A 41,025-nucleotide genomic window follows, 5' to 3' on the forward strand; every position below is an offset into this window, starting at 1 on the left:
CGCACACAGCGCTGTTCTGGATTGGCCTGTAGATGCTTGTAGCGGTAGTAAGTCGACGGTGCAATCGGCAGAACCTCGCAGATTGACTCGACACCGTGCGCCTCACGCTCCTGATCAATGAATGCCACCATTACTTCGGTTTGCGGTCGAGCTCCGCCTGGGCAAAAAAAGCGGCAGCCTTGCGCAAGATCTCATTAGCGCGCTTCAGCTCGCGGACTTCGCGCTCCAGCTCTTTAAGGCGGGCTGCGGCACCACTAGTGGTGCCGGGCTTAGTGCCGTTATCGACTTCTATCTTGTTGACCCATGATCGTAGAGTCTCAGGCGTACAGCCGATCTTGGAGGCGATAGATGTAATCGCTGCCTAGCGTGATTTATGCTCGTGCTCGCCGGTCAACACCATGCGAACTGCGCGTTCCCGTACTTCGGGGGAGTATCCAGGTTGTTTGCTCATTGGCTAATTCTCTCAAGAAAGTTAGCCTCCGAGAAACCCGGGGTGATTCAGTTTGGAACCCTACAGCCAGCGGGTGCCGGTGGAGATTTTAAGCCATGTGGATTTACACAAATCGGTGTTTGCGGATGCGCCGGGCAATGCCAGTGCCGGCGTTGTCAATATTGAAACCCGGCGCATTTCCACCGAGAACACCCTGAATCTGGTTGCCGGCAGCGCTTATACAAGCGGTACCACCGGCCAGGCGGTTTTGCGCGGCTATACCGGTGATCGGGATTGGCTGGGGTCACAGGATCCACAGCGCAAACTGCCAGCGGCTATTGCCGGGGGTGCCCACTATGGAAACCTGGATCATTGGCCGCAAGCCGAGCGGGAAGCGGCGGGAGAATCAATACCCACCCACTATACGCTCACCAAAGGTACCGCAGGAGTGGATGGACTGCTGAGCCTGAGTGGTACCTATCACTGGCAGCAGGGGGACCATCACTGGGGCGTGAGTGCCTCCATGGGGTATGAAAACCGCTAGCAGCAAGTGGACCAGCAATCCCGGGTTATGAGCCGGCGCAATCTTGTTTCAGCCAACGATGAACTCAAAGTGGTATAACTGGCTTGCGAAAGTTCACAACACCGCGGGCTAGATAACCAGATCAATGCCAATACTCTGGTGGCATTCGCCTATAGCTGGCGAGACACACAACATATTGGAGCCAATTACCTGTCGCTGAGGCAAAGCTCCCTTTACAACGAGCAGATTAAAACCCAGGAGCCCAATTCGAGCTATTTTTATGCTGAACCGGAGCGCCTGCGCAGCCTGCACCACTGGACGGGCAAGCAGGTATGGCTGGGGCAGTTTTATGGCAGCCACTTGATTGACTCCAGTGCGCTCTGGGATCTGCAGTGGCATTCAACCTCGGCGACTTCCCGCTACCAGCGCCCTTATGGGGTTGACTTTCAGTATCTGCGTCCAGCGCCCTCCCTATCCTACCGTTTCGATACCAGCAGCAGGGGATGCAGGAGGAGAGTTTTAGTAGTGGCATCAGTGCTGTGCGGGACTGGTCTCTGGATACCCTATCTGGCGCTATCAAGATGGGATATGAATTGTTGAACAGTCTGCAGGGCGGCTACTTACTGGAATATATTTTTACTCCCAAGGGAGAGATAGATTCAAGCTGGGAGCTGTTGGAGCAGAATGATCCCGCAGAGATACTCACGCCCGGAAATATTATTGGCAAACCCGGTACCGATGGTTTCCTATTGAATGACCCCATACGCATTAATGTGAATCCTCCAGCATTAGATGGTAACTTTTACTGGAAGTGCGGCGCGAGCGGGAAACGGTAAAGGCGGATTTCTGGGATCGCGCCCCGCAAGGCTGGGCACCCTTGCTTGACGAAGGACACAACCTATATTCCGCAGCACTCAGTTATATTCCCTCTGGCTTGCATAACCTGAGTTTAGGATACAGTCAAACCGTGGCTTGGCCCAACGTAAACGAACTGATGCCGAAACGGTATGAGGATGTTGATTTGCGTATCCATGTGACGGGCAATCCGTATTTGCAGATTGCACAGGTCAGGAGTTGGGATCTGCGCTGGGCCTATAATAACCGCGACCGGGATTTCGAGATGAATTTCCTGGCATTCCACAAAGATATTGACAGTGCGCTTGAAGGTGTTTTTTTGACCTCGCGGATTCAACCTTGAAGTGCATACCATTTATGTGTATTAGTTCAGACCAAATCTGACACATCTCCTTGAAAAGAGGGGGTTTATTGGTTTTGATGAAGGTGACGAAACCTGAAACCAAAACCAAGGATAAACCCCATGATTCATACTAACGATCGCATCATTAAACACAAGACCGGTCTGCTCAATCTGGCGGAAGAACTCGGCAATATCTCCAAAGCCTGCAAGATGCTCGGCGTATCGCGAGACACCTTCTATCGTTACAAAGAAGCCGTATCCAGCGGCGGCGTGGACGCCCTGCTGGAGAAGAACCGGCGGGTGCCAAATCACAAGAATCGCGTTGACTCAGCTATCGAAGAAGCAGTGCTGGCTTATGCCCTTGAAGAGCCTGCTCATGGGCAGGTACGGGTATCCAATGAGCTACGTAAGCGCGGTGTCTTTGTGTCGTCTAGCGGGGTTCGCAGTATCTGGTTACGGCATGACCTGGCTAACTTCAGACTCCGCCTGAAAGCCCTGGAAGCCCTGGAAGCCCTGGAAGCCCTGGAAGCCCTGGAAGCCCTGGAAGCCCTGGAAGCCCTGGAAGCCAAAGTGGCAAAGGAAGGTCTGATTCTCACTGAATCACAGGTTCAGGCTCTGGAACGCAAACGCCATGATGACGAAGCCTGCGGCGAAATTGAGACTCAACATCCTGGTTACCTGGGCTCCCAGGACACCTTCTACGTTGGGCCATTCAAAAGCGTTGGACGTGTATACCAGCAGACCTACGTTGACACCTACGCAAAAGTGGCGCAATGCAAGCTGTATACAACAAAGACACCAATCACTGCAGCAGACCTTCTGAACGACCGTGTGCTGCCATTCTACGCTTCGCATGAACTACCAGTACTGCGTATTCTGACTGATCGCGGCACCGAGTACTGTGGCAAACTGGAGCAGCATGATTATCAGCTGTATTTGAGCGTGAATGAGATTGAGCATACGAGGACAAAAGCCCGGCACCCACAAACGAATGGTATCTGTGAGCGATTTCACAAGACTATTCTGCAGGAGTTTTATCAGCCGTCACTACGACGCAAGATTTATGGCTCGGTGGAGGAGCTACAGATGGATCTAGACGAATGGCTCAATTATTACAATAATGAACGAACCCACCAAGGCAAGAAGTGCTGTGGCCGTACGCCTGTACAAACGCTTGAAGATGGCAAAAAGATCTGGATGGAAAAGTTCGTGAACTGAACCTGACCTGACAGACCACCGTCAGAAAAACCGGTAACTGTCAGATCAAGTCTGAACTACTACAAGTGATACCCGCGATGTGCCCCATGTATACCGGAACAGCTCCAATAATCTTTCCCTGAGTTATTCCCTGCGCTTTATGCCCAATCTCCATGGGGTTATCTCTGTAGAAAACCTTCTTCAGGGAGAACACCGCTACGAGCAGGCGGGCCAACTTTTTATGGGCTATAAAGAAAACCGAAAATTCCAGCTGCGTATCTCTGCAGATTTCTGATTCCTATTTCACCGTTTAAGGCGTTTGCTCCTCTGAGCTTTCCAATACCCTATGCGACCCCTGGTGTTGAATTTTCAGGTTGTGCAGCTTGGCTAAAATCTGGATATTGGTATCTATTTTTTTCAGATCGAAACTCCCACTGACCAACAGGCTTCCAATCTCGTGCCCTTTGGTGGTTAGGGGGGTATCGGTAAAACGGTTAAATTCTACCAGAAGATCCGAGAGCCGCTGATTCTTCACCTGGATATATCCATCTATCCAGCTTTTATAGTGGGCCAGGTCGAAAGTCTTTATGGCACCAATGCTGTGCTCAGTGATCCTCAGCATCTCTCCAGCAGCTACTACATAGCGTTTTCTTGTTTGCTCGAGTGGATTAACGACGACTTCACCTTCAAGAACGGTTAACTCGGTAAATCCATATCGCTGATCCACGTTAAAGATAGTCCCCAGGGCACGTATGGATGCCTGGCGGGATTCTACGACAAATGGACGGCTGGGATCCTTGGCAACAGAGAACTGGGCTTCGCCGTTAAAAAGACGAATACGCCTTTTCCGTTCGTTAAAGCTTACTGCCACCTTGGTTGTGGCACTGAGGTCCAGGATACTGCCATCTGTGAGTTTCTGCCTGCTTACCTGTTTGGGTTCCGTTTGATATATATATTTTATTGTTCTTTGTGTATTTGAGTTATGCATAATGGTGGCTGTCATCACTAAAAGTAAACTTGCGGCAATTGCCAGATACCATGGGCGCATGAATGTCTTTCTGGAAGTTAACTGCTCCCTGTGACTGACTTGCTCGATTTGCAGAAGTGCCTGCTCAAAATTTTGATGATTCCAAATACGCTCTATTCTTTGAGCCAGTTTACATCTAGCTTGACTCTCGCGAAGCCAGACCTCAAAATTCTTGATTTTTTGTGGGCTAGCTTTTTCCTTGGCGCCGTGGAGAAACCAGGAAAAGATTGCCTGCTCTTCCCGTGGGTTGATTGGAATTTCTTTGCTCATAGTGCTTTTGTTTTCACAATTTAACCGTCAATAACGCCGATCAAATTCTTGAAGCTTAAAAATGTTGCTCCATATTCTGCTCAATCATCTTAAGAGCCCGATTGAGTTTTTTTTCCACAGCCTTTACGGAGATATCCATCTGTTCAGCGATTTCGATATTGCTCTTTCCGTGCAATTTACGCATAACAATAATATTTCGGGTTGTTACCGGCAGCCTGTTGAGCAGCTTGATAAACATGGCAAGACGTTGCTGGTCATCCACTCTCTCCTCGGGTTGTGGGTCCTGACTGGTAATGTCATCGCTCAGCATTTCCATCGCATGTGAATTTCCATACCGCATGCTGTCATTAATGAGATTGATAACGACGCGGTACAAGTAGCCTATGGGATTGTCAAGATTTTCATTGTTGCTGATCTGCCGGGTTAACCGGGTTACGGCCTCCTGGTAAATATCTTCCGTTTCCTGTGTGTTGCGAACTCGCTTTCTGATGAAATTTAATATCTTGGGTCTTTCTTCTGATAACGCCAGAAAGACGCTATCGCTGGCAACGCCTGGTCGATTTATCTTCACGTGACTACGGTAACCTATCTGACATAAAGAGCCGTCCTATCCCTCTGGAGTCATCTTATGCCTGCTACTATAAGGCAAAGACGCATGAACCTGGGTTTTGCGACATGTTTTTTCGATTTTAGGTGGAGATATTTTCATTTCTGGTGTATGAACCAAAGTGTACAGACGGTGTATTTTTTTGGTTGATCTTGACGAATCAACAACCAGCAGCGAGATACACCTCGTAACACATACTAAAGTTGTTCCACTTGGCAAACCAACCCTACATCCACTCAAACCCTGTGCAAACTATCACTGAAAACACAGCAGGCTTGAGTGTGCACCCAACCCATGCAAAGACGTTGCGTGCATGCTGAGGCGACAACCACTAGATGAAGATTTGGTTAAATTTTGCAGCGCAACCGTTGCGGCAACCCCAAGGGCATTGCATAGGAGAAGAATCCGCGGTGGTTAAAAATAGATACCACTAAAACGCAGTGAACAATCAGTGGCATTTAGGAAGTTTGCAAACATACTACCGGGTCGGAAGGAAAGAATACCCATCCTGCTTTACTAGTAACTGTGTTACAAACAGTCAGTAGACAGATTCCGCCCAATAAACCAATCTGCGCCATTTATCGTTATCTTTTTACCGATTATTCAACCGGCAATCCATCTCTATGGATTCATAATCGCAGATTATATTTGCCAGTGGGATTGATGGACGCCGGCATTCTTCTGTCTCATCACCTGATGTATTTCTCAAAAATTGGGCCTCAACATACCCTGGTACGAAGCATCTGTTGCGTCCTTCAGATGCAACACTCCAACGGCGAAATCGGTATAGAGGTAATGGCCAGCAGGTGATTATATATCGATCAAAAGGAGTGATCTAAGCTTATTGAGCATTTAGGGCCCAACTGATCACATCCGCCGGAAAACCGCGATAGGCCAGATAACGCTGGCGCCGTGCACATTCCTTTGCGCGCTGGTCCAGTGGCATCGCGCTGATGGGCGCGGGATATTTTCGCTGCAATTGTTCCTGTGCGAACTCAAACCAATCCACCTCGACCTGCTCCAGAGCGCTGGACGCCAGCTCGCCCATGATGCCGCGCTGTTGCAGCTCCCGACGAATGCGCAGGGGTCCCTGGCCACGCTGGACTCGGGCCCGGACAAAGACCTCGGCAAAACGCCGGTCCGACTGGTAGTTGCGTATTTGAAGGTATTCGAACAGTGCATTGAAATCGGCATCGGGAAATCGACCCACCAGCTTCCGTCTCAGCTCCAGGCAGGAATAATCGCGGCGGGCCAATAACGCAAGCGCCGCACCAAACAGCGCTTGCGGCGGATTGGCGGAGGGCTCCTCTTGGGAAGACGGCATTTACTCCTGCGGGAGTTCCGCAGCCTCTTCGGAACTGGCCTGGACCAAATCGCCCAGCAGTTGCGCACGCAGCTGATCTTCGATCTCACGGCGGATATCCGGATTCTCGCGCAGGAATCGAGTGGCATTGGCCTTGCCCTGGCCAATTTTGTCGCCCTTATAGCTGTACCAGGCACCAGCCTTATCCACCAGACCCAGCTTAACGCCGTTATCGACTATCTCGCCGATTAGGTTAATGCCTTCGCCATACAGAATCTGAAACTCGGTCTGCTTGAACGGCGGTGCCACCTTGTTCTTCACCACTTTCACACGGGTTTCGTTACCCACCACTTCATCGCCGTCTTTTACAGAGCCGATGCGGCGGATATCCAGCCGCACAGAGGCGTAGAACTTGAGCGCGTTGCCCCCGGTGGTGGTTTCCGGGGAACCGAACATCACGCCGATCTTCATGCGGATCTGGTTGATGAAAACACACAGGGTATTGGTGTTCTTGATGTTGCCGGTGAGCTTGCGCAGGGCCTGGGACATCAGACGGGCCTGCAGGCCAACGTGGGTATCGCCCATTTCACCTTCGATCTCGGCACGTGGCGTCAGGGCCGCCACAGAATCCACCACCAGCACATCCACAGCACCGGAGCGCACCAGCATATCCGCCACTTCCAGGGCCTGCTCACCGGTATCCGGCTGGGAGACAATCAGCTCATCGACATTGACGCCGAGTTTCTCGGCATAGATGGGATCAAGGGCGTGCTCCGCGTCCACAAAAGCACAGGTGCCGCCTTTGCGCTGGGCCTCGGCAATCACCTGCAGCGTCAAGGTGGTTTTACCGGAGGACTCCGGGCCATAGATTTCCACGATACGGCCGCGCGGCAGGCCGCCAATGCCCAGGGCTACGTCCAGGCCGAGGGAGCCGGTGGAGATCGCAGGAATGCGCTCGCGCTCCTTGTCCCCCATACGCATCACTGTGCCCTTGCCAAACTGGCGTTCAATCTGCGACAGCGCCGCCTTCAGTGCCTTGTCTTTATTGGCATCCATGATCATTCCCGTATTTCGAAGCGTGTTGATTGGTGGCAAGCTTAACCAAGGATTACTGTATAGGCAACCAGTTATTGCGCTACGATCAGGTTCAGTGACCATCTTGCAGAGGGTGGCTCTTAAGGGCACCTACCACAAGCTATTTGGATTGGCTTTAGAGGCGGCCCTAGTGCAGATGCTCAGACAGTATGGCCAACATGCCCTTGAGCGCCTCTACCACTGTCTGCACTTGTACGGCTGTGCGATCCCCCTGGAAATGAAAGCAGCTGGCATCAATCTGAACCGGCTCCTGCCCCTCCACATGGGCCCAGGCAATCCAGACCGTGCCCACGGGTTTCTCTTCCGTGCCACCATCGGGGCCGGCGATACCGCTGACCGCAACAGCCAGATTGGCATCCATCATCGCCAGCACCCCACAGGCCATCTGCCGTGCCACCGGCTCACTGACAGCGCCAAACAACTTCAGGTCTTTGGCATCCACGCCCAGCACACTGTGTTTGATACGGTTGGCGTAACTCACCATCGCCCCGTCAAACCAGTTGGAGGCTCCCGCCACCGATGTGATTGCCGCAGCGATCGCCCCCCCCGTGCAGGATTCCGCCGAAGTCACGCGCCAGCTGCGTTTTTCCAACGCCACACCCAACTGCCGAGCCAGCCGGGTGATGTCCCCATGATCCACCATCTTGTTTCCTGCTATCAAAACTGTTGGGCTGAAGAATTTTCACCCAGGGAACTTCCCCCATCTAGATACATTAGCGACAACCCGGCCGATTGTATATTCCATACCGGTCGACCACGACAGTCACTAGAAACTGGCCATATCCACTAGCGAAAAATAAAAATGCCCACGCCTGAACAGGCAAACGGAAACCCAATCATCTCCAGAACCTCCATAGGCAGACGGCCGGTGCAGACACTTGCGCTTTTACTTTTGTGGTATTTTTAGAGAAAAAGGACTGATGCTGCAGTTATTAATGGCACGACAATTAAAAAAGTATTCTACACCCTATCTCATTGTCGCCTCTGGGATACCGGCGGAACGGTGCAGAGCTGCTTGTAACTCAAGGCCTTATGGCAATCGGACCCAGCCCCTGAACCCTCGCATGAGGATTGCTTTTCCCGGCAGCAAACCGGGACAACGCTCCTCTTCACCAGGGTAGCTGACTACCATCCCAAAACAGCAATTGCCCGGTATCCGCGGGGCCAAGTTGTTCCAGCACATCCACTATTCGCCGGGCACTCAATACTGCGCTGTAGAGTTTGCCGGGGGCAAGATTGCTTTGGAAAGGTTTGGAGAGAGGTGTATCGGTTGTGCCCGGATGAATCGCTACCACACAGCTGTTTTCCAACCGGCGCCCCCACTCAATAGACAGATTCCTGATCAGCATATTCAGTCCCACCTTACTGATGCGGTAGCTATACCAACCGCCCATCTGGTTGTCACCGATACTGCCCACCTTGGCAGACAGGGAGGCCCACAGCAGCGGCTGCCGGCGCTGGAGTTGTCGGTCCAGGGCCTGGGCTAGGTGTAGATGGGTGAGCAGATTGACGCGTATGGATTGCATCAACCAGTTATCGCCGCACTGAGCCAGGGATTTTTCCGGTCCGTGGGTTTTATCGTGCAGCAGCCCGCAGCAGTTGATCACCCAGTGGGGAGGTAAGGAAAATTCACACAGAAAATGTTCGACGCTGCCAATGGCATCGGCCTGGTCGAGGGAGACGGACAGGTGACGGCGTTCACCGGTGTGGCCGGGCACCCGCTCTCCTGTGCCGCGGCTCAAGGTCAGCAGGGTAATATCGGCAGAGCGCCGAACCAGTTCGGCACCGATGGCCTTTGCGATACCGCCGGCGGCGCCCGCCAACAACACGGTTTTGGGTTGCTCGAACATACCGGCCTCCGTGCCGGATTCAATCCTGTATCTATTTGCCTGCCTTGTTGGCAGTGGACTTTTTGCCCTTTGTATCCGCACCTGCGGATACCGTCTTGACCACCCGCAGCATGGGCTCGTCGGAGCGGAAAATCAGGCCGTGGATCTCCGTGGTGTTCTGCCCCTGTAACAACTGCTGCAGGTACTGCACGATCTGCGCGGATATCTCCTGGCCCGGCACCAGCACGGGAATGCCCGGCGGATAGGGCACAATCTCATCGGCACTGGTGCGCCCGATCAGCTTTTGCGTGGCCTTTGTCCCATTGTCCATCAGCGGCAGTTCTTCGGTCTCGGCAAAGTAGGCGTCCGCCGGCAGGCAGGTGAAGCGGGTAAACTCCGGCAGACGCCGCGGTGCGCCCACATGAATACGCCGGTGGGTGTTTCCGGCCAATTGCTTAAGGGCGTGTATCAAGCGCAACAACTTGCTTTCGGTGCTGCCCAGGGTGACCAGTACAGTGATGGTATTGTAGGTGGTCTTCTCCACCTGGATACCATACTGGTCAAACAGTTTGATCTGCATCTCATTGCCGGAATAACCACTGCGGGAAATATCGATGGTCACCTTGGTGGGGTCCAGGCGGATATTGTCGCCGGCCAGAGGCTTGGCGATCAGGTCGTCGCGGGTCAGGGCGCGGAATACTCCGGTTTCATTGACCGCGCGGCGCAGGGTCTCCACCATTTGCAGGCATTGCTTGAGGCGGCCATACCCCTCCATTGCCATCTGTTTGCGCGCCACATCGAGGCTGGCAATCATGGCGTACTGCGGGCTGGTGGAGGCGTGCATATTCAGGTTTTCGCGGAAGCGGAATTCGTCGAAATCCGGGTCCTGTACATGAATCATACTGGCCTGGGAGAAGGCCGACAGCATCTTGTGGGTGCTCTGAGTGACATAGTCGGCACCGCACTCCAGTGCGGTGGGGCGCAGCTCCGGGTGGAAGAAACCGTGGGCAAACCAGGCTTCGTCCACCAGCACTTTGACCCCGCGCTGGTGAGCGTAGTCGATAATCGGTTTCAGATCGTAGCGCAGGCCATCGTAAGTACAGGAAGTAATGACCAGCAGGCGCGCATCGCTGTGTTCATCCAAAGCCACTTCGATGTCGGCACGCTTCACCGGGCCGTAGATACCGAATTCCGGGTGCAGCACCGATTTCAGGTAAACCGGTTCGCAGCGGTTCATCACAATCGCGTGGTGTACCGACTTGTGACATGCCTGGTCGACGATAATCTTGCCGCCGCCGCCGAGGATCTGCTGAATCACCACTTTATTGGCCGTGGAAGTGCCATTGGTGAGGAAGAAGGTGTGGCGTGCCCCGAATGCCTGGGCGGCCAGGTCCTGGGCTTCCTGGATCACCGAGTGGGGCTCCAGCAGGCTGTCCAGCACCTGTACCGACACCGAGAGGTCGGTATTGAACACATGCTCCCCCATAAAGCGGTAGAAGTCCCCCACCCAGGGGCTGTCGCGCAGGCTGTCGCCACCGGAGTGCCCAGGGGTGTGCCAGGCATCGCGCGCGGAAAATACATAATCTTTCAGGGTGTCGGCAAAGGGGGTCGAAGCGCGGCGGGCAATAAACGCCTGCACCAGGCGAAACATGTGATTGAAGTTGCCCTCGCGGCGATCGAACAGTTCGTCAAAACGGCGGTGCAGGCTGGCCAGGGCCCCGCCACCGGGTTCGCCAGCCAGGGGGGCGGCGCCGGCGACCGCGCCGTGGGCCACCAGGAAAATATTCAGTTGTGAGCGAAGCGCGTGAATTCGCCCGGCGAGTACATCGGCCGCTTCCAGCCCGTCGGTATCGCTGCCGCCATCCACAATAACGGCCTGTAGGCAATCCGCTTCCCGCGCCAGGCCCTCGATATCCGTCGGTGCAACCGCTTTAAAGGCCAGTCCAAAGGGGTTGTCGTGCCGGGCGGCGGTGTCATTCAGGGCTCTGACCCAATCCCCCGCCAGTTTGCTGTCAGCACTGACCAGAGCCACGTAACATTCCAGCTTCTGCGCGTCATCATTCAGGTTGCCCGGTGCAGGCATCTTCAGTTCCAATCCCATCATCTCATCCATCAGCATAGCCCGCGCGTTGCCCAGGGCTGTCGCTTTATCTTTTTAACTAATTGATTTTATTTACTTTTATGGGTACTCCGAGAAAGGCGGAGGACCGGGAATTGTGTGGCTTCAAGGCCGGAGGGCAAATACTAAAGGAGGCGGCGCGGGAATTCCTCAGTGTACCGGTATTTGGCGAAAATCGCCAAATACAAGCAGATTATCCATATCTATCGCCAAGAAAACTTAGAAGGCTAGAACTTATCGCTATGCACATGGCCTTCGAATTCCAGGCAGTCCCTGACCCTGCGCCGCTGTACTGGGGAGAGCTTTTCCAGCGGAAAAAACGCCATCTCGGAGTGCTCTTGAGAGAGGACGATAGGCCCCTGCCCGACGAGGCGGGCACGAAAGATAAACACATGGGCATTGTAGACTCGGTGATAGTAGACGCCGCTCAGGTAGTCGATATAGACATCCCGGCCCAACTCTTCACGACATTCCCGCCGCAGGGCTTCGTGGATGGTTTCACCGGGGTCCAGGGCGCCGCCGGGCAGCCCCCAGCTGCGGTTGGCATAGGTGGCCAGCAGTTGCAGTATCTTGCCAGAATCGTTGGTAATTACCGCGTGAGCACTGAGGCGGTAACAGTCTTCAAACCCCATTGATTCCTCCCGAAGCCGACCGGGGCTGGGCCCGATCCGGCTAGAAACCCTGGGCCAGGGTAAAACCGAAACCCAGTGTCTGTACTGACTCATCGTAGTCGATCAGGCTTTCCCCATAGCCATTAAAATAACGGAGGTAGCCATCCACCCGGTTGCCCAGGGGGAAACTCCAAGTCAATTCGACGGCGCCGCGGCTGTCGCTGCGCAGGTTGTTGCGCAGCACCATGGCCACTGTATGGTTGCCATCGCGATACCGGCCACTCAGCTCGAAATGGCCCAGATAATGCTCGATATCCGGATTGTCGTCATCCTCGCGGCTCTCCGGTACCCGATACCAGGGCTTGAAACCGATAGAGAAGTTATCCCGCTCGAAAATAAAATTGGCGTAAATCCGGTTCCAGCTGCGCGAATAGGGTTCACTGCGGCCGTTGGATTGGTGGTTGAAGGCAATCTGGTTGGCCACGTTGTGCCAACCGAATAAATTCCAGTTATTGAGCCAGGTCAGTATCAGCTCGGGCTCGTGATTGGTTTCGCGAAACGGCGAGGAGCCACCGGAGTTATACGCCTGCCAAAAACTGCGATTGGTGTAGGCCACACTCATAAACGAGGCGCTGCCGAGAAAACCACGCCACACGGGGACCTGTACCGAAAGCTGGAACTGCACCTCAATATTTTCCAGGTCAGCGCCCTTGGTCCCGCCCTCGATCCCGGCCAGACTACCGGCCTGTGGAGACGGGTTGTAGACGATGGGCAGCAGGTAGTTCGCTTTGTGGGAGGCCAGCGTAAAGGAGTTATCGGCCGCTTCCCGGATTGCCTCGGCGCGGCCACCAAGCAGCACTGCATCCCTGGGCATTTTGTCCAGGTATTCCTCAAGTACCAGCCCCGGCTTCATTGCCCCCGTCTCCGGGCCCAGACGTGTGCGCACCCTGTCGGCACAGAGCCGGCGTATTTCCCCCAGAGTGCTATCGGCAGAAGAGACCAGCAGTTGTGCGAGCAGGCACTCCCCGTACAAGTGCTGTTCCCGCACCTGAGATTCCGCTTCGCGGACTTCACCATCACTGGCCCATGCAGTGTTGAATGAAAACTGGGCCGCCAGCAGCAGGTAAATGATCAACCGGACTGGATTGCGGGTATTGGAGCTGGCGCAGAGCAAAAGGCACCCCCGTTGGCACAGTAATAGAGTGGCGTAATTTTACACCGATGCGCTGGGAAAATCCTGCCCGCCGATTCCTGCGGCACACTAAAAACCCGCAGGTTCGCCCGCCTACCCTCGCTGCGGGCAGCCGCGACCATTGCATAAAAATTCAGGGAAAGTTGCAACAACGCAGGGAGCCGTGGCGGTGCCGGGACACCCGCTACGCTCCCATTCAGTCGGCTGGGGTTCAAGGGGTAAACGAAGTGGTGATGTGCACCATCGGCAATCGAGGAGCGCAAATTGAAAGGTTCTGGGTGCGATATACTCAGGAGGCCAGGCTGGCCAGGTCCGGCGACCATTCCAGGTCCCGCAGGCGCACCTGCCACAAACGCCCGGTGCTGGAGGGCCAATCATACCCCACCAACAGGCTGCGACTGTCCACATAGCAGTGGGCATCCCGCTCTCCCTCATCCCCCTGGTAAATAAAGCCGCTGATATCCGGGCCCAGATCCTGGGTCCGTTGACTGGCCACATCCCCGGCCATACCCCGCGCTGATCGGTGGCTGACCCTGGGCGACAATAGCTTGCCCCGCTGGGAGGGGTCCACAATATCCGGTGAGACCACCTCCAGCCCCCGCTCGTGCTGCACCAGGGTTTTCAGGAGGGGTCCCATAAAGACCCGCATCAGGGGAAAAAGCAGGCGGTTGCCACCCCCGACACGGGATTGTTGCGGGCCATTGGGGCCGGTCCAACTGGCCTCAATGGCATCGCCCAGGCGGGGGATGCGCCCTTCGGGGCAGCAGAGGCGGTAGTGGGCACTGACTTCATCTACTGCGTCACGCCAGTACACATGGCACTCGCTCACCAGCTCGCCACCGAGGAGTGCGAACACCTCGATTCCGAACCCCTGTTCACCCACCAGGCGGCGGCTGAGCAGGGAGCGCCGCCCCTCGGCATCGTGCCCCAACTGCCAGCTGTCCTGTACAGGCATTTCGCGCCCGTCACAGCTGTAGTGATAGCGTCCCTGGGCAAGGGTAGCGTTCAAGCGCATGCAGATTTCCTCCCTGCGCACAGATAACACCGGACCAGCGGTTCACTATCAAAAAGTATTACACATGGCAGGGAGATCACGCCGGGTTTGGCGCCACCTTTAGCGAAAATGCTACCCTCAGCAATACGTGCATTGCCATAAACCATTGAGTGACCGATCCGGCAAAGGCGCTTTCCGTCCGCTGCTGCCCATGCGAAGCTGGGAGGGGTCTAGCATTTACCCGGCACGTTTGCTTAGTGGATTTATGCGCCATAAGCTCGCCGCTGGCGACCATTCTGTGCGGGGTTTTGCAATACTGGCAACGCCGCGCACTTGCCCTGCAACCTAAAAAACAACAGCCGAGGCACTGGTGAAAGGCCCGCTGGATTGCTGGGGGTGAACAGCCAGAAGTCAGGCCACAGCTACCTGGGTTGCGCGCTGGGTGACCCATTTCATAAAGTTGCCGCTCTGGCGGATATCATAGACTTCGCTGCCGAGCAGATCATTGACAACCTGCGCACCACGCCAGGCAGACAGGCTCAATTGGGGCTCCGCAATGCCGTGGCTGGTTCGTCCGGTACCCAAAAAGTACAGGCAGCGCTCGCTGGAATCACCACTGAGCTTTGCGGCAAACGTATCGTCCAACAAGAGACGCCCCGCCTCATCCCGGGGAATGCGCTCCTGCAGGGGCGCCAGACACGGCGGCAGGGCTTCACGCAGACCGGTGCACAGAATCACAATATCCGCATTGAGCCACTCGGTACCGTCGGCCTCCCCCAACAGGTTATTTTCCAGTTGTAGCTGGTAGTCGCCGCGGCAGGAGAGGCCCACAAGCGCCCGGTTGGGCAACAACACCACACGCCCAGAATCCCCTTCGATATGCGCCAGGCGATAGAACAACCGGTAGAGCTCCGCGAGCGTTGCCGGAGAAATGCCGTCCGAAGCCAGTTTTTGGTCCGCAACGATTTCCTCACGGCGGCGCGGGCTGAGTTGTCGGAAAACATCCACATACTCGGGGGTAAACCAGTCGTTGGTAAATGGCGTTTCGTCCAATGGCAGGTAATTGCTGCGGCGGGATGCCCAGACTACCTGCCGCGGGCAACCCCAGTGCCCGCCCAGCAGATTAATCACCACTTCGGCACCGGTCTGACCGCCACCGACCACCGCGACACGCTTGTCGCTCACATCGGGATTACGCAGGGCAATTTCCAGGGCGTGGAAGCAATTGTCCGATAGAAGAGGTCGGCAGCACTGCGGAATATTCGGTTTTTTTCCAGCGGCCACACACAGGTTCTTCGCACACACCCGCTCCCGGCCATTGGGGCCATGCACATCCAGCTCAAAAAAAGCGCCCTGGTCGAGGACACTCTGCACCCGGCTGCTCATTTGCACTGAATCCAGGCGGCCTGCGGCCCAGCTGAGGTAGTCGGCGAATTCCCGGCGGCTCACGGTGCGTTGCTCAGCGTGGAGAAAATCGTAGAAGCGCTTTTTCTCCACCAGGTAAGCGAGAAAACTGCAGGGATTGGTGGGGTCCACCGGCGTCACCAGATCCTTTAAAAAAGAGGTCTGCATCATCGCTCCCGGCAGCATCAGTCCGGGATGCCAGGAAAACTCTGCCTTGGCTTCAAAGAAGCGGTGCGTCAGTGATTTTCCCCGTATCAGAGCGGCAACAGCGAGGTTAAATGGGCCGGCGCCAATACCGGCGAGATCGAGAAAATCGCTCATAATGAAGCCTCTTCAGAGGAAAGGGTTTCTGGTTGGAGTTGGATTTGCCCGGGCTGCTGCTGTTCTGCCAGCCACAGGGGGTTGTGCAAGTCGCCACCGACAATGGGCACCGGACGCTCTGCGCTGTCGCCATAGCCCTGGCGCAGGCGCACGCGGTTGATGCAGACGCGCTCAAACCGCTGACGGAAGAGGTTAAACTGCTGAAAGCGCTCGGCCATCTGCGGCGCTTTTGTCACAACGGATTTTTGATAGCGGCGCAGTACTTGGGCCAGCACTGCGTAGAAATCCAGCTCGCACAAACCGATCTCCACGGCCATCTGTGCCGACAAATAACGCAGTACTGTCACAAAGTGTCCGGTGAAGAGGTCGTGCACAATGTGGCTGGGGGGCAGTTGATCAAGCACTGCCTCAACTTCCGAGGGCAGGTCCCCACGATCGGGAAAATCCCCCTGTGCCAGGCGCAAGTCGCCCTGGAAATCTTTTAACAGAACCCGCACGACCCGATTGTCGCGGAATACCAGCGTGAGGTTTTGCGAATGCGCCACCAGGCCAACCCCATAGCGGCTGAGCAGATGGTAGAGCGGCACTACCGTGGCATCGAAGAGCTGCGCCAGCCATGCTTGCACCGACAGGCCGGACGCTTCAATAAGGGCAACCGCTACGGAATTACCTCTGCTATCCCTCTGCAACAGGGCGGCCATCAGCAGGTGGCGCTCACCCTGCACACACAGACCCGCCGGGCTCTGTCTCCAGGTCACGCCCAGCAATTCGCGGAAGCGGTAGGGCGTGCCCGCGATCTGCTCGTGGTGGACGTGTGGTACATGCAGTCCCGCTACTTCCTGCAAAATGCCGGTACCGCGCGCGCGCAGTGTCGTATCGCGCTCGCATAGCCGCTGCATCCACGCGCTGAGTATCGGCCCACAGCGCATATATTTACCGGGTATACCGCGAAAACAGGAGGTGTTTAACACGGTCAGCGGCAGCTTGATGTGCAGCGCCTGTGGGCGCGACAGGTTCGACAGGGTGCGCAGCGATACCTGGGGCAGGTATTCATCACCGAATGCCCCCAGCAAGACCAGATCACCGCAGCTAATGTGACGGGCATAGTGCTGGCGGATATGGCGTTGCCACTGCCAGGGATGCACTGGCAGGGGTAAAAACGCCTGCCAGTCAATGCCTTTTTCCCGCCTTACTGTGTCCAGCAGCTGGCACTGCCCTTCACTGAGGCTCTCGGCCAGCAGCTGCTGCCAATCCCAGGCCTGACTATTGCCACTGACCGCCAGTGCGCGCCTGACTGCCAGCCACAAAAGGCGCACGCCTTGCGCGGATTCGGTGGCGTAGAGATTGAATTCCCGCGCACCCCAACCAATCCGCCCTTTGTTGACCATGGCCTTCGGGTGGCCATCCAGCAGGCACTGCAACTGCTCATCGGACAGTTGCGCCAGCGTTTCCGCTCTGAGGCCTTCGCGCTTTTCCAGCAGAGCGACATCGGCCACCAGGGTATTGGCCAACTCGTGCAGTAGGTTGCCCAGAGTACTGGGTGTGGCTTCCAGATCCCCGGCGGCGTCGATAAAGAACTGGGCCGCATCTTCGGCCGGGGCACGCTGGCCATGGTGCTCACGCTCGATACTTTCAGCCTCGATCAGGAGCCAGTCCCAGATGGTCAACCAGGCGTGGAAATGATATTTCACCCCTGAGGCCAATGACACACTGTATCTACCCTCAGACAAGGGCTCTGCCACCAGTGCCTGCTCATAGCATAACTCCGCCAGTGCCTTTACCAGCAGAGCGCGATTGGCCTGCTTCCAGTAAGCGTCCCTGCTCCTCATACGCCCCCCATACTCTGAAAAAATCTCCCCCTCTGACACAGCACCAATGCCGCGCGTTTATGGGGAAATTCAAATTCCCTTATCTTTTGCCAGCCAAACATGCCGTCGAAATACCGCAGCATCGCAACGTGGTCAGCCCTGGGCTCGCCCACCAGCGTCTGCGTGCGGCTGTCATCCAGAAACAGGAAGTGGGAAACCCCATTGAACCAGGCGCGGGTAAACTGGCTGCCCAGAAAACGCCGGTCTCCCACCAGCAAATGGGCACCGCGATCAAAGAGCTGCGCATCACAGTGCGGCGCAATGCGATCCTCATAAGCCCAATAGACTTCGAAATATCCAAAGGGCATATCGTCGAAACAGGCCATCAGGGGATATTTGTGCGGGTCCTGAATCACCGTTTCGATATAGCGCTTTTGCTTGTCACAATCCCCTTCCTCTTGCCAGAATCGAGCTACTCTGCGCTGATTCATCCATCCGGTAAAAAGCATCAAATCACTTTCCGGGTCCAGAGACCGCAAACTGAAATCCATACCCAGAGAGTAAAAGTGCCTGCGATACACTTCTCCATCAACGGGTTCGGGGCGCAGGGGGTGACGCAGGCCCACGTGATTCTCCACCCACTGCAGCGGAAAGCTTCCCCCGTTATTACCGCGATACCAGACTGACGCACGCTGATAGAAATCCACACGGGTAATTTCACTGCCCGCAGTGTGTGGCACTTTACCGGCCATAAGCACCTCGATCCGCTGCAGAGCCGGGTTCAGGGAAAAGAGCCAGTCAAGCCAATGATTCAAATCCGGCATTTGCACATTGCCTGTCGGAATGCTGATCCCTGCGCATTCCTCTCCGGCAATATAGGCCACTTGCGCGAATACACCTGCGTGCAGCTCACAGCGATATCCCGTCTCAAGCGCACACCAACGGCGCCCATCGTCCAGTGCGCCACGATGCACTGTGGGAAACCCGGCCATAATCACGGGACTGGTCATACAGTTTTCCTTTCGTTTTTTACCGTTCCAGGCGCTCAGCCCTGCACAGAATCGCGCTGGGAGGTATCGATCAGTGGGTTCTCCATGGTGTGGTAAATGGAAAGTGGATCATCACTGGTGGTTTCATTCATACCGATAATGGCGCACTGGAAATTGCCTTTGGACCAAAGCGTCGGAGCCTGCAATAGATACCCCAGACAGCTGCGGTCCCGCCGCGGGCCGTTATGGAGCCGTTGCAGCCGGTTGCGCAATTGACCCAGTAATTCCCGCTCGGTCAAAAGTTCTGCAGCGGCAAGCGCAGAGATAAGACCGAAGCAGCTGTTGACAATGAGGTAATAAACAAAGAGGCGATTTGCCATTTGTTCATCAATGACATTCCCGCTCTTGCGGGCCAGATCGGGCAGGTGGGGTTTCAACAGTTTTTCTCCAAGTTTGCTGTAACCACTGCCCTGGCAATCGCGGAAATAACCCGCTACAGGCAGGCTGCCTTCAAAAGAAAGAATCAGGTTTTGCTGGTGAGCGCCAAACAAAATACCGAAATCGGCCTGGGCGATCAGCAGCGGCTCTACCACCGTATCCAGAAAAGCAGTAAACCAACGCCGGGCGGCAGCTGCAGCAGAAATGTTGCCCTGTTCCGCCAGTTGTAAAATTAACTGCGCCGCACGGCAGGGAGCCCCACCGGGGTGATCCTGGGTCAACGTCGCAAGCAGGCAGGTATTTGAGGCGTTTTGCCCGCGGAATGGGTTCTCGCGGAACATCACCAGACTTTCGATAATCGGGGCACCCTCACTGTCTGCAAGCATCAGATAGGCCGGCTCCGCCAGTACCTGGAAACGGGGGTAACGGTTGAAAAATTCGCGTCCCACGGGAGTATTGCGCACCTTCAGAACTTCCAGGCCGCGCGCCATTTCCCGCGGCTGCAGCGTACGTACAGAGTTGGTAAGGCGCAGACTGAGAGAGAATTTGAGCATATAGGGGTTCTGCGCACTGTAAACGGCACGCAATGAGGAAGTCGCGCGCCAGGGCACCAAGCCGCTACCCAGCTCCACAATATTTCCATTTTCAAGCAGCCCGGCTACCCGTGGTTCGCGGCGCAGCCGTTGCCATTGCCAGGGGTGCGCCGGTACGGGGATCAATTTCCCCGGCACCCGGGGCCCGCGGTCACTCTCGCGTACCAGATCGGCAAAGTGTTTCTCGTGGATTTCAGTACCGCTGGCGCCACGTAAAAACTCTGGGTCCACCCCCAGCCATAACAGGAAAAAGCTGTTGCCAAACTCCGGTGCATAGCGCTCGGCGTCTTCATGGGTGAATGGGTCGCAACTCTTGGGGGTCGGGTGAATGGAGTGGCCGCACAAAAGCCCCTGCTCCGCCTCAGAGAAGGTCAGGGGGTGAGCAAACAAACGCTCTGTATCGACCTTGCGCGCACGCAACGTCCGGGCCATATTCTCAACACTGGCAGTGACACGCTGCACGAACTGCACGCGGGACTCCTTGCTCGCACCGGGAAAAAATGACGGCTCATCCGCCACCAACCCTGCAGTTCGGGCCAGGTCAATCACTGAACAGTCAGCATCGCCTCTGCGCCACACCACAGGCAGTGCAAATTGATGCCTGCCACACTCGCTGCGATAGGAAACATTCAACCACAGTTCGGCAGCAGTCTCAGGAAGCGGGATACGGACCGCCGGCGCCCGGATCCCATCGGGAAGCGAACCCCCACTCCGCCCGTGCCAGTGACCGCAACCGGTTTCGCGCAACAGCGCATTGAAAAAACAGTTGGCCGACATTCTCTCCGCAGCTGTATCCATCGAGTAGCCATCCGCATTTATCAGCGGATTATTGCTAGAAACCTGATGGGCAACGCGGTCGATCGAAACCGCGCTGGATTGCGCATTGGGCATAGTGATGGATCTTTTTAAATTAAATGAAAATAATAATGCTTTGCATTTAAAATATCATGCAGGTAAATTTGTCACACTTCAAGCGCGCCGATAGAAAAGTTGGCCGGCTGTGATTTTCCGCACAGTGTGGAGCCTGGGCTTCTCTTGTGTTTCTTTATTTCAATTAGCGGAGCCCTGAATGTGCTAACCCCCCACCTCCGCAGAATCAATTGGATCGTGGCCAGCCAGGGCGCCAGCCAGGTAGTACTAATCACCCTAATCCCTCTGATCATTGAGCGATCTGGTCTGAGCTTGGCCAGTATTGGCGCCCTGGTTGCCATAGGCACCCTGTGTCTGATGATCGCCGGGCCACTCTGGGGCGCGCTCGGCGACAGAGTCGGTCGCAAGCCGGTCTTATTGGCGGGGCTGGCCGGCGCCCTGCTCGCCCAGTGCCTATTCGTAGCCCTGCTGGTATCGATGGCGCAGGGCCACCTGGAGGAAAATGCGGCTTTTTTTGCGCTGGCGGCAAGCCGGGTTGTTTATGGGCTGTATGCTGCGGCCATTTACCCCTGCTGTCAGGCATGGGCGGTGGCATTGGGCGATCAGCAAAAGCGTTTGTCGATACTCTCCAGACTCAGTGCTGCAGCGAATCTGGGCCGGGGACTGGGGCCACTGCTGGCATTGCCGGCCCTGATTGCCGGTGGTCTCTGGCCGCTGGCCTGGTTGATACTGTTGCCACTCGGGGCACTGCTGCTGACCATGGGGCTGCCAAAGGCCGAACCGGCTATAGCGCGGCCGGACACAATGCAAAATTCCACACTGCCCCCCGGCGCACTGGCACTCTTTGCCACCGCTTTCCTGGGCACCGCCAGTGTGGGTCAGTTACAAATGCTGATGGGACCGGCCCTGCAGGATATATATGGCCTGAGTGCTCTGGGCGCTGCCTCTACAACGGCATTGCTGCTGGCTGCCGCGGCACTCTGTGGTTTCCTTGTGCAGGTGGGGCTGGTGCGCCACCTCAAGGCACCGCAGTTGAGCTTTATGCTGGGTGTGACGTCCCTGTGCACAGGCACCCTATTGCTGTCCGCAACTCTGGGCAGCATCTTCGCAGCCATTGGACTGCTGGTCTTTGTGGTGGGCATTGCATTTCTTGTGCCGGGCTACAATGCCCTTTTAAGCCAGTCACAGCAACGGAGCGGCAGGCTTTTTGGACTGCTGGCGCTGGTCCATACCGGTGGTTATACCATCGGATTCGCCAGTGGTGGTTGGCTCTATGCACAAAAGCCGCTACTGGGATTGTTGCTTAGTGTCTCCCTGATCGCCGCCTGTGCCGTGATTGCGCTTTTAGCAAAAGAAAGAAAGGAACTGAAACGGACCCAATACGATTACTGAATTGCTGTAAGGCATTCCAATAACCCCCACCGCGGCCCCAAGCACCCTCTTGATACCAGCAGTTGCACGCCAGTGCTTGTGTTCAAAGGCGCACACGCCCCAGGGCCCAAGCGCGCAACGGGGAAGCATCCGCCTCTCCCCCTGAGGGTTTCATCCTTCTCAAAGGTAGCGCTGCCAGAATTCTGCCTGCCCAAATTCTTCATCCAGGGTATAGGGTTTAAAGCCGGCTTTGCGATAGGCAAGCTGCGCGATGCGGTTTTTTTCCAATACTTCCATCGTCAACTTGCAGCAACCCTGCTTTTTGGCCTCTCGGGCGACAAAATCCAGCATTTCGGCACAGAGCCCCTTGCCGCGCACGCGCGCGCTAACGATAACATCGTGGATATTGACCAGGGGTTGGCAGGCAAAAGTGGAAAAACCGGTAAAGCAGTTGACCAGACCCACCGCTTCACCGTCGCTGTAGGCGATCACACTAAAGGCACCGGGAAAGGAAGCCAGTTTTGCCGGCAACTCAGCCCAGCATCGATCCGGCAGGGGTACCCCGCCGCCAAAGGGGTGGCGGGAATATTCATCCATAAGCGCGAGAATATCTTTAGCATGGCGGCTGTCGGTGTACTCCGCCAGGGTAATGGTTACTGCCGAGACAGCCTCCGGGGTGGGTAATGTCATAGATACCTCTCTGCTTCCTCTAAGGGTTTTTGGGCTTTGCCGTACTTTTTTGTCTTATGGACGATAAAAACAAATTTCTTTTTACCTGGCGATTGGTTTTTGATCCGGCACTCAAGCAGGTTACCGGGTTGACTCAACACAGGGCAGCGGGACTGCACTCGTTTGATATCACTACAGGCCCAGACACCCTTGGCCTGCACTGGCAAAGCCGCTATCCTGAGCCCAAATGATCACCTCAGGATACAGTCACATTGCACCCACTCGATCATCTACTTAAAAACAACCGGCAATGGTCTCAGGCAACCCGTGAGGAAAATCCCGATTTCTTCCTCAAACTGTCGGAACAGCAGACCCCGGAGTACCTTTGGATCGGCTGCGCGGACAGCCGTGTACCCGCCAATCAAATTGTGGATCTGCTGCCGGGCGAATTGTTTGTGCACCGCAATGTCGCCAATTTGGTAGTGCACACCGACCTGAACTGTCTGTCGGTACTGCAATACGCCGTTGAAATCCTCAAGGTAAAGCACATTATCGTGTGCGGTCACTACGGCTGCGGCGGTGTTCAGGCTGCCCTGCACAATGAGCAACTTGGACTGATCGATAACTGGCTGCGCCATATTCAGGATGTCCGAGACAAGCACCACACCCTTATCAATCTGTTTCAACAACATCAACGCACCGACCTGCTCTGTGAACTCAATGTGCTGGAGCAGGTTATTCACGTCTGCCAGACCACCATAGTGCACGACGCCTGGCGCTCAGGACAACAGCTCTCTGTCAACGGCTGGGTCTATGGCCTCAAGGATGGCCTAGTGCATGATCTGGGGGTCTCTGTCAGTCATCCCGGTGAAATTACCGATACTTATCAGAACGCCCTCACCAACATTGCCCAGCGCAATACTGAATAGCGGCATCCGCGCTTAACGCCCACGCGCCTTTGGCCATACAATGGAGCCGGCCCCCGACCACCCTGTGGCGGCTGCGGCCCTATGTCTGGATAGGAGAGCGTCTATGGCCGAGTACCGAGTGTGGGAGTGCCAGAACTGTGGCTGGATCTACGACGAGGCCAAAGGTTGGCCCGAGGACAACATAACACCGGGCACCCGCTGGGAGGATATCCCCGAGGACTGGTGCTGCCCCCAGTGCGGAGCCAGCAAGCGGGACTTCGCCATGCTTGAAGTGAAGCGGAGCCATCCCCCACAGTCCCCAACCCCTCCCCCCACCGCGCCCAAAGCTGCCACTGCAACCCACATCTGGGAATGTATGGTATGCGGATGGGTTTACGACGAGGCCAAAGGCTGCCCGGAGGAAGGCATAGCGCCCGGTACCCGCTGGGAGCAGATACCGGAGGATTGGTGCTGTCCCCAATGCGGCATCAGCAAGGAGGAATTCGATATGGTGCTGGTAACCGCAGCACCGGTAGAACCACTTGCAAAACCCGACGCCACAGAGGCGCAGCCAAGTCGCGATCCACTGGTCATCCTCGGTACCGGCCTTGCCGGGTACAACCTGGCAAAAGAGTTTCGCAAACTCGACAGCGATACCCCCCTGCTGCTGATCACCAGTGACGACGGTACCTTCTACTCCAAGCCCCTCCTGTCCGCCTCCCTTTCCCACGGCAGAACCGCACAGCAGCTGAGCACGAATAGTGCTGAGGAAATGGCCCGTGAACTGGAGGCCGACATCCTGGTGCACACCCGCGTCACTGGTATCAACCCGGACACCAGGGCATTGACGGTACAACAGGAAACTGCGGACCACAGCGCAAAAATCCATTACGACCGGCTGGTACTGGCAACCGGAGCCCACTGCCGTCCCCTGCCCTGCATTGAGGGTGACGCCCACACCCGCCTGTTTCGTATCAATAGCCTGAAAGACTATCATCGCTTTCGCACCGCACTGGTGGGACGCCAACGGGTGCTTGTGATCGGGGCGGGCCTGATTGGCTGTGAGTTTGCCAACGATCTGGTGCAAGCTGATTTTTCCGTGGACCTGGTAGACCCACTGGCCTGGCCGCTGGCCTCCCTGCTGCCAGAAGCGGCTGGGCGCGACTTACAAGGCGCACTGGAGAGCCGTGGCGTGCGTTTTCACTGTGCCAGTGCGGTACAGAAATTGTTGCGGCGCCCCCAGGGTCTCTTGGCCCAGCTCGACAACGGCCAGACTATCGAGGCAGACATAGCGCTTGCCGCCCTGGGGTTGCAGGCAAATACCGCACTGGCGGAAGCAGCAGGGCTGGCAATCCATCGCGGCATCACCGTTGACCGGCAGCTTCAAACCAGTGATCCAAACATTTACGCCCTCGGCGATTGCGCCGAGGTAGACGGCCACCTGCTCTTCTTTGTCGCCCCTCTGATGGCCTGCGCCCGCGCACTGGCAAAAACGCTCAGCGGCCAACCTACTCCCATACACTACGGAGTGATACCGGTCGCGATCAAAACCACCCTGCGCCCCACCACCGTGTGCCCGCCCCCTCCGCACGCCAGGGGTCGTTGGCAGATTGATAGTGATGATTCCGGGGTGTGCGCAGAATTCCGCAGTGGCCAAGGACAGCTGCTGGGATTTGCCCTGACGGGAGCAGCAATCACCCGGCGGGAACCTCTCAGCAGGGAATGTGAACCTATGATGGGCGAGCCTTAGAACACACTGACAATCGGGCTTCTTTTGCTGGTGTTCGAGGCAAAACGCGCAATGGAGACGCTTTTAGCCTAAAATGGCGGCTTCGCACAGGTTTGGTACAAGCAACCCCCGTATGACGATAGTTAGAAGCCCAGCTACCACCCCATCTGCCCAGCAAAGCCGCCTGTTGCGCGACACGCTGGGCCAGTTCGCGACCGGCGTCACGGTGATTACCACGCGGGACGCCGACGGCCAACCGGCAGGCATGACCGTAAACAGCTTCAATTCTGTCTCTCTCGACCCAGCCCTGGTGCTCTGGAGCATCGATAAGCAGTCACTCGGGTACGAGGCATTTACCACCCGCGACCATTTTGCCGTACATGTGCTGCGCGCCGACCAACAACATGTTTCCAACCTGTTTGCCGGCCGCGGAAGCGACAAGTTCGGTCAGATACACTGGTATGAGGGGCCCAATGGCATTCCCCGCTTGGAGGAGTGTGCAGCTTACTTCCACTGCAGCCGGGCCCAATGTATCGAAGGCGGTGACCATACAATCCTGCTCGGGACCGTACTGGAATTTACCGCTTTCGGTGGTGAACCTCTGGTCTTCCACCGCGGCCGCTACCGGGCCCTGGCCGGGGACTGAATCCCGACTGCAGGCACATCGATAGGGTATCTCCAGACCTGAGAGGTTGCAGTGTCTTCCAAGCACCCTTAAGCCTTTTTTATGCCGATTGCCCATTAGAATGGGTAAACTTTGGTAGCAGTCACCCCACTGCAATAGGTCAGTGGCAGGCTGCAGCAAACCCTTTGGACGGACTCTACTACCAATGGCACCAGGCACCCTCTTCTGCTTCGCCCACCGCGGCTACCAGCAGCGGGCCAGCGAAAACACCCTGCAGGCGATCGGCCATGCGCTGGAAATGGCGGTGGGGGGCATCGAAGTGGATGTCTGGAATATCGGCGGCCAATTATTGGTAAAACACGATCGACGCCTTGGGCGATTGATTGCCGGCAGTGAATTGCTCACGGAAATGCGCCCCGAAACACTGCGCGAGAGGCCGCTGCCCTGTGGCGGCACCATTCCGACCCTCCGTGAAGTTCTGGAATTGGTGGGCGATAGTGCCCAATTGAATATCGAGCTTAAGGGCCCCAACTGTGCCGCGCTCTTTGTCGAGGAAATCCGCTCTTTCGTACATGACAAAGGCACCGCTTTCGACCCTTATATCGTTTCCTCCTTTGACCACCGCCAGCTGTACGAATGCCTGCGGCTGCTGCCGGAAGTGCGCCGTGGCGTTTTGCTCAGTGGCATTCCCCTGGACCTTGCCGCCTGCGCAGCCCCTCTGCGGGCCTATTCCCTGCACACCAACGTCGACTTTATCAATACGGATCTGATCGCCGACGCCAAACAGCGCGGCCTCAAGCACTATGTGTTCACCGTCAATACCCCCGATGACCTGGTGTTACTGGCCGCACAGGGGGTGGATGGCGTATTTACCGACGAGCCGCAAATGGTTTTGGATTTCAATGCACGCATGGCCGCGGGCAGGACAACAGGGTAATCGGGGGGAATGCGCTGGTTATAGCAAAAATTAACCCGGCAGAAATGCCGGGCTAACTTTTCCAGGACAAGTCATGGCAGCTGGCTTTCGAGGTGCCATAAGCGGGGTATCCCCAGACACTATGCAAGTTAAAACAATTAGAAATCCGCACTGGCGCGTAAGTACCAGAAACCGCCATTAAAGCCAAACGGCGAGGTAAGCGCCTGGCGCACCCCCAGTAATTGCAAAGTCCCGTCCTGCTCATCATCCGGCTGTACATCAAAAATATTTTCACCGCCGACAGAGAGTTTGTAATCCTCATAAAGGGTAAAGGTTACTTCCAGGTCCACCAGTAACTCACCGCCATAGCTGTAAGTATCCGTGGCATCCCCAGGACCAAAGAGACCACCGGTGGACTCCCAGCCACTATAACGGTTGAGGCGCAAATAACCGCTGAACATCTCACCGGTTTCAAAATCGAAGGTCAGGGTGGTGCGATCACTGGGCACCTGATTTTCCAGGTCGAATACCCTCGATGCATTAATCGTATTCTGCGCAACTTTGCTCACTTCCTGGCGATTGAGATTGTGGCGCAGATCCACGACCAACAGATTGCCGGCCACTTCAAAATCACTGGTAATGGCCAGGTCGATCCCGGATATCTCTGAATCATAGGCATTGGTAAAATAGTTGACATTACTGCGCTTTTGCACCGCACTTTCTACCCCAGCAGTCTGCAGCAATGCCAACTCTGCATCGCCGATGGCAAGACTGCGCAAGGCGAGACGATCCTCAATCTCAATATGGTAGTAATCGACAGTGACACTGGTGCTGTCAAACGGTGAAAAAACCGCACCAAGGGTATAGCTTTTAGACTCCTCGGGGTTCAGTTCAACCGCACCCAGGGCCACCGCCACCGGGTGACTGACCGGATAGGTGCCATTGGGAATCAGGTTGCCACTGGAATCCGCCGTGGTGGTGACGTTCAGGGTATTGACCTGGCCGGGGGTGGGTGCGCGGAACCCGGTATTTACGGTTCCACGCAGGGCGAAGCGCTCATTGACATCGTAGCGGGCGGAGAGCTTCCAGTCCGAAGTGGAGCCAAACTCATTGTACTCCTCAAAGCGCAGGGCCGCACCCAGTGTCAGTGCATCGGTAACCTCCGCCTCCAGATCAATATAGGCCGCGATACTCTCGCTGCTGAAACTACCCGCTGCCTCCACGGGAAAGCCCTGGAAACCATCGGAGCCAACGCCGAAAGCCGCAGCAGGTCCCACCGCGATAGAGGCGGCATCCCCTGCCTCAATGGAGTAGGTCTCCTCGCGCCACTCGGCACCGAAAGCCAGGTTGAGTGGCGAAAAGAATCCCGCGATATCCATCGGTTTGACGAAATCCGCGTTTAAGCTGGACTCCTCTTGGGTCAGAGTGCCGGGCTTGAAGCTGGTGGGCGACAGCTGGCCGAGGCTGGGGTTGATGGAGTCTTTCAGCACATACGCCACCTCGTTTTCCGCAACCCGCGCGCGCACATCCCAGGACAGGCCGTTATCCAGCACACCGCGGGCGCCGGCAACGGCGGAGATATCGCGAATCTCTGCACCGAATTGCGGGTTGTAGCCACCGGGGAACTGGGTGTAGATGGGGTTGCGCAACACATAACCGCTGGGACTGGAGGCATCGGCCACCAGATAGTCGGTCGGGTTCAATCCCTGCCCTTCAATATAATCGATCAGTGACTGGGGCGCGGGGTCCGGCAGGTGGTCAACACTGTTGGGATCATCGGGGGAATCTATTTGCAAGGTGGCTTCAGCGGAAAGCTTATGCTCCGGGTCCAGCACCGGGCCGCGGTAGAAGAAATCGGAAATGGTATCATTGCTGGAATAGCCAACATTTCCGTACAGCTCGACGCTGTCACTGATATCCAGCCCGCTGTTGACAAAGAATTTGAGCATCTCAACCTCCGGATCACCCCAGCGCTGGCCAAGACCATCCAAAGGCACCTGGTCTTTGCCAACAATGGCTCCTACAAGAGCCGCTTCGGCGTTGGTGGTGCCCCGCCAGGTCTTATCCGCACTGGATAACTCCACGGTGGCGTTCACAAAGCCCTGATCCCACAGATTCAATCCCGTGTTGGCCGCCAGGCTGGTGCGGGTGCCATCCCCTTCAAAATACTCACCGGTCTGGGCGGAAAGGCTGAAACCTTCCGCATCGTCTTTCAAAATCACATTGACGACGCCTGCGATGGCGTCGGAGCCATATTGGGCCGAGGCACCATCACGCAGTACTTCCACCCGCGCAATCGCCATGGCAGGCAGCGCGGCAAAATCCACTGCTTGGGCCCCCTGATTCACGGTACCCAGAGGTGCCAGCTGCAGATTGACCAGAGCAGAGCGGTGCCGGCGAGTCCCGTTGACCAGCACCAGAGTCTGATCTGGCGACAGATTACGCAGGGTTACGGGGCGAATAAACGCCGTGCCATCGGCAATCGGGAAGCGCTGGGTGTTAAAGGACGGGGCAATTTTTGCCAGAGACTCTGTGAGGTCAAAACTGGCTTGATCAGCCAGATCCGCACCACCCACCACGTCAACCGGGGAGAGGGTCTCCGTTGGCGAAACGCCCTCTTTGCGGGTACCGGTCGTGATGACCTCCTCCAGGGTACGGTTGTCGGCAGCGGGGGACTGCGCTTCCCGTTCCTGCGCAAAAGCACCGCCAAAAGGCATCGCCAGCGCGACAGCGATCGCCAGTGACAAGGGTTTCAGCAAATGGGTTTGCATGTTGTCCGTCCTCTTTTTTCATTATAAATTCGAACAGCACACCACTGGATACCTCTGGAGCGCGGTGCGCAATAGGTATTTGTGCGCGCAAACAGCTCAGAAATTCTTTTTTTAAAAACTGCCTTATTTCCCTTGTGGGATACGACCAGACAATCCCAGCCATCAAGAAATTTGACTTCGGCGCTAAGAAGCTGCAACTGTTGACGTTATCCATCACCCGAACAAACAGCAAGCCCCTTGAATCGGGGATCATGGCTTAGCGGTTGATTTATGTCAAAATTTGGCACACTTTCCAATCTACCATAGATGGCAAGTGTGCCAATCCTTACACATCGCCTTAAGGATAGAGAGAGGCTAAGCCATTCTCTGGAGGCGAACCCGTTCCATTGTTCACCATCATTCTGATGTGTAGGTGACTTGCAGCTCAAAAATGGAATCCCGGGGACTGTAACCCCGCACCATCACATAGACCGCGCTCTTATCACCGGGCACCGAAAGTGTACAGTTTTCTGAGGACCCATCCTCGTAGGGTCGGCAGTCATAGTCGCGCGAGGTGGGTGGCGCACCGAAACGCACATAGAGATCGGCGTCATTGGTTCCTGTCATATCCGCAACAAAGCCCGTACCTGGCACTGCACTAAATGGCCCGAAATGCTCTTCACTCCCCCGCACCACGCTACCGGAGAAGTTCTCGGTCTGCTCCTCTGGGTCGGGATCAGGGCCCGGATCATCTTCGATCGTACCCTTGGCCAGTTCCGCGACATAAGCTGCAGCCAGTTTGCCAAACTTAACCGCATGGTTTGCGTCCCCACCACTGTTGGCTAGTGTGTCGTTGCTGGTATGAATGTAGGGGTTGTAGCCACCAAAACCAGCTTCAAACGGGAAGGACACCACATAGCCCCGATTGTGCCAGGATGCGTGATCTGAACAGGCGTACCCGCAAGAAGTGGTGCCGACACTGAGTTCACTCTGGTAGGTCTGGGCAAGATCCCTGAGGAAGGTGTTCTGGGCACTGTTGGTATAATCGTCAATAATATAGATATCGCTGTTGGAGCCGAAATAATTGGTCATATCCAGTTGCAAGACACCGATCACATTCTTGCTTTGGCTTTGGTAGTCACTGGCGATATCCCCGGACCCGCGTAAACCCACTTCCTCAGCCGCATAGCCCATAAACGCCAGGGTTTTATCCGGCTTATAGCCCGTTGCCCCTATGGCGTTAATTACTTCTGTTAGCGCCGCGATTCCCGAGGCATCGTCATCGGCACCGGGAGCCCGGGTGCCCTCCCCGGTACCAAAGCCAACCGTGGAATCCAGGTGTGCCCCCAGCACCACAATCTCATCGGGGTCAGCCTGACCGCGAATGGTAAGAATCACTGAAGGCTGCGCCCAACTGTGGCCATAGAGCTGCACCGAGGCATCACTGCGCGAACTGATCAAAGCCTGCCACTTGTCCCTGATCCACTCGGCCCCATCGACACCTGTTGAGGTGGTGTAATAGCGGTTGGTAAAACCCGACAGGGTTTCTATAGTGGAGCGGATATTGACCTCCGTGATTTCATCTTGCAGCGCATTCACGGTAACGCCATTGTCTATCGTATAACTGATAAGATTGTTCACTGCAGGGGATGACGGAGGAAGCAGTGCTGCCTGTGCCTCCGCCAGAGACCCATGCACTATAAATCCGCCACAGCGATTATGCTTTTGGTGCATAATGGTAGAAATATCGGATAGGTTACGTTCATCCACCTTCAATATCGTTACGCCGTTACGTGCACCTTGAGCATCCAGCGGCTGCCTGGCCATCAGCGCCGTATTTTTTTTCAGGGTTTGATAGCCATCATTACCGATTGTTATCCATACCTCCTGCGCCAGACTGGCACTGGGAAATACCAGGAACCCGATGAGCAATGTACGAATCATTTCTTTCATTATTTTCTCCACATTAGAATGACCCCCGACGCAAAAGTCGATATATCCCGGTAATACACAAATGAGCGCAGCACCTCCTCACAAAAAAACTTGCATAACTACAGTGCCGGACATCGACAATATTTAAATAACATGCAATTTGTCGAATTTGGAGATACGATCTGACTGACAAGAAACACCTACAGATCATCCAGATTTATTTATTATTTAAATTTTTAAAATCGCGAGGATAAGAAATAAAGCCAACTTGAATAGCTGGCAACCTACACCGTAGCACAGGTGAAACAACACTGAAATATAACGACCCTGAACCCAAACAAAAATAAAAATTGTTTGCTTAACCGGAAGCCAAACATATTTTTAGATTAACGCGAAATAAAGAAGCACCACTCCTCATAGCAGGCGCGAAATACTTTGTTAAGACACCAGCACCCTCACGCAGTTGACCAGCATTCCCAAGTGGCAATCCAAGAGTCACGAAAGTTCTTTACGATCACCAGAACCACAGCAATAAAAATGATAAAAAATAGAATATCAGTAACAAATGGAGCCAGGGATAGTCCTAAAATAACAGATTCAAAATCCATATGAAAAAATCACCCTGACCTTCAACAAACTAATTATTTCTTTTAGAATACCCCCTTCCTGTTACCCCATGAGAAAAGACAGACACCTGTTATCAATCCACAAATATAAGATTACATCCGCTCAAAATTGACACCACAGAGAAACAGCGCCCCCTTTATAACCGCTGAAAGGCGTTGACGCAGAGGTATTGGCAGGGAGAATTTTCTGGAAACGCCTTCAGCTCCCAGTCAGGATCGGCAGGATACACTGCCCCAAAACCCCAGCAGCAGGACACATCCGTGAAGTTAAGATTCAGAATTATCCCTCTAGCCGCCCTCCGCTCTGATCCTTCTCGCCACGGGCTGTGCCACCATGAGTGAAGAGGAGTGCCGTATGGCCGATTGGCAGGCACTTGACTAAGAGGATGGGGCGGCTGGCCGGGGCCTGGATTATATGAGCAAACGCCGACAAACCTGCGCCAAATACCGTGTTCAGATCAATACCAGCACCTATCGCAGTGGCCGCAATGAAGGGTTGGAAGTGAATGGCACTAAGTTAAGCTCTAACAGGATGTTGAAATAGGCTCATGTATTTACTGGCTTTGGTACAATGCTTGGGCCGATACCCCACAATGAGATAGTGTATGCGCGGTGCAGATATTACGCAGGAAGCTTTGTTCACCACTGTTAACCTGGAAGAATTTTTCCCCAAATTCCACCCACTGAGAAAGATTTGTCAGGAATTTAATTTGGCATTGCAGCGTATCGACTGGCTGCTCGACTGCGCTTATGCACCGAACGGCAAGGAGTCCATCCCCCCGGAGCGATTACTGCGAGCCCTACTTCTACAGGTTTTATTCAGCGTGCGTAGTGAACGCCAGCTGATGGAACAGACACACTACAACCTATTATTCCGCTGGTTCGTTGGCCTCAGTATCGATGATAAGGTGTGGAATCATTCCACTTTCAGCAAGAATCGTGACCGTCTGCTTGCCCGCGATATTATTCCCACCCTGTTCGAAGAAGTGGTGCAGATAGCTAAGCAGAAGCAACTGTTGTCGGAAGAGCATTTCAGCGTTTATGGCACCTTGATTCAGGCGTGGGCCTCGCAGAACAGTTTTCGTCGCAAGCAGGACAGCGACGACGATGAGGGCAGTGGCAGCAACAGCGAGCGGGACTTCCACAAGGAAAAGCGCAGCAATGAAACGCACGAATCGCGCACCGATCCAGAGGCTCGACTGTACAAAAAATCCAAAGGTGCTGAAGCCAAGCTGGCCTATTTGGGTCACACCACCATGGAAAACCGTAATGGCCTGATTGTACAGGCGGCGGTAACGCAAGCCAGTGGCTGAGCGGGAAGCGGCCGAGCAGATGCTGACGGAGCTGCCGGGCTCACGACGCAAAACCGTTGGCGCAGACAAAGGTTACGACACTCGGGGATTCGTAGCCGCCTGTCGTGGTGCTAATGTAACTCCGCATGTGGCCCAAAATACCAAGCGCCGCGGTGGCTCCGCTATTGACGGACGCACCACTCGGCACAGCGGATATCAAGCGAGCATGTAGGTACGCAAGCGAATTGAGGAGGGTTTCGGTTGGGGCAAAACCATTGGTCTGATTCGCCAAGTAAAAGTCCGCGGGTTAGCGCGGGTCAAGGAGGTATTTACCCTCACCTTTATCGGCTGGAATCTAACCCGAATAAGCAATTTACAAAGGGGATCCGCTTAATGGACGGAGAAGCAGCAAAAGTAGCGTTAAGGGGGCGTGTATTCAGCCAAAAGCCAATTAAAAATCCATCAAAATAGAACAAAGCAGCTCTTCCTCGAGTTTTTTGGCTTGCTAGAAAATTTTTCTAAATAATACTTCCGGACTTCAACAGCCTGTTAGAAAGCAAGCGGCCTGTGGGTGCGTTTGCCATGGGTAAATCCCTTCTTTTCAAGGAGATGAGTCAGATTTGGTCTGAACTAATCCACCTCAGATCCACAGATTCCGCTGAGTGCCACTAACCTTTCCCCAACGATGCATTCGGCCACTACCCAATTGTCAACTCACCCACGGACACATTGAAATTGTGCTAAAAACCTGCTCTATAAGTCTTATACTCGATTAAAGCAAGCTAATGGAAAGCACGGTATTGTCTTTGACATCAAACTTGGCCTCGCGCCATGGTGAAGGGCCAAAGGCACCGCCATTGTTTGAAAAGCCATAGCCTTCCTTTGGAATCCCCACCAAATTGGTGTCGAGTTTATTGTTGTCGTTGTCATCATGGATTATCTTGATAGCGTACTCACCCGCTTCCACATCATTGAAAATCACCAAGTGCTCCTCTTTGGTCACCATGACTTTCTGTGACTTGTAAGGAATGTTTTTGTTGTAGTTTTCGTCGCCTTTGAAAATCGAGATCAACAGGTGTCCCTGCAGACGACGGATGTCCTTAACTGTCAGGGTCACTTCATCGGCTATCGCCGGGGCCATTGAGCCGAACAACAGCGCAATAGTAGTCGTTGCAGTAACAAGGTGCTGTTTCATTTTAAGCTGTGACATGATTTACACTCCTTAGTAAATAAAAACAATGGTGTTTCAGTCCCCCCGAATGGCGAGGGATACCGGAATTCTGATTGTATGTATGGCCGGTAGTATACCGCCCAAAAGACCGATACTAACAGCAATCAGTAACGCCTGGACCATCAATAACGGTGAAATGGAAAAGTTGAACATGATCTGGCTCAAGTTGGCAGCATTGTTAGTGGCCGCCGTGACCTCATTGAGGCCGAGGTATAGCGGTAATATGCCGATGACGCCACCAATCATAGCCAGCAGAATCGACTCGAATACTATCGACAAGGCAATTGAGGCAGGATTGAAACCGATGGCCTTATGTACCGCAATTTCCTTTTTGCGCCCTGCAATGGCCGAATACATAGTGTTAAGCGCAGCTACCACAGCCCCCATTGCCATTATCAGTGCCAGCGGAATACCCAGCCAGCGCATCAACCGAGTGACGCTTTCAGACTGCTTGGAAAAATAGGCGTTCTCGCTAAGTACCTGAACATTAAGCCTAGGATCGTCCTTCCATTGCTGACGCACCTGCTCGATGTCGACATCCGCAGCAAAGGCGATACGCACCGATTGAATACTGTTGCCGCGCTGATAATCATTCTGCACCGTATTCAAATCTGCCCAGACTTCCGACTCAAACACACTAAAATTATCAGCAAAAATGCCCGCCACCAACCATTCGGAACCGCCGAGCTTAATGGTCCTGCCCACTTCCACCCCCGGATGCTTGCGGACAATACCCTGACCGACAACCACCTCACGAAGACCAGACTCAAAATGACGCCCCGCGACCAATTTGAAATGCGGACGCATTTGCCTGGCATCGCCACTAACCCCACGCAGCGCCAGACTGAGCGAGCTGCGATCGCCGGTCTTTTCCGGCAAAATGGCCTCGGCGTTGACAAACATCTCCGAGGAAAATAGCGGCCGGTCGTTCTCATCGCGAATGACCTTGGGGTGATTGAGCATGTTGTTCACCTCAATGGGGAACAATACGCTCTGAAGTTCCGAGCTGGAACCGGCTCGCATGGCAATCAGGGTGCTATCCCAACCAGATTTTTCCATAGTTTTGTTCATGCCATGAATAAGCGTCAGTACGGTCAGCAGTACGGCTGTTACACAAGCAATACTGAAAATGGCCACGAAAGAACCGGGGATACGTTGCGGCAGACCAAGTAAGGTGATGCCGCACAATTTGACCGCCTGCCTGATAAAGGTATTTTTCACAGTCAAGCTCTCAAGGTCTGACTGATGCCCAGTCGATAAATATGAATGGCCGGCGTCAAGCTACACACCGCAGCCAGCACCACCGCTATGCCGCCAACTCTCCAGTAGGTAATTGGATCGATATGAATGCCCGGCAAAAACGTGGTAAATTTCACCTGAACCATATCGACGCTCACGACTGCACAAATCACACCGATGATCGCGCCGGCCAGAATAATGTACAAAGCCTCCATGCACACCAGGGTCACCAGAATGTCCGAGGAAAAGCCTAACGATTTCATCATCGCCAGCTCGTTCATTCTCTCGCGTACCGACTGACTCATGCTGTTGGACGCAATCAACAATAATGTAAAGAACACCGCCAGTACCACAAGTCGCAGCACCCAACTCAAATTCACAAACTGCTGTACCTGCTCTTTGATAAACACCTGTTCCGTGGTGGTTCGAGTGGCAGCAGGCGAGCTGGCAAACAGCTCATCAATCTGGCGGCTGACAGAATCAGTATTACTGCCTGCCCGAGCTTTGGCCACCAACCAACTCGCGTTGTAGCGCCCGTACCCCCGGGCCTCATCAAAAAAGTCGTGACGCAGAAACAGCATTGAATTGTTGGCGTCCGGAGTGGCAGAGTGGTAAATGGCCGACACCTCCACCTCCCAGGTAAATGAACCACTGTCGTTATTAATCCAGATGGTCGATTGAATCGGTACCTTGTCACCGACATTCCACTGGTGCCTATCGGCCAGTTTCCGGCCAACCACCACGCCACTTTTTAGTCGCTTCCAATTAACTTTGTCCTCAGCCGTTAGCTGGTATTCGGGGTATATATCCCAATAGCTCTCTGGCTCTACCGCTAATGCTTGCAACTGGCTGGTTTCATCACGGAAAAAACCGCCGAACCAGCTGACATGCGTGACATCCTCCACATCCTCTAAAGCCTTAATTTTCTGCTCGTAATGAATTGGTATAGAGGTGGTAATGGAAATTTTATGGGTGGTCATCAACCGGTACTGGTTGTTGTTGGTGCCACTGGCTTCAAGAGCGGCATTGATGGCCGAAATCACCGTAAATAGAAAAAACGCTACGGCGATAGATAGGCAGGTCAGCCAGAATATGGCTGGCTTGCGTATGGCATTTTTCAAAGGCAGAATGAAATTAATCATGCCGGCACTCCGGACATTGCGGCATCCGCTTTGGCGTTGACAATATTCTCAAGATTGATGACCCGGGTGGCAAAATCAGCTGCTTTGCCATCGTGAGTTACCATCACTATGGTTTTGCCAAAATCCCGATTGAGAATCTGCAGCACCAATAGAATTGCATCGGCAGTTTTTCGGTCAAGGTTACCAGTCGGCTCGTCACACAGCAGTAGAACCGGGTCGGAGACAATCGCTCGGGCGATGGCAACCCGCTGCTCTTGGCCGCCGGAAAGCTCCTTGGGTAGATGATTGGCCCGCTCGGACATTCCCACCATTGCCAAAGCTGTTTCTACTTGCTTGCGTCTCTTGGCCTTGCTGAGCGTGGTCAGAGTCAGCGGTAATTCAACATTGGCAAAAGCGTTCAATACAGGCAACAGGTGGTTGAACTGAAAGACAAAGCCGACATGCCTGGCCCTCCAGCGAGTCAGCTCTGCCTCAGTGCTTTTACTGATAAGCTTGTTGCCAACCAATACTTGGCCATCGGTTGGCTGATCGAGACCACCCATCATGTTCAGCAAAGTCGTTTTGCCCGAGCCGGAGGGCCCCATCAAAGCAACAAATTCACCTTTGCCGATGGCCATATTCAGATCTTTATGGACCACCACCTCGTTTCTGCCCTTCCTATAGATTTTGCTAACGTTTTTAAACTCAATGCCGTGTTTCATTGGCCTGCTCGCCTATACCTTACGTGTATCTGATTACGATTGTTCATCTGTCAGGAAGCTAACCTTAACCGCCATATCTGGCAATATCCGCTCATCTATTTCAAGCAATTTGATCCGCACCATGATCGTGGCCTTCTGGCGATTGGCCGTAGGAATAATGGTCAACACTTCAGATTTGATCGTCCAGTCCGGATAAGCATCCAGGTGCGCAACCGCCGGCTGCCCCGGGAATACTCGGTTGATATAGTTTTCCGCTACATCCACTTCGATTTCCAACGAGCTCATATCGACTATGGTAGCGATGCCTGTTCGAATCGAACCGCCACCGGACATGCCTGCAGATATCAACTCCCCCACCTGAGCATTTTTCTGAATAACCATGCCGGCAAATGGTGCCCTGATGGTATGCTGATCGACGTTGTAGCTTTCTAGGTTTACCTGCTGTGCCGCTTTTTGATCTAATGCCTTGCGATTATCAATTTGCGCTTTGAGCTGGGCCACGAGCAATCGTTCGGTATCCAGATCTTCCTGACTGACTGCCCTGCTCGCAAATAGCCTTTCAATCCGTTCAAGTTGAATTTCTGCCAGTTTGAGTTGGCTGTAAAGCTCGGCAAGGCTGGCTTTCCCGGCCTGCAGATCCGCTTCAGCCCTGGCCAGATTGAACTTGGCCTGGCGGCTGTCAAGCTCCGCCAGCACATCGTTGGCCTCGACCACCTGACCTTCCTCAATCAGCAGCTTCTCGACTTTACTGGTCACTCGTGAAGATACGGTGGCGACTCGCCGAGCAATAATATGGCCGCTGGCATCAAGCACCTTACCGTTTTGCTTATAGGCATTAGAGCCTATCGGTCCTCTGCCAGTCTGAGCAGCAGGTCCAGCCCCGGAAACTTCCAATGTTGCTGAGCGCCCCTGTTGGGAAGCAACACCAGCAATAGAGGCGGCTCTCTGGTGTGATCCTGCGGCCATCAGTGCCGCCTGTTGCTGGGTTTTGTCAAAGTAAAAATAACTGCTAAACCCTAGGACCATAACGATCACGAGCACCATCAACGGCTTATTGGTAGAACGATAAAAGCTGTCGTCTTTTGGTAGCGACAACTGGGCTATTTTGTATTTAGATTCATCACCCATTAGTTTGATCTTTTAGTTCCTAGGTTAGTTGACAGACTCTAGACCAGCGTTGTTCAAGCTGCCATTGCTGCCACGGGAAATAATTTTTTGCGCGCCTGCCTTGCCGGTCAAACGCAAGTTACCGCCGCCGGACATATACGCTTCGACACTGGCGACGTTCAGTTCAAGATCAGCATCGCCATTACCGGTGATAATTACCTTGAACTTGTCCGCACTAATGGGCCCGTCACTTTTCACCGTTGAAGAACCAGCGGTTTTAACCGACTCCAGCTGGCTGTAAGTTACAATGATACGAATCGACTCGCCACTATGAAAACCGCGGGTATCAACTTTAAGAATGCCATCAGTAACCTCGGTAATAATATCTTCAAGCTCAATCCCGGCTGCTTTGACTTCAGCCGAGGAGCCTGCCCCGTGTACCAATACTACATTCGTCAACCCACCCACTTCAATTCGGTTAAAATCCCCCAGGGTGCGGACTTCGCTGCTGCCGGCTATATCAGCCATCAAAGGGCAACCGGTCATTAACAGAGTTGCCAATACCGCGAATAAAGATTTAATGCTCATAAACTGCTCTATAACTTTCCGTTGTTTGAAAATAACTGCTTACCAACCGGGCAATCAGCGCTACATCAGGGCCCTGCAAGACCCCAAAATGATCTCCCTCGGCACTACTGAAACCTACCCCACCCGGGGAATTGGAGAAGATTTTCTGCCATCTGGCATAGATCGCATCGGTCTTATCTCTAGCCGTTTTATCCGCCGCCACATAATGCACCTGACAGCCATGCAACTTGAGTGGCGCATCGACATGGTATCGGGCAAACGCGTTGAGATGTTTCCGGTATGTAGAAAACACTTGTTTTGCTGCGGCAACATCATCGGGCTGAGCCCGCGCACCGTGAAGCTGTTCGAGCAGATATTCAAGCGCCTTGTCAGGGTTTTGTTGAGCCAAAGAGGTCAATTTAACCGAGTCAATGTTAATCGGCGCTGAACGTCCCCGTATTGACTGGTGCCAACGGTAAGTCAACAAGTGAAACGCTTGTTCAATCTGCTCGGCAGGTGGCGACCTGCGCAGCTGTTCACCGGGCGGTTCGGCATCGATAATGATCAATTGTAATGGCGTTAAACTGTGCTCGCCGAGCCGCTGCGCCATGGCACAGGCCACCGCCGCCCCCATAGAGTGGCCGATCAACACCGGCCTGTGAGACAGGCCCTGAGCTATCATTGCATCTACATACCCCGTTGCCATCATCGTGATACTGTCGGCTGCTACGGTGCCGTCAAGGCCCGAAGGCTGTAGACCCCATACGGCCCTATTGGTCAAGCTTGTGGCAATATGGGCGAACTCGGCAGCATTGCCACCCGCACCGGGGATACAGAACACCGGAGTAAGCGCCCCACCGTCTCCGGGGTTGAGTCGAACAAGCGGCCCTTGGTCTGTCAAATCAATATTCTGTTCAATCAACTTGGCCAGTGCCCGAATACTTTGGTGCTGCCAAAAGCGGGCAACAGAAATCAACGTGCCCAACTGCTGTTTTACTTGAGAAAGCATTCTCACCGCCAGTAGCGAATGCCCACCAATCACAAAGAAATTGGCAGTAACACTCAATTCATCTACCGGTACTTCCAGCAGATCCGCCCACAGTCCAGCCAGGCGCTTCTCGATTTCGTCGGCGGGGGCAATGTATTCGTCCTGCTGACTGAGAGCATCGGGTGTCGGCAATGCCCTGCGGTCAATTTTGCCCACCGCCGTCAGTGGCCAGTCGTCCAGCAAAAGGAAAAAGCCCGGCACCATGTGTTCCGGAACGCGTGCTGCCAACTCGGTGCGCAACACTTCCCGGGTCGGTGGGTTGTCTTTTTCGAACACCACCCATGCGACCAGCTGTTTGTCGGCGGCGCTGTCACCTATCACCTGCACGAGTGACGATACTACACCATCGATACC

Annotated in this window: 34 protein-coding genes, 2 pseudogenes and 1 other annotated feature; of the genes and pseudogenes, 11 read left to right on the forward strand and 25 right to left on the reverse strand. The window is 54.6% G+C overall.

Annotated features, from left to right (window positions below; all coding sequences use genetic code 11):
* A pseudogene (locus ACL7TT_RS18035) lies at positions 1-451 on the reverse strand (transposase); the annotation flags it as partial.
* Positions 57-173, reverse strand: a sequence feature (AL1L pseudoknot). It overlaps the preceding pseudogene by 117 nt.
* 52 nt (positions 452-503) lie before the next feature.
* Between ACL7TT_RS18035 and ACL7TT_RS18040 the strand changes: the two are divergent.
* From ACL7TT_RS18040 to ACL7TT_RS18060, 5 genes are all read left to right on the forward strand, one after another.
* Positions 504-974: a hypothetical protein gene (locus ACL7TT_RS18040; RefSeq protein WP_413397499.1), complete on the forward strand. Its 471-nt coding sequence runs from the start codon at positions 504-506 to the stop codon at positions 972-974.
* 482 nt (positions 975-1,456) lie between these two features.
* Positions 1,457-1,789 carry a hypothetical protein gene (locus tag ACL7TT_RS18045; protein ID WP_413397501.1) on the forward strand — a complete coding sequence of 111 codons (333 nt, stop codon included), beginning with the start codon at positions 1,457-1,459 and terminating at the stop codon, positions 1,787-1,789.
* Positions 1,765-2,151 carry a hypothetical protein gene (locus tag ACL7TT_RS18050; protein WP_413397503.1) on the forward strand — a complete coding sequence of 129 codons (387 nt, stop codon included), beginning with the start codon at positions 1,765-1,767 and terminating at the stop codon, positions 2,149-2,151. Before ACL7TT_RS18045 ends, ACL7TT_RS18050 begins: the two co-directional genes overlap by 25 nt.
* Before the next feature lie 120 nt (positions 2,152-2,271).
* Positions 2,272-3,369, forward strand: a complete 1,098-nt coding sequence (locus ACL7TT_RS18055; protein ID WP_413397505.1) for an IS481 family transposase — start codon at positions 2,272-2,274, stop codon at positions 3,367-3,369.
* A 79-nt stretch (positions 3,370-3,448) separates the two neighbouring features.
* Positions 3,449-3,643 carry a hypothetical protein gene (locus ACL7TT_RS18060; protein WP_413397507.1) on the forward strand — a complete coding sequence of 65 codons (195 nt, stop codon included), beginning with the start codon at positions 3,449-3,451 and terminating at the stop codon, positions 3,641-3,643.
* A gap of 15 nt (positions 3,644-3,658) precedes the next feature.
* On the opposite strand, the gene ACL7TT_RS18065 is transcribed toward ACL7TT_RS18060, so the two are convergent.
* From ACL7TT_RS18065 to ACL7TT_RS18130, 14 genes are all read right to left on the reverse strand, one after another.
* On the reverse strand, positions 3,659-4,645 hold the full coding sequence (locus ACL7TT_RS18065) for a FecR family protein (protein WP_413397509.1): 987 nt from the start codon (positions 4,643-4,645) through the stop codon (positions 3,659-3,661).
* Positions 4,646-4,700: 55 nt separating this feature from the next.
* A complete protein-coding gene (locus ACL7TT_RS18070; protein ID WP_413397511.1) occupies positions 4,701-5,216 on the reverse strand; it encodes an RNA polymerase sigma factor in 516 nt (171 codons plus the stop codon).
* 877 nt (positions 5,217-6,093) lie between these two features.
* A complete protein-coding gene (locus ACL7TT_RS18075; protein WP_413397513.1) occupies positions 6,094-6,576 on the reverse strand; it encodes a regulatory protein RecX in 483 nt (160 codons plus the stop codon).
* Positions 6,577-7,611: a recombinase RecA gene (gene recA, locus ACL7TT_RS18080; protein ID WP_299943047.1), complete on the reverse strand. Its 1,035-nt coding sequence runs from the start codon at positions 7,609-7,611 to the stop codon at positions 6,577-6,579.
* Positions 7,612-7,777: 166 nt separating this feature from the next.
* Positions 7,778-8,293, reverse strand: coding sequence for a CinA family protein (locus ACL7TT_RS18085; protein WP_413397515.1), 516 nt, complete (start codon positions 8,291-8,293; stop codon positions 7,778-7,780).
* 466 nt (positions 8,294-8,759) lie between these two features.
* Complete coding sequence (locus ACL7TT_RS18090) at positions 8,760-9,500, reverse strand: SDR family NAD(P)-dependent oxidoreductase (protein ID WP_413397517.1); 741 nt, start codon at positions 9,498-9,500, stop codon at positions 8,760-8,762.
* Positions 9,501-9,531: 31 nt separating this feature from the next.
* The gene (locus tag ACL7TT_RS18095; RefSeq protein WP_413397519.1) at positions 9,532-11,592 is read right to left on the reverse strand and encodes an aminotransferase class I/II-fold pyridoxal phosphate-dependent enzyme; all 2,061 of its coding nucleotides are present in this window, start codon (positions 11,590-11,592) and stop codon (positions 9,532-9,534) included.
* Between the two features lie 233 nt (positions 11,593-11,825).
* The gene (locus ACL7TT_RS18100) at positions 11,826-12,230 is read right to left on the reverse strand and encodes an NUDIX hydrolase (RefSeq protein ID WP_413397521.1); all 405 of its coding nucleotides are present in this window, start codon (positions 12,228-12,230) and stop codon (positions 11,826-11,828) included.
* 40 nt (positions 12,231-12,270) lie between these two features.
* Positions 12,271-13,383 carry a phospholipase A gene (locus ACL7TT_RS18105; RefSeq protein WP_413397523.1) on the reverse strand — a complete coding sequence of 371 codons (1,113 nt, stop codon included), beginning with the start codon at positions 13,381-13,383 and terminating at the stop codon, positions 12,271-12,273.
* 307 nt (positions 13,384-13,690) lie between these two features.
* Positions 13,691-14,416, reverse strand: a complete 726-nt coding sequence (locus ACL7TT_RS18110; protein WP_413397525.1) for a hypothetical protein — start codon at positions 14,414-14,416, stop codon at positions 13,691-13,693.
* Between the two features lie 390 nt (positions 14,417-14,806).
* The gene (locus tag ACL7TT_RS18115; RefSeq protein WP_299943034.1) at positions 14,807-16,120 is read right to left on the reverse strand and encodes a lysine N(6)-hydroxylase/L-ornithine N(5)-oxygenase family protein; all 1,314 of its coding nucleotides are present in this window, start codon (positions 16,118-16,120) and stop codon (positions 14,807-14,809) included.
* Positions 16,117-17,949: an IucA/IucC family protein gene (locus ACL7TT_RS18120; RefSeq protein WP_413397527.1), complete on the reverse strand. Its 1,833-nt coding sequence runs from the start codon at positions 17,947-17,949 to the stop codon at positions 16,117-16,119. The genes ACL7TT_RS18115 and ACL7TT_RS18120 overlap by 4 nt, the downstream gene beginning before the upstream one ends.
* A complete protein-coding gene (locus ACL7TT_RS18125) occupies positions 17,946-18,938 on the reverse strand; it encodes a GNAT family N-acetyltransferase (RefSeq protein WP_413397529.1) in 993 nt (330 codons plus the stop codon). Before ACL7TT_RS18125 ends, ACL7TT_RS18120 begins: the two co-directional genes overlap by 4 nt.
* Positions 18,939-18,973: 35 nt before the next feature.
* Positions 18,974-20,839, reverse strand: coding sequence for an IucA/IucC family protein (locus ACL7TT_RS18130; RefSeq protein ID WP_413397531.1), 1,866 nt, complete (start codon positions 20,837-20,839; stop codon positions 18,974-18,976).
* 180 nt (positions 20,840-21,019) lie between these two features.
* On the opposite strand from ACL7TT_RS18130, the gene ACL7TT_RS18135 reads away from it, so the two are divergent.
* Positions 21,020-22,210, forward strand: a complete 1,191-nt coding sequence (locus ACL7TT_RS18135) for an MFS transporter (RefSeq protein WP_413397533.1) — start codon at positions 21,020-21,022, stop codon at positions 22,208-22,210.
* A gap of 159 nt (positions 22,211-22,369) precedes the next feature.
* On the opposite strand, the gene ACL7TT_RS18140 is transcribed toward ACL7TT_RS18135, so the two are convergent.
* Positions 22,370-22,879 carry a GNAT family N-acetyltransferase gene (locus ACL7TT_RS18140; RefSeq protein ID WP_413397535.1) on the reverse strand — a complete coding sequence of 170 codons (510 nt, stop codon included), beginning with the start codon at positions 22,877-22,879 and terminating at the stop codon, positions 22,370-22,372.
* Positions 22,880-23,130: 251 nt separating this feature from the next.
* Between ACL7TT_RS18140 and can the strand changes: the two genes are divergently transcribed.
* The 4 genes from can to ACL7TT_RS18160 all read left to right on the forward strand — a co-directional run bounded on the left by can (position 23,131) and on the right by ACL7TT_RS18160 (position 27,057).
* Complete coding sequence (gene can, locus ACL7TT_RS18145) at positions 23,131-23,787, forward strand: carbonate dehydratase (protein ID WP_413397536.1); 657 nt, start codon at positions 23,131-23,133, stop codon at positions 23,785-23,787.
* Positions 23,788-23,890: 103 nt separating this feature from the next.
* A complete protein-coding gene (locus ACL7TT_RS18150) occupies positions 23,891-25,516 on the forward strand; it encodes an FAD-dependent oxidoreductase (protein ID WP_413397538.1) in 1,626 nt (541 codons plus the stop codon).
* Positions 25,517-25,628: 112 nt separating this feature from the next.
* Entirely contained in the window at positions 25,629-26,141 is a 513-nt protein-coding gene (locus tag ACL7TT_RS18155) for a flavin reductase family protein (protein WP_413397540.1), read from the forward strand.
* Between the two features lie 184 nt (positions 26,142-26,325).
* The gene (locus ACL7TT_RS18160; protein ID WP_413397542.1) at positions 26,326-27,057 is read left to right on the forward strand and encodes a glycerophosphodiester phosphodiesterase; all 732 of its coding nucleotides are present in this window, start codon (positions 26,326-26,328) and stop codon (positions 27,055-27,057) included.
* 137 nt (positions 27,058-27,194) lie between these two features.
* Here the strand turns inward: ACL7TT_RS18160 and ACL7TT_RS18165 are convergent, their stop codons facing one another.
* Both ACL7TT_RS18165 and ACL7TT_RS18170 read right to left on the reverse strand, forming a co-directional pair.
* A complete protein-coding gene (locus ACL7TT_RS18165; protein ID WP_413397544.1) occupies positions 27,195-29,807 on the reverse strand; it encodes a TonB-dependent receptor plug domain-containing protein in 2,613 nt (870 codons plus the stop codon).
* A gap of 396 nt (positions 29,808-30,203) precedes the next feature.
* Positions 30,204-31,739 (reverse strand): M20/M25/M40 family metallo-hydrolase, encoded by a 1,536-nt coding sequence (locus ACL7TT_RS18170; RefSeq protein ID WP_413397546.1) that lies wholly within the window; start codon positions 31,737-31,739, stop codon positions 30,204-30,206.
* 1,210 nt (positions 31,740-32,949) lie between these two features.
* Here ACL7TT_RS18170 and ACL7TT_RS18175 point away from each other — a divergent pair.
* Positions 32,950-34,030: pseudogene (locus ACL7TT_RS18175) on the forward strand (IS5 family transposase).
* A 378-nt stretch (positions 34,031-34,408) separates the two neighbouring features.
* Here the strand turns inward: ACL7TT_RS18175 and ACL7TT_RS18180 are convergent.
* From ACL7TT_RS18180 to ACL7TT_RS18210, 7 genes are all read right to left on the reverse strand, one after another.
* A complete protein-coding gene (locus tag ACL7TT_RS18180; RefSeq protein WP_413397547.1) occupies positions 34,409-34,846 on the reverse strand; it encodes a DUF2141 domain-containing protein in 438 nt (145 codons plus the stop codon).
* A 36-nt stretch (positions 34,847-34,882) separates the two neighbouring features.
* Positions 34,883-36,088 carry an ABC transporter permease gene (locus ACL7TT_RS18185; protein ID WP_413397549.1) on the reverse strand — a complete coding sequence of 402 codons (1,206 nt, stop codon included), beginning with the start codon at positions 36,086-36,088 and terminating at the stop codon, positions 34,883-34,885.
* Positions 36,089-36,090: 2 nt separating this feature from the next.
* Positions 36,091-37,248 carry an ABC transporter permease gene (locus ACL7TT_RS18190; protein ID WP_413397550.1) on the reverse strand — a complete coding sequence of 386 codons (1,158 nt, stop codon included), beginning with the start codon at positions 37,246-37,248 and terminating at the stop codon, positions 36,091-36,093.
* Positions 37,245-37,949, reverse strand: coding sequence for an ABC transporter ATP-binding protein (locus ACL7TT_RS18195; protein ID WP_413397552.1), 705 nt, complete (start codon positions 37,947-37,949; stop codon positions 37,245-37,247). The genes ACL7TT_RS18190 and ACL7TT_RS18195 overlap by 4 nt, the downstream gene beginning before the upstream one ends.
* 33 nt (positions 37,950-37,982) lie before the next feature.
* Entirely contained in the window at positions 37,983-39,077 is a 1,095-nt protein-coding gene (locus ACL7TT_RS18200) for an efflux RND transporter periplasmic adaptor subunit (protein ID WP_413397554.1), read from the reverse strand.
* Positions 39,078-39,101: 24 nt separating this feature from the next.
* Positions 39,102-39,644, reverse strand: coding sequence for a head GIN domain-containing protein (locus tag ACL7TT_RS18205; protein ID WP_413397556.1), 543 nt, complete (start codon positions 39,642-39,644; stop codon positions 39,102-39,104).
* A partial coding sequence (locus ACL7TT_RS18210) for an alpha/beta fold hydrolase (protein ID WP_413397559.1) occupies positions 39,634-41,025 on the reverse strand: 1,392 nt, incomplete at its 5' end. The genes ACL7TT_RS18205 and ACL7TT_RS18210, both read right to left, overlap by 11 nt.

Origin of the sequence: Microbulbifer jejuensis, assembly GCF_047289955.1 — a bacterium.
In the GTDB taxonomy this organism is placed as follows: Bacteria; Pseudomonadota; Gammaproteobacteria; order Pseudomonadales; family Cellvibrionaceae; genus Microbulbifer.

Bases quoted from the DNA above. Each gene is read 5' to 3' on its own strand.
- ACL7TT_RS18180 (WP_413397547.1), bottom strand. From the start codon at position 34,846: ATGTCACAGCTTAAAATGAAACAGCACCTTGTTACTGCAACGACTACT.
- ACL7TT_RS18150 (WP_413397538.1), top strand. From the start codon at position 23,891: ATGGCCGAGTACCGAGTGTGGGAGTGCCAGAACTGTGGCTGGATCTAC.
- ACL7TT_RS18075 (WP_413397513.1), bottom strand. From the start codon at position 6,576: ATGCCGTCTTCCCAAGAGGAGCCCTCCGCCAATCCGCCGCAAGCGCTG.
- ACL7TT_RS18115 (WP_299943034.1), bottom strand. From the start codon at position 16,120: ATGAGCGATTTTCTCGATCTCGCCGGTATTGGCGCCGGCCCATTTAAC.
- ACL7TT_RS18190 (WP_413397550.1), bottom strand. From the start codon at position 37,248: ATGATTAATTTCATTCTGCCTTTGAAAAATGCCATACGCAAGCCAGCC.
- ACL7TT_RS18170 (WP_413397546.1), bottom strand. From the start codon at position 31,739: ATGAAAGAAATGATTCGTACATTGCTCATCGGGTTCCTGGTATTTCCC.
- ACL7TT_RS18045 (WP_413397501.1), top strand. From the start codon at position 1,457: ATGCAGGAGGAGAGTTTTAGTAGTGGCATCAGTGCTGTGCGGGACTGG.
- ACL7TT_RS18205 (WP_413397556.1), bottom strand. From the start codon at position 39,644: ATGAGCATTAAATCTTTATTCGCGGTATTGGCAACTCTGTTAATGACC.
- ACL7TT_RS18110 (WP_413397525.1), bottom strand. From the start codon at position 14,416: ATGCGCTTGAACGCTACCCTTGCCCAGGGACGCTATCACTACAGCTGT.
- ACL7TT_RS18130 (WP_413397531.1), bottom strand. From the start codon at position 20,839: ATGCCCAATGCGCAATCCAGCGCGGTTTCGATCGACCGCGTTGCCCAT.
- recA (WP_299943047.1), bottom strand. From the start codon at position 7,611: ATGGATGCCAATAAAGACAAGGCACTGAAGGCGGCGCTGTCGCAGATT.
- ACL7TT_RS18125 (WP_413397529.1), bottom strand. From the start codon at position 18,938: ATGACCAGTCCCGTGATTATGGCCGGGTTTCCCACAGTGCATCGTGGC.
- ACL7TT_RS18055 (WP_413397505.1), top strand. From the start codon at position 2,272: ATGATTCATACTAACGATCGCATCATTAAACACAAGACCGGTCTGCTC.
- ACL7TT_RS18095 (WP_413397519.1), bottom strand. From the start codon at position 11,592: ATGGATGAGATGATGGGATTGGAACTGAAGATGCCTGCACCGGGCAAC.
- ACL7TT_RS18065 (WP_413397509.1), bottom strand. From the start codon at position 4,645: ATGAGCAAAGAAATTCCAATCAACCCACGGGAAGAGCAGGCAATCTTT.
- ACL7TT_RS18160 (WP_413397542.1), top strand. From the start codon at position 26,326: ATGGCACCAGGCACCCTCTTCTGCTTCGCCCACCGCGGCTACCAGCAG.
- ACL7TT_RS18090 (WP_413397517.1), bottom strand. From the start codon at position 9,500: ATGTTCGAGCAACCCAAAACCGTGTTGTTGGCGGGCGCCGCCGGCGGT.
- ACL7TT_RS18100 (WP_413397521.1), bottom strand. From the start codon at position 12,230: ATGGGGTTTGAAGACTGTTACCGCCTCAGTGCTCACGCGGTAATTACC.
- ACL7TT_RS18195 (WP_413397552.1), bottom strand. From the start codon at position 37,949: ATGAAACACGGCATTGAGTTTAAAAACGTTAGCAAAATCTATAGGAAG.
- ACL7TT_RS18200 (WP_413397554.1), bottom strand. From the start codon at position 39,077: ATGGGTGATGAATCTAAATACAAAATAGCCCAGTTGTCGCTACCAAAA.
- ACL7TT_RS18120 (WP_413397527.1), bottom strand. From the start codon at position 17,949: ATGAGGAGCAGGGACGCTTACTGGAAGCAGGCCAATCGCGCTCTGCTG.
- ACL7TT_RS18085 (WP_413397515.1), bottom strand. From the start codon at position 8,293: ATGGTGGATCATGGGGACATCACCCGGCTGGCTCGGCAGTTGGGTGTG.
- ACL7TT_RS18155 (WP_413397540.1), top strand. From the start codon at position 25,629: ATGACGATAGTTAGAAGCCCAGCTACCACCCCATCTGCCCAGCAAAGC.
- ACL7TT_RS18165 (WP_413397544.1), bottom strand. From the start codon at position 29,807: ATGCAAACCCATTTGCTGAAACCCTTGTCACTGGCGATCGCTGTCGCG.
- ACL7TT_RS18140 (WP_413397535.1), bottom strand. From the start codon at position 22,879: ATGACATTACCCACCCCGGAGGCTGTCTCGGCAGTAACCATTACCCTG.